We start from the raw sequence: 56472 nt of genomic DNA on the forward strand, positions 1-56472 counted from the left end.
CTCCTCGGCTCGCGTTGCATGGACCTCATGTCCCCGAAAATTGTTTATGTTCTTCTTTTGTTCCGTCTTCTCGAAGGAGTCAAGCCGGTCTTAATGAGCTTATTTAGGCTCCGCTAAAGCGGTGTGGGCGAAATGATGAAACGAATCAGGAGCCTAGGCTGTGGGAGCCAAGTGACTCTGCGGCCTCATTTTTTTCGCGTTTTGCACAAGGACCTGAAAGATGCCGCGGCTTGACACCGGCCGAAACGAAAAAGCCTGCCGCGGGAGGAGGTGCGGCAGGCTTTCCGAAAATATCCGAACAGCAACTGGGAGGAGGAGTGTTGCTGTTCCCGCAAACGCCCTTGGGAGGAGGAGAGGACGTCTGCCAATCGAACCGACGCGGGAGGAGGTGCATCGCTTCGATAGACACATCATACGGGTTCTCCCCGCCTATTAAATAGACTTTACTGCAGTGCAGTTATGCCGAGAGCGCATACCAATTCCGGCTGGGCAAGGTCGATCATTCAGAAGAGATGGCGCTCCTGTCCAACTCCCCCTGCTCAACTCCGTGGAACAAAACGATTATCTCTTGCCTTTTGCTTGTTGAGGTCGCGTGCTGTGTCAACCGGACGTGACAGGTATGACGAACGCGATGATTTTTCCGGTTTCTCATCGCGGCCAACGAAACGGCAGCCGAGCGTCTTACCTGTCCGGCCCGCGCCTCGTCCCCGTCTTCATCCGAGACGGGAGGCGGATTTTTACCGGGGACTGCCATGGCCAGCGACAAGCTCTCGACCTACAAGCAGAAGCGCGATTTTCAAAAGACGCAAGAGCCGAGCGGCGCAGCGAAGCTGAAGGCCTCGAATCGCAGGCGCTTCGTCATCCAGAAGCACGACGCTACGCGGCTACATTATGATCTCCGGCTTGAGCTCGATGGCGTCTTCAAGTCCTGGGCCGTCACCAAGGGACCGTCGCTCGATCCACACGACAAGCGGTTGGCGGTCGAGGTCGAGGACCACCCGCTCGACTACGGCGACTTCGAGGGCACGATCCCGAAAGGCCAGTATGGCGGGGGCACGGTGATGTTGTGGGATCGCGGCTACTGGGAGCCCGAAGGCAGCAAGACGCCAGAGCAGGCCCTCTCCAAGGGCGATTTCAAGTTCACGCTGGAGGGGGAGAGGCTGCACGGCAGCTTCGTGTTGGTGCGGATGCGGAACGACCGTGACGGCGGCAAACGAACCAATTGGCTGCTGATTAAGCATCATGATGATTTTTCGGTCGATGAGAACGGCGCGGCCATTTTGGAAGACAACGCAACCTCCGTCGCCTCGGGTCGGACGATGGAGGCGATCGCCGCCGGCAAGGGCAAGAAGCCGAAGCCGTTCATGATCGAGAGTGTCGAAGTCCAGGCGGATGCGGTCTGGGACAGCAATCACGGCCTTGCAGCGGAAGAGCGCAAAGCCGAAACCAAAGCCAAGAAGAAAGCGCCGGCCAAAGCTGCCAAAGCAGCGAAGGCCGCAATGCCGGACTTCATCGCGCCGCAGCTCTGCGAGACGCGCGAGCGTCCGCCTGCCGCCGATGGCTGGATCCACGAGATCAAGTTCGACGGATACCGCATCCAGATGCGCATCGAAAACGGAAAAGCGACGCTCAAAACCCGCAAGGGCCTCGACTGGACGGCAAAGTACCCGGCAATCGCCGAATCCGGCGCCGCGCTTCCTGACGCCATCATCGACGGCGAGATCTGCGCCCTTGACGAAAATGGCGCGCCAGACTTCGCAGCACTTCAGGCGGCGCTCTCGGAAGGCAAGACGGATGCGCTGGTCTATTTTGCCTTCGACCTGCTGTTTGAAGGCAATAAGGATCTTCGACAACTGCCGCTGACCGAGCGAAAGGATCGGCTGCAGAAACTGCTCGATGACGCTGGCGAGGATCCCCGCTTGCGCTTCGTCCAGCATTTCGAGACCGGCGGCGACGCCGTTTTGAAGTCGGCGTGCAAGCTGTCGCTCGAAGGCATCGTCTCCAAACAGGCGGATGCGCCCTATCAATCCGGCCGCACCGCGACCTGGGCCAAATCCAAATGCCGGGCCGGCCATGAGGTGGTGATCGGCGCCTACGCCACGACCAACGGCAAGTTCCGCTCGCTGCTGGTCGGCGTTAACCGCGGCAGCCATTTTGTCTATGTCGGCCGTGTCGGCACGGGCTATGGCGCCGGCAAGGTCGACGTGCTGCTGCCCAAGCTGCGCGCGCTGGAAACGGCGAAGTCACCGTTCACCGGTATCGGAGCGCCGAAGAAGGATCCCAACGTCGTCTGGGTGAAGCCGGATCTGGTGGCAGAGATCGAGTTCGCCGGCTGGACTGCCGACGGGCTCGTCCGCCAGGCGGCCTTCAAGGGACTGCGGGAAGATAAGCCAGCGGGGGAAGTCGTCGCCGAGAAGCCGGTCGAACCAGCGGAGCTGGAAACGCCCGATCCGGAGACAGAGGCCAAACCCAAACGGCCCGGAAAGCCGCCGCGCAAAGGCGGCAAGGAAGATGTCATGGGCGTGTTGATCTCCAACCCGGACAAGCCGCTTTGGCCGGACGCCAACGATGGCGAACCGGTCACGAAGGTGGAACTGGCTCGTTACTACGAGGCCGTCGGCCCTTGGCTGATCGATCATATCAAGGGCCGGCCGTGCTCGATCATCCGGACTCCCGATGGCATTGGCGGAGAGCAGTTTTTCCAGCGGCATGCGATGCCGGGCACGTCCGATCTCCTGGAACTGGTGCAGGTCTTCGGGGACAAAAAACCTTATTTACAGATCGATCGCGCCGAGGGCTTGGCCGCCATCGCCCAGATCGGTGGTGTCGAGCTTCATCCCTGGAATTGCGAGCCGAAACTCCCTGAAGTGCCGGGCCGCCTCGTTTTCGACCTCGATCCGGGTCCGGACGTCCCCTTCTCCACCGTCGTCGAAGCCGCCCGCGAGATGCGTGACCGGCTGGAGGAACTTGGCCTCGTCAGTTTTTGCAAGACCACCGGCGGCAAGGGCCTTCACGTCGTCACGCCGCTCGCCGTGGCCAAGGGTAAGAAGCTGGCGTGGCACGAGGCAAAGGGTTTCGCGCACGACGTCTGCCTGCAGATGGCGCGCGAGAACCCGGAACTCTATCTGATCAAGATGGCCAAGAACCAGCGCAATGGCCGCATCTTCCTCGACTATCTGCGCAACGATCGCATGGCGACGGCCGTGGCGCCGCTGTCCCCGCGCGCCCGTCCGGGGGCTACAGTGTCGATGCCGTTGACATGGAGCCAGGTAAAGACGGATCTCGATCCGAAGCGGTTTAACATCCGCACCGTGCCGGCGCTGCTGTCAAAGACGAGCGCCTGGCAGGACTACTGCGATGGCCAGCGGCCGCTCGAACAGGCGATCAAGCGACTGGCCAAATCGATGAAGCAGGCCGCCTGAACGCGCCAGCCATCAAAAACCGTAGCGCTGATCGAGTTCTTTCAGGGCAGCCTGCACCTCATCGATCGAGACAGGAGTTGTTCCCGGTAGCTGACGGAGTCCTGGCTTGGAATCGACGGCGTAAAAGTCCGACGCCCATGCTGCGAGGATCGCGCGCTTGTCATCGACGGAAAGGGCCGGCGCTCTCACCACGTCGATCGGTCGCCGAAGCTGCATGCCCTGAAGCAGGACCGTTGGTCCCATCGCCATAGCGTTGCTGGCCGCCTGCTGAAGCAAATCGTGCATCATCCGACCACCTCACAACACGTGCGGATCCTTGTCTCGCCGCAAGCGCGAGGCGGTGATCACGTTGGTTTCCGGCGCCAGCAGATCATGTTTCTCGGCGAAGGCGGCGAAGAGCCCGCGCGCGGTCTCTGCTTCGATCTCACCGCGCAACGCAGCACTGCATGCCTTGAGCGCGATCGAATGCGCGGTGTCCCGGTTTGAGGCCGGCCACTCGGAAAGATGCCGGTAGGCGTCCATCACGCCGCGAACCTCTGCCGGAAAGCCGAGGCCGACTAGAATGGAAACAGGCTGTCTGAACATATCGGGTTTCATCGTTCTCTCCTTCCCAACCCGGAATGTCGATGGGCGCCGTCGCGACGGCGCCCTTGTTGAGGGACAGTGTCGATTAAGCCGCCTTCTGCGCTTCGATCTGTGCCGGAGCTGCAGATGCCAAAGCTGGGGCGCTTTCGATGGTAATTTTTCGCGGCTTCAGTGCCTCGGGGATCTCACGCACCAGATCGATCGACAGGAGACCATTTTGCAGATCGGCGCCGTTCACCCGCACATGGTCGGCAAGTTCGAAGCGGTGTTCGAACGGCCTCCCGGCAATGCCGCGATGCAGGTAGCCATCTGAGGAAGCTTCCTGCTTCTTGCCGGTGACTGTCAGAAGGTTGGACTGGAAGGTGATGTCGAGATCGTCCAGGGCGAAGCCTGCCACAGCAATCGAGATCCGGTAGCTGTCATCACCGGTCTTGACGATGTCATAGGGCGGCCAGTCGCTGATCGAGCGAGCGCGCTGGGCGTTTTCTAGAAGATTGAAAACCCGGTCGAATCCGACGCTCGAACGGTAGAGCGGTGCATAGTCGTAAGATGTTGCCATAGCCATATCCTCCTTGAAGCAACATGGGTACGGAAGCGCCGAAAGACGGCGCCTCCAGCAAGGCCAGCCCTTTCATCAGCGGCTGGCAGCAATCGATTTGGTTTCTGAGATTTTCGGATTCAAGACTACGGTCAGAAAAAAATTTTGACCTTTTTTGGGGCTGCGGAAGGCACTCAATCGAGCGCGTAAACAGCAGCATTATCCTGGACTTCGCGAAGCCCTTTGTAGGAGGCGTGACGGAGGTTTCCGTCGTCCGTCCAGCCGCGGAACTCGATCTCGGCGATCAGCGTCGGCTGCGCAAAAACATAGTTCTTGCCCTTGAGTGGAACGACCGGCGTTCGAGTTTTCAGCATGTCGAGCGTCTTCTTCAGATAGGTCGCATCCTTTTCCTTGAAGCCCGTGCCGACGGCGCCGACATAGATCCAATCATGGCCGCGCCGGGCAGCCAGCAACAGACTACCGATCCCGCCTCGCGCGGCGGCTGACTGTTCGTAGCCGACGATCATGAAGCTTTCACTCTGAATACATTTGATCTTCAGCCAGTCGCCTGTTCGCCCGGATCGATATGGGCTGTCCCGATGCTTGGCGATAATGCCTTCCAATCCAAGCGAACGAGCGTTTTCTAGGAGCTCGGCGCCGTCACCCTGCACCTCCTCGGAAAGCTGTATCGCGCCAACGGCTCCGTCGAGCAGATCTGTCAGGAGATGCCGGCGGACCGAGAGTTCGGTCTTCGTCAGATCATGTCCGTCGAAATACAGGAGATCGAAAGCAAAGAGAACGGACTCGGTAGAGGTTCGTTTACCGCCGCGTCCGCCGAGCGATCGCTGAAGGGCGCCGAAGTCGGAGCGGCCTTGCGCATTGAGCACGACGGCTTCTCCATCGAGAATCGCGGTTCCAATCCCGAGCTCTTTGGCAGCTGCCGCAATCGCGGGAAAGCGATGTGTCCAGTCATGGCCGCCCCGCGTGATGATCCGCACGCCCTTCGGCTCGATGTGGATCGCCAGACGGTACCCGTCCCACTTTATCTCGTATGACCAATCCGGTCCGACCGGTGGAGCTGCCTTTAGCAAGGCAAGGCATGGCTCAACCCGATCGGGCATCGGATCGAAGGGAAGGATCGGCTGCGCCGGATCGCGCTTTCGACGCGGCTGCGATTTTGCAGTGAAGCTGTCGTCCTGCAGCAGGGGCTTGGCGGATCTTTTCATTTGCCCGTCCGGGTTTCGGCGGCGACCGACTTTTTCAAGGCATCCATGATGTTGATGACGTTGCTTGGCGTGGCTTTCCCCGGCGCTTGCGGCTTGGCTTTTGCCGGCTTCTTCATCGCCTTCTTCTTGGCGGCGATGATATCGAGCAGCCGGTCCTGCACCGGGTCGATCACCATCTTGGCATCCCAATGCTTCGTCTGCTTCTTGATCAACTGCTGCACCAAAGGCATCATATCGGAATCCGCCGTCTCGTCGTCGTCGATGCCTGCGAAATAGGTATCCTCGTCACGGACTTCATCCCCGTAGCGCAAGGTCCAAAGGACAATACCCTTGCCGCGTGGCTCCAGCATGACGGCGCGTTCCCGGCGTGAGATCACCAGCCGCGAGATACCGACCATGTGCTGGGCTTCCATCGCGTCGCGGATGACGGAGAAGGCTTCCTGTCCGACAGGATCGTTGGGAGACAGATAATAGGGCGTGTCGAGCCAGATCCATTCAACACTGTCGCGCGGCGTAAAGGTCGAGATGTCGATTGTCTTGGTGCTGTCGAGCGCGACGTTTTCCAGTTCTTCGTCTTCCAGCATGATGTATTCGTTCTCGCCGCGCTGGTAGCCTTTGACCTCGTCTTCGTCCTTGACCTCCTTGCCGGTGACAGAATCGACATAGTGGCTGACGACGCGGTTCTGGGTTTCACGGTTCAGCGTGTGAAAGCGAACCTTTTCGTTCTCGGAGGTCGCTGGCATCATCTGCACGGGGCAGGTGACCAGCGATAGTTTGAGATAGCCTTTCCAATAAGGACGGACAGCCATGTTTTCCTCCGATCAACCTGCGCGGCGGGTCTGCGATGCCGCAGACTTGGTTTTGGCAGCGGCGGGCTTGGCGGCCTTCTGGCGCGACGTGCCCTTGTTGACATTGGCAGCCGCTCGTTTCGGCTCGGCCTTCTTCCCACCTATGCCGGCGCTCTCTCTGAGTGCCTGCAGAAGATCGCTGGGTTTCGACGCGGCCGGCGCCTTCTTCTTCGGGAGCGCCCTCCCCTCGATTTTCGCTTTCACCAGCTCCGCGACGGCAGCTTCATAACGATCATCGAATGTGCGGGCATCGAAGCTTCCCTTCTTGGTGCCAATGATATGCTCGGCAAGCTCCAGCATTTCGCCTTCGATCTTGAGGTCCGGGAGTTCCTCGAAGGCCTCCTGAGACGATCGGACTTCATAATCGAAGTTGAGCGTCGTGGCGATCAGACCTTTGCCGTGCGGCCTGATCAACACTGTGCGCATGCGGCGGAAAAGGACCGTGCGCGCGATCGCCGCGACCTTGGCCTTCTTCATGCCGTCGCGCAAAAGCACGAAGGCATCGGTGCCCATTTTGTCGGGAGCAAGGTAATAAGGTTTGTCGAAATAGACGTCGTCGATTTCGTTGCAGGGGATGAAGGCGTCGATCTTGAGGGTCTTGTCGCTATCAGGAACGGCGGCCGCCACTTCGTCCGGCTCGAGGATGATGTACTGGCCGTTTTCGATCTCGTAGCCCTTGACCTGGTCGTCTCGCTCGACGGGATCGCCGGTCTCGCTATCGACGAACTCGCGCTTGACGCGGTTTCCGGTTTTGCGATTGAGCGTATTGAACGCAATGCGTTCCGACGAAGAAGCCGCGGTGTAGAGGGCCACCGGACAGGCAACCTCTCCGAATTTGATGAAGCCTTTCCAATTCGCTCTTGGGGCGACCATGACGCAAAACTCCTGACACAACCAATGCGATTCAAGCGAATCGACATGTAATTGTTCCGAGTCGAAACGAATCATTTTTCAATGACTTAGGCCGATTGGGGCGCTCGTTTTGCGAGTCTGCGCTAGGCTGTTGATTCCGGTGCATCTTTTCGCGATCACGCGCGTTTCCCTGTACAGCAACCCTGGAGGAGTCCTGCCATGAGCAAACGCGAACTGATCGATACCGGAACCGACAAGCGCTATGTCCGCCGTGACAAGGAAGGCAAGTTCAAGGAGAGCGTCGACGTCTCGCGATCGCTGTCCGCCGATGCCCGTCGCGACGCGAAGCATGATGCGAAGCCCGGCCAGGGCGACAGCGGCGATCGCAAACACTGACGACAACGCCGGTGAAGCTCGCCACCTATAACGTCAACGGCATCAACGGTCGCCTCGACGTCCTGCTGCGGTGGCTGGCCGAAGCGAAGCCTGATGTCGTCTGTCTGCAGGAACTCAAGGCGCCGGATGAAAAGTTTCCGCGCCGCGAGATCGAGCGGGCAGGCTATGGCGCCATCTGGCATGGTCAAAAATCCTGGAATGGTGTGGCGATCCTAGCCCGGGACCAGGAGCCGCATGAGACGCGCCGCGGCTTACCGGGCGATCCCGACGATAGCCATAGCCGCTATATCGAGGCGGCCATCGATGGCATGAACGTCGGCTGCCTCTATCTTCCAAATGGCAATCCGGCACCTGGGCCGAAATTCGACTACAAACTCCGCTGGTTCGGGCGGCTGCATTCCTACGCGGCGGAACTGTTTGAGCTCGATGTGCCGGTCGCCCTTGTCGGAGACTTCAACGTCATGCCGACAGACCTCGACGTCTACAAGCCGGAGCGCTGGCGAGACGATGCCCTGTTTCGGCCGGAAGTACGGGCCGCCTATGCCGAGCTCATTGCCATGGGCTGGACGGACGCTGTCAGGCTGCTGCATCCGGAAGAGCGGATCTATACGTTCTGGAAGTATTTCCGCAACGCCTTCGCCCGCGATGCAGGCCTTCGCATCGACCATTTTCTTCTCAGTCCGTCACTGCGGGAAAGGCTGCAGACCTGCGGCGTGGACAAGTTCGCCCGTGCATGGGAGCACACCAGCGACCATGCCCCAGTCTGGATTGAACTGGATGATGGATAGCATATCCCAAAGATACAGGGTGCCGTTACCTAGCGCACCATACTCGGTGATAGCCGTTGGCGAAAACATGGGAGAGTCGTAATGCCCGCTCAATCAGAATTCGATGCCGCAGAGTTCGCGGATCGCTTGGCGGCGATGACGGACGAGGAAGTGTTTGCAATGATGCAGAAGCTTGAAGAAGCAAGCGAGAGCATCGCTCTCGAAAATCGCGATGACAGCGATGTGTTCGCTCAGATCGCGATGGTGGAAACGGCTATAGAGGACCGCTTCCCCGGCCAGCTGCTGGCACCGTATAAGGACTGGAAGCAACGCCGGATCGGTGCCTGATCGAGAGGGTTGTTCATGACCGAGAAAAATCCGGAACGACTGTTTCAGCAACTGGATGATGTTGTCGCCGAGATCATCGATCGTTTCGCTAGTGAGGGCCATGGAACGGCGCGTGTCATAGAGACGCTGCAGGACGTCCTGGCAAAGCGACAGCTCGCCTATGATCGTGATCCTGATCCGGCAGACGAACCGATAGAGGAGCCTTCCAACGATTGGCCCGGCGCCGATAAGCCATCAAACAGAGATGGAGAGTTGTGACCATGCAAAACACGGTAGACCATCCAGCCGCCGGGGAGACGCTACGTAACCTCACGCGGACGCAAGAAGAAGCGCTGAGAGCGATCGCATTTTTTCGGCGGCAAAGAAAAGTAGGCCGCGGTTGGCTCGTGGGTAACAAGCGGCTGTCGGAGAAGCTCGTCGAGCGGCTGGAAAAGATGGAGCTGGTCGAGGAAAGCTTCATCCGCGGCGAACCGGTGCTGCAGTTGACCATTGTCGGACAGGCGATCAAGGCGAAGCTGCTTCAATAATCTACATGCTCTGGGACTGTGCATCGGCACGCGCTCCCAGGCTAACGCGTTGCCAATTCCGCAGCCGCGTTAGTCCGCTGGTGTAAATCGGCCGATCGAAGTCGCCGCGCCAGAAGGTGATGGTGCCATTATCGACCGAGAAATCGGACCGAAATTCAGCCATGACTTCATCGACTGTGACATCAACGGAAGAAAGCGTTCATTAAATATGCTATTTTCATGTTACAAAACAATGGCATAGCTTGGAACGCGAAAAAAGGCTTCTGGCTATCATGTACGTAAGTTATTAATAGCGCTGTGTGACAGCGAGATTTTCCCTATGAGTGATGCAGTTCTGGATTATCTGTCGGCTCATGGCCCCTCGCTTACAAGCGATGTGGCACAATTCCTGATCGACAACCACGGTTTGAAACCGGATGCTGCTAGGCAACGGGTCTCGAGAACACGAACCGCAGTCAAGCGTCTCGCATATATCACCTTCCCCCGAAAGGCCCGCTTCATCTATCTGCAGCAGCAGTACGGCTCGCCACAATATTGGGAGAAACTCGTCGAGGCGCTGATCAGAACACGGTCGGCATATGGATTGGCGATCGAGTCGATCTTGCAACGTGGTGGGCTTATTCCCGTGAAGCACTTTGCGATCGCTTGTGGTGCTCCGATGATGCAGGCACGGCATCTGTCACCTGATACGATCTTCAATCGACTAAAGCAGGCGCAACTTCTGGACAAGGTTCTTGTCAGCGGCATTGGTGAATGCATCGTGTTCAGCCAATACGAGGGCCGTTACGAATTCTTGGCGCAAGATGTCCGAGCGAGGCTAATTACCGAGTCCGTACTGCTCAAGGCCATTAGTGATTGGAGCAGGAAACTCGGTCTCGTCAGTTACGAAAAGGTGTCCACACGTGACGGAGAGACACTGCCAAGGGTGGGCACGTTTGCGTGGGATCTAACGGCGCCATCTTATCTGAGCTTTCTGACGAAAGGTGACGACGGCAAACAGAAGCCGGGATTTCTTGCCTGCGATATTCTTCTCGGCGAAGAGGTCGGCGTTGGGGGGATTCGGCCGTTTCTTCAAAAATGCCATTCGCTGCGTGCACTGCGTAACGTCGGGCCTACCATCCAGATGTTCGTCGCCGATTCCTATTCGCATGACGCGTTCATGCTTGCCAAGCAGAACGGGATTATAGCGGCGACACCGGGAAATCTGTTTGGAGACGAAATCGCCGCTGGGCTGAAGGAGCTGACCAGCGTTCTGCGTCAAGCCGCAACATCTGCAATCGACCCCGCGAGGTTCGACGAACTTTTCAGCAAGCTTGGTAAGATCGAAGGGGCGTCCACACAACTTCGCGGTACGCTGTTCGAGTACCTCGCAGCCGACATAGTCCGGAAAACTATCTCCTGGGATATCAAGATGAACCGCATCTTCAAAGATGATGCGAACAAGAAGCAGGCCGAGGTGGATGTCGTGGCGATCAATGGCAATGCATCAATTCACCTCTTCGAGTGCAAAGGCTACAGTCCCTACGGCGAAATCCCGGACAGTGAATTCAAGCGATGGCTACAGCACAACGTGCCGACGGCTTTCAGTGCCATCAAAAACCATCCAGATTGGAAAAACCTGAAAGTCCATTTTGAATTCTGGGCGACGGGGTCACTTTCTGCGGAGGCATTGGAAATGTTCGACGTCGCAAAGAAAGCGGTCAAGCCGAGCCGATATACTCTCGACTTGAAACTCGCTCCGGCTATCCTTGCCGTGTGCAAGCAGACGAACGACAAAGGCCTGACCACAGCTTTTCAAAAGCACTATATGAAAGCGTGAGCAGTCATTATACTGACCGATATTTCGATATAAAAATTGGTCAGTAGAACACGAGTCGTTGCCAGTGACCAAAATTTATATATAATCTTCGGTCACAAGGTAGGATGGTTATGCCGGATCCCACATCGGACACTCTGGAACGCATTCACCAAAGGATCGCCGGTGCGGCACCTTCGGGCGTTTGGTCGCGTTCCGATTTTCTCGACATCGCAACCCCTAATGCCGTCGAAAAAGCCCTGCAGAGGCTGACCAATCGCGGCAAAATCCGCCGCCCTCATCGTGGTCTTTACGACAAGCCAGCTATCAGCCAGCTGACCGGCAAGATGGTGTTTCCACCACGGGCCTCATTCATTGATGCCATCGCACGACGTGACAAGCTTCGTGTTTGCGTCGATGGCATGACGGCTGCCAATGATCTTGGCCTGACGACGGCCGTCCCCGCCAGGTCTACAATCTATGCGGACACATATCCCCGAACCATCGAGATCGAGGCCAATGCCGGCGATGCCGCGGCCACGAAGCCGGTTATCTACATCTTGGACTTCAAGCGCATTTCGGCAAAGACCGCTTTTTGGGCGGGCCGGCCGGCAATGCGAGTGATCCAGGCCCTCCATTGGTTTCGCGACGAGCGCTCCAATTTGGAGGCAGTTGTCGATGGTATCGTCCGCTACCTGACACGAAGCCCCCACAGGCAGCCGATCGTCGAGGATCTGCGCGAGAACATCCATGCCATCCCAGCCTGGATGTACCAGGCTGTGGAGACCATAACTGCCGATCCGCCGCCCCAGGAAGACGGAAGCATTCCGCCGGGCCGCGAGGGAATGGATGAACATGCGCCAGAGTTTCGTTGATATCCTTCGCTCAAGCGCTGACGAGAGGAGAGCACTATTCTCCGCCGTTGCGTCCGATCTGGAGACGCGGGCCGAGAATATCGAAAAGGATCTGTACGTCTGCTGGGTGCTGGACTTCCTGTTCAACCGGCGAAGGGACGATCCTATCGGTCTTTACTTTAAAGGCGGCACCAGCCTCAGCAAGGCATATGGCCTGATAAAGCGTTTCTCCGAAGACATCGACATCGGCATCTACAAGGCAGATCTAAAAGTTCCGCTGGAAGCCGATATCGCAGCCCTTCCCTCCGTCAATCAGCAGCAGAAGGCTCTGGCCGAGCAAGTGGACGAGGCAGCACGCCATTATATGTCCGGACCGCTCAAGCGCTTGCTCGATGAGGAAATCGCCGCGGTCGAGGGAGAGACCGAACAACCAGGACATTTCTCGCTCGACTTCGGATACGATCTCTACCGAAAGAAGGAGGCGCTCGATGTACTGGTTCTGGGATACATGAGCGTCTTTGACACGAGCGGCGGTTATGTCGAAGCGGCAGTGCGCATCGAAGGCGGGGCACGCCCGGATCCGGTTCCGGCCGAGAAGCGAGAGATCATTCCATACGCTGCCTCGGAAATGCGAAAGGGCACTGACCTGACGGTCCAGAATGTAGCGACCGTCAAGCCGGAGCGCACTTTCTGGGAGAAAGTTCTGATCCTTCACGCGATGACGGAGATGACGGAAAAACGAAGCATGCAGAATAGTCCTGAGCTGAAAGTTCCAGACCTCAATCGATACTCGCGCCACTACTACGATGTTCATCAAATTTGGACGAATCCCGACTACGGCAAGGCCACTGCATCGATGCTTGACCTCGCTGAGGCTTGCCGCCGGCATAAAGAGCTAATGTTTCGCGCACCGGACCATCGATATGATCGAGCCGTGCCCGGTAGTTTCCGGCTGGTGCCTACGCCCGAGATGCGCAAGAAACTCGAAACCGACTACGAAAAAATGTCCGCCATGATATTTGGGACGCCGCCTGAATTTGCGTCGGTCATGACCAGCATTCAGGAGTTGGAGGCCCATCTCAACTCAACCGCGGACAAGCCTTCACTTTGATGGCAAACGCGAAGGAGCCAATCGTTGACCGGAGCCCGAACCATGATCGGCATCACAGCGGATAAGATAAACGCTGCGCTGGGACTTATCGATCGCTTCGAGAATGGCGAACAACCTCTGGCCTGCCCCCATGGGGTGATCCGGTTGGAATGTTAGTGCATGCTTGGCCTGCTGGCCACCGCTGGCGTTGATGCCGGTCCGTTTTGGCGAGGCCAAACAGAGGCTTCGGGAGACGGTGGCCTGTAGCCCAGCGATGAGTGCGGCCGCACGGTGTTGTAGTGACGTCGCCAGTTTTCGATGACGATCTTTGCCTCCTTGAGCGTGTAGAAGATTTCACCGTTGAGCAGTTCGTCACGGAGCTTCGAATTGAAGCTCTCGCAATAGCCGTTTTCCCACGGACTGCCCGGCATGATGTAGGCGGTCTTGGCACCCACCGCCGCGATCCATTCCCGCAATGCCTTGGCGATGAACTCCGGCCCGTTGTCGGACCGAATATGCGTCGGGACGCCGCGCAGGATGAACAGGTCGGAAAGCACGTCGATGACATCGACGGCCTTCAGCTTTCTCTCGACCCTGATGGCAATGCATTCGCGCGTGAACTCGTCGATCACATTGAGCATGCGGATTTTCCTGCCATTGTGTGTGCGATCCTCGACGAAGTCGTAGGACCAGACATGGTTTGGATATTCCGGCCGAAGCCGGACACACGAGCTGTCGTTCAACCACAGCCGACCGCGTTTGGGTTGCCTGTGCGGCACCTTCAGCCCCTCCCGCCGCCAGATGCGTTCGACCCGCTTGACGTTCACGATCCAGCCAGCCTGGTGCAGCATCGCAGTGATGCGACGATAGCCATAGCGGCCATACTGGAGAGCGAGCGCCGTGATGTCGGCGGTCAACGCTGCTTCGTCATCCGGGGTCTTGGCGATCTTGCGCTGCGTCGAACGATGCTGACCGAGAACTCGGCAGGCCCGTCTCTCGGACACGCCCAGTTCCTCGATGACATGATCCACGCAGGCGCGGCGGCGGGCGGGGCTTAGAAGTTTCCCTTGGCGGCCTCGGCAAGGATCATCTTGTCCAGCGTGAGATCGGAAACGGCACGCCGGAGCCGGGCATTCTCGGCCTCCAGCTCTCTCAACCGCTTCACCTGGTCACCCTTCAAGCCGCCGTATTCAGACCGCCACCGGTAGTATGTAACTTCCGTCACGCCTATCGACCGGATCGCCTCCGCCATCGATTTTCCCTGCGCATTCAACACGTCAACCTGACGGAGCTTCGTGACGATCTCTTCTGCCTTGTGTCTTTTCCCTGCCATTTCAATGTCCTTCCTCGGCTCAATAGCCATACTTCAAGAAGGATCACTTTTCAGGGGGCAGACCAATGGGTGAGCCGATCCAGCAGCGCCGTGGTCATCTTGGCATCGCCGAAGACGCTGGCCCATTCGCTGAAGCTGAGGTTCGTCGTGATGATGACGCTGGTTCGCTCGTAGAGCTTGCTCAGCAGATGGAAGAGCAACGCACCGCCTGATGCGCTGAACGGCAGGTATCCGAGTTCGTCGAGGATGACGAGATCGGAATGAACGAGCCGGTTTGCGATCTGCCCAGACCTTCCCTGCGCCTTCTCCTGTTCCAACGCGTTGACCAGTTCGACGGTCGAGAAGAACCGGACCCGCTTGTGGTGGTGCTCGATGGCCTGGACGCCGATTGCAGTCGCGATGTGCGTCTTGCCTGTGCCGGGGCCGCCGACCAGGACAATGTTGTTGGTGTCGTCGAGGAACTCGCAGCGGTGAAGTTGGCGCACCAGTGCCTCGTTGATCTCACTGCTGGCAAAATCGAAGCCGTTCAAATCACGATAGGCCGGAAAGCGTGCGGTCTTGAGCTGATAGGCGGTCGATCGTACTTCTCGTTCTGCCGTCTCCGCCTTGAGAAGCTGCGACAGGACGGGAATGGCGGCTTCGAACGCTGGCGATCCTTGTTCTGTCAGCTCCCCGACGGCTTGTGCCATGCCGTGCATCTTCAATTGCCGCAGCATGATGACGATCGCACCGCTTGCTGGATTATGACGCATGGCGGGCCTCCGTCCTTCTCAGGGCATCGTATCGTTCGACATTGGCCTTGGGTTCGTTGATGAGCGTCAGGGCTTGCGGCGCATCAATGGTCGGCGGCGTGAAGGATTTGCCGTCGACGAGACGATGCAGCAGGTTCAGCACATGCGTCTTGGTCGGAACGCCGGACTTCAGCGCCATGTCGACAGCCGACAGGACGGCCTGTTCATCGTGTTGAAGGACCAGCGCCAGGATATCGACCATCTCCCGGTCTCCGCCCGGCTTCTTGAGCAGATATTGCTGCAAGGTCCGGAATGCATCGGGGAGTTTGGCGAACGGTGCGCCATTGCGAAGCGCACCTGGCTTTCGCTGCACCACCGCCAGATAGTGCCGCCAGTCGTAGATCGTCTGTCCTGGCCTGTCGTGGGAGCGATCAATGACGCGACGATGCTCGCAAATGATCTGACCTTCTGCGGCGATCACGACCCGTTCCGGATATAATAGCGAGCGCATCCATCGAAGATATCAAACATCAATGCCGGACGATCGAAAAGATATCACGGATTTCCGAGCATAGATCGTTTCCACGGGCATAACTATCGTATCGCCTGACTAAGGAGGCGATACAATGATTTGCACCACGATCCATTCCATAACCGCGCCTGCAGCAGGTCGCATCAAAGGACCGGCGGGCGCTCTGCTTACAATCATTTTGCCTATCGGACTGTGCCTCGGGTCTTCAGCCGCCGCTCAGGAGGTAGATGGAGAGCGCTTGTTCCGGCAGCGTTGCGCCGCCTGCCACAACATCGAGCCGGGACAAACCAAAATGGGCCCCTCACTCCTTGGCATTATCGGCCGGACTGCCGGCAGCGTCGAAGGCGCGAACTATTCCCAGGCGATGCAATCTTCCGGCATCACCTGGGATCGCCAGTCACTCGAGACCTTTCTCACCGCGCCGCGCCAAATGATCCGCGGGACACGGATGACCGTCAGCATCCCCGATGGCGCACAGCGGGCTGCAATCATCAACTACCTCGAGAGCCAATCACCAGATTGAGGAGAAGCATTCATGACAGCCTTCACGATCAACGGACAAGCGGTCAATGTCGCCGCCGAACCGGATACACCGCTTCTTTGGGTGATCCGGGAACATCTGAAGCTCACCGGCACCAAATTCGGCTGTGGAATTGCTCAATGCGGAGCCTGCACCGTCCACGTCGACGGCGAGCCGATGCGCTCCTGTCAGACTTTCCTGGAGGATGTCGCCGGCCGGAAGGTCACAACGATCGAAGGTCTGTCGCCGGATTCCAGCCATCCGTTGCAGAGGGCTTGGATCGCCGAGCAGGTGCCGCAATGCGGCTACTGCCAATCCGGCCAGATCATGCAGGCGGCCGCCCTTCTTGCCGCCACGCCCAACCCCACCCGCGAACAGATCGTCGACCACATGGACGGGAATATCTGCCGTTGCGGGACCTATGTCCGCATCATCAGCGCGATCCAGCGCGCAGCAAGGGAGGGCTGAGCCATGACCCCGATTCTCCAGCCTCAAAGCCGCGTGCTGTCGCGACGTAGTTTTCTCGTCACGACCGGCGGCCTCGGCATCGCTGTCGCGTTCGGGAGCGTGCCCGACCTTGCCAGCGGCGCAGCCATGGCACCCGCCGCCGAGGGCGACTTCCGTCCCAACGCCTGGATCACGATTGGCGTGGATGGCACGGTCAGCATTATTTCGCCGGCCGTCGAAATGGGCCAGGGCATCACGACAACGCTGCCTCTGCTCGTCGCGGAGGAACTGGATGCGGATTGGAGCCGTGTGCGGGTGGTCCAGGCGCCGTCCGACGCGGAAACCTACGGCAATCCTGGTTTCTACGGGATTCAGCTTACCGGCGGCAGCGAGTCGACGCGCGGGTACAATGCGCTGCTTCGCATGACCGGTGCCCAGACACGATTAATCCTGCTGGCGGGCGCAGCTGGGATGCTAAACGTGCCAGTGAGTGAGCTTGAGACCGAGCCCCACAGGGTTCTGCATCCATCCTCGGGGCGCTCGTTGGACTACGGTGAGATCGCTGCCAGGGCGGTACTTCCGGATCCGTTGCCGCAGGCCACAGAGGCCGACCTGAAGCAAAGCCACAGGTGGCGCTATATCGGAAGCAGGACGATCCAGCGCATCGACGTACCCTCGAAGGTCAATGGAACCGCGGTCTTCGGTATCGACGTTCAGCTTCCGGACATGCTCTACGGGGCGGTCCTGCGGGCGCCGGTTCAGGACGAACGGCCTGAGACCATCGACGATGCCGAAGCGCGTGATGTGCCCGGCATCACCCATATCGTCCCACTGTCGTATGGCGTCGGCATTGTCGGCGAAACCGTTGAAGCCACGCGGCGCGCGAAAGATCTGCTCAATGTGACCTGGAGCACGACGTCAAGGGTTCGCAACTATAGCAGCCAGCGGCTGCTCGACGAGTATCGCGCCGTCGGCCGCGACCTTGGCCAGCAAGGCGTTCCCGCTCATACCAAAGGTGACGCCGAGGCCGCGATCGCTGGCGCCACGACGGTCATAGAAGCCGATTATATGAGTGACCATGTCGCCCACGCGACCATGGAGCCGATGAACGCCACGGCGCTCGTGACCGGCGACAGGGTGGAGATCTGGGCGCCGACGCAAGGTCCGACGGGCACACAGGGCTTCGCAGCAGAGGTGGTGGGCACCACGCCTGACAAGGTCAAGGTGAACACAACCCTGCTCGGCGGCGGCTTCGGACGCAAGGCGGAGGCGGACTTCATCATCGATGCAGTGTCGCTGGCCAAAGCCGTGGAGGGCCGACCGGTTAAGGTCATCTGGAGCCGCGAGGACGACGTCCGGCACGACAAGTTCCGGCCGCTCGAGGCGCAGCACGTCAAGGTCGGGCTCGATGCCGAGGGGAACATCGTCGGCTGGCGTCACCGCATTGTGGCGGATTCGATCTTTGCACGAACCTTGCCACCGGTGTTCGAAGAAGCAGGCGGCCACGACGACGTCGTGACCGAGGGTGCGAAGTTCAATTATACTGTTCCCGCCCATCAGATAGAATATCTACGCCAGGACAACGGTCTCGCCATCGGTTTCTGGTTCGCCGTGGGGGTCGGCTATACGAGGTTCGCAATCGAATGCGTTGTCGACGAGATCGCCGCCGCCAGAGGCATCGATCCGGTCGCGTTGCGGCTGGAGCTTCTCAAGGACCAGCCGCGCGCGCGCAAGGTGATCGAGACCGTGGCCCGGATGGCTGAGTGGGACCGGGCGCGAGACGGCCGGGGGCTCGGCGTCGCTTACTCCGATGCCTTCGGCTCGCATTGTGCCCAGGTCGCCGAGGTCTCGCTCAACCGGGACACCGGCGCCATCCGGGTGCACAAGGTCTGGTGCGCGATCGATCCCGGTGTGGCGATCCAGCCTCTCCATATCGAGGCCATGATGATGACCGGTATCACCAACGGTACCGGCCATGCGCTGTTCGAGCAAATCAACGTCATCGACGGCGAGGTGCAGGAGTCGAATTTCGATACGTACCGGGTGATCCGAATGTCCGAGGCGCCTGAGATAGAAGTAGCCGTGGTGCCGACGCCGGGGAGTCCTTTTGGCGGCATTGGTCAGGCAGGTCTTCCACCCACCGGCCCGGCAATCGCAAACGCTGTCGCGCGGCTCACCGGAGGTGTGCGGCTTCGCCACTACCCGTTCACGCCAGAACGAGTGAAGGCAGCTCTGGATATCTAAACCTTCTTTGGGCAACGCAGCCCTCCACAACTGGCTCGGCGAACGACTTCCCATAGCCGCGCGGCATCGCGGCTATGGGCTCTCCTGTTCAATCACTGCCGGCGGGCGGCCATTCAAGAATTTGTAGGAATGGGCAATTTTTCTGAAGGATCACGCGTGTCGGTCTGAGCGAGAAAAGATTAGCCTCTCAGGCGACACAGTTGAAATCCTGAGAGTTGTTCATGTCCTATGCGATCTCCGTCAATGGCCAGGTTCACCACGTCGAAGATGACGGGCAGACTCCTCTTCTTTGGGTGCTTCGCGACACGCTGAAGCTCACAGGCACCAAATATGGCTGCGGGGTCGCGCAATGTGGCGCGTGCACCGTGCATGTTGACGGCACGCCGACGCGCTCCTGTACGCTCCCCCTGGAGGTGGCCGCCTCGGCTCGAATCACCACAATCGAATCCATCGAAGGAGTCGAGGCGCAGGCGATCCGGGGTGCATGGGTCGCGCGCGATGTCCCGCAATGCGGATTCTGCCAGTCCGGGCAGATCATGAGTGCCGTTGCGTTGCTCCGCACCCTCAAGACACCGACCGACCGCGACATCGATGTGGCCATGAGCGGCAACATCTGTCGCTGCGCCACGTACAACCGGATTCGTGCCGCGATCCATGACGCTGCGGCCCAGCTCGGCACGGCCCGATGAGGTGGCGGCGATCCCCTTCCGAGCCACGGCGCGGGCGTCTTCGCGTTGGCCGGTGGCTGTTCGCCACATTCGCAGCGATGATCGCGGCAACGCTCGTCTATGCGCTCTATCCTCGGCCCATGCCGCAGACGCAGGCTATTCAGATCCGCGAGCCGCAGTTGGACCTCGAGCGTCTGCGCGCAGTGGCGGAGTTCGCTGCGATTGCCGATCTGGACCAGCGTTCGATCGCGCTATTCGAGGAAGCGGGTCGCGTGATCCAGCACCCACGCTGCATGAATTGTCATCCGCGAACGGATCGCCCTACCCAGACAGACGCGATGCGTCCGCACAGGCCATGGGTATCACGCGGTCCGGATGGCGCCGGAGAGCCGACGCTCCGCTGCTCGACATGCCATGGAGCCACGAATTTCGAGTCATCCGGCGTGCCCGGAAACCCAATGTGGATGCTCGCACCGATCGAAATGGCCTGGCACGGCAAGACGCTTGGCGAGATCTGTCGGCAGCTTCTGGACCCGGCACGCTCTCATATGAGCCGCGAGGAGCTGCTTCAGCACATGAGCGAGGATGCGCTTGTTGGTTGGGCCTGGCACCCTGGCGGAGGTCGCAAACCCGCGCCGGGCACGCAGGCGGAGTTCGGGGCAATCATCAAGGCTTGGCTCGATACCGGCGGAAAATGCCCTGCATGAACCAGCCCATTTTTCGGAAGAGGAAACGCCCGTGAACAAGCCACAGGCCTCCAATCGAGGGTTCCGTATGACGCGTCGGCGGATGATCCTGGGCGGATCGCTGATCGGCGGTGCCCTGATCGTCGGCTATACCGCCACACACCCCATGCAAGTCGCTGGCGCGATCCTTCAGGGCGGCGGCAGCGATCCGGAACCGAGCGCCTTTGGGCCCTTCGTTCGCATCGGCTCCGATGGATGGGTGACAGTGGTCAACAAGCAGCAGGAGATGGGCCAGGGCATCCATGCCGGCATAGCCGCGATGGTCGCCGAGGAACTCGACGCGGATTGGGATCGCGTGCGCGTGATTGAGGCGCGCAACAACTTCCGCGCTTACGGCTTGCAAATGACGGCGGGGTCGAACGCCATCGCCAGCAATTGGGACGCAATGCGCAATGCAGGCGCTGCGGCGCGCGCGATGTTTGTCGCGGCCGCCGCGCACCGCTGGAATGTTTCGAGCCAGTCCATCGAGGTGCGGGACGGCGTTGTGTCGCATCCGGGCTCGAACCAGTCTGCGACGTTCGCCGACCTTCTTGAAGACGCGTCTCGCCAGACGCCTCCGCAGTCGCCCACGCTCAAACAGCCTAAGGATTATCGTCTGATCGGCACCGATAGGGTGCATCGCAAGGACAGCCTGGCAAAAAGCACCGGCGCCGTGATCTACACTCAGGATATTCAACGTCCCGATATGCTGGTTGCGATGGTGGCGCACAGCCCCCGTTTCGGCGGAACGCTGGCGCGGTTCGATGCGTCTGACGCGCTGAAGGTGAAGGACGTCGTCGACGTCTTCGCAATTGAGACCGGTGTCGCGGTAGTGGCGAAGACGACATTTGCCGCAAGGCGCGGACGCGACGCACTGCGTATCGAGTGGAACGACGGCGAAGCCGAGATGCGGTCAACCCCGGAGCTCATCGAATATTATCATCAAATTGCGGCCGGGCGGGGCGACCTGGAGCCGAGCGACTTCGGAACCAAGGGCGAAAATCCTGGGGCCCCCTTCGACGGCGACGTCGTCGAGTTCGCGTTCGATTTCCCCTATCTGGCCCATGCTCCGATGGAAACGCTCGATTGCGTCGCCCAAGTGGAAGGCTGGAACGTGTCGATCACCTCAGGCGCCCATCTGGCGACACTCGACCAGGTCATGGCGGCGATCGCCGCCCGCACGATCCCCGGCAAGGTCGACCTCGAAGTCGTGCCGGCCGGCGGCTCGTTCGGCCGCCGCGGCATCATGTCTTCCGATTATCTTGTCGAATGTGTACGGATTGCAAAGCGGATCCAAGGGCGTCCCATCAAGCTGATCTGGAGCCGGGAGGACGAGATGATGTCTGGCTACTACCGGCCGATGTCGCATCATCGCGTTTGGGTCCAGATGGGGGCCGATGCCTTCCCGGCGCGTTGGCGCGTCCACAGCGTTTGCCAGGCCTTGACGCCGATCGGGCCGAATTTTCAGGCGACTGAGGGGATCACCAACTCACCCTATTTTTCGACTGCCTCGACCGTAGACGGCAAGATATTCAGTCCGAGCTTTCCGGTCGTAGTCGGCTTCTGGCGCTCTGTCGGCGCCGCGCACACCGCCTTCGTGATGGAGCATGTCATCGATCAGCTCGCGCGGCGTGCCGATCGAGATCCGGCGGCGTATCGGCGTACCCTCTATGAGAAGGCTGGCGATTTGCGGCGGATCCGGGTGCTCGACGAGCTTTGTGGCAAGGCAGGTTGGGGCAGCCCGCTCGAAGCCGGCTGGGCCCGCGGGCTCGCCATCGCCGAGGCGTTCGGTACGATCGTCGGCCAGGTCGCGGAGGTGCGGCTGGTGGATGGCCGGCCGATCGTGCGCCGCGTTGTCGCTGTCGTCGACTGCGGAATTGCGGTCGCGCCCGACCAGATCGCAGCGCAAATGGAGGGCGGCATCGGCTTCGGCCTGTCGGCCGCGCTGTACGGGGCGATGACCTTGAAGGACGGGATCGTCCAGGAGACCAATTTTGACAGCCATCCGGTCCTGCGCATGAACGAGATGCCGGCGGTCGAAACGCATATAATCAAGTCCACCAGCCGGCCGACCGGCATGGGCGAGCCCGGCGTACCGCCGATCGCGCCCGCGGTGGCGAATGCCATGCTGGCATTGACCGGATCTCCAACGAAAAGTCTGCCGTTCCTTAGCGGTAACGCGCTCAGCAATAGCGACGTGTCCTCGCAGTCCTAGCCGTTGGCGGCGTATGTACGCCTTTGGCCTCACCCAGGTCGGCCTCCCGCTGCCGCCACAGCGACCGTGCGCTCGATGCGTCGGCTCCCATTGTTGGCATCAGGACGCAGCCGATCGGACGGCACGCCTGCAGCAACGGAACTGGTTTCCGATCTGACCTTCCGCCAACGTCCATACTGTCGAGGCGAGCAGCCCATGACGCGTTTGAAGGCCGTGCTGAACGCGCTTTCCGATTCATAGCCGAGCGAGACGGCCACCGCGGAAACGGAATCGCTCGAATTCTCCAGCCTGTCGCAGGCAAGCAGCATCCGCCACCGCGCCACATACTGCATCGGCGGCTCTCCGACGCGCTCCTTGAACCTGAGCGCGAATGTCGAGCGCGACATTCCGGCGATCTCGCCAAGTTCTTGCAGAGTCCATTGATGAGCGGGAGCGGAATGAATTGCCTTGATCGCGGCGCCAAGCTGCTTGTCCGCCAAAGTGAAAAACCAGCCGACGCGATCACCGCCGCTCGCGTTCAGATGCACACGCAGGGCCTGCACGAGCATGAGATGAGCCAAATGCTGCACCACAAGGCCGTTACCAGGATCCCCGTTCCGCAGCTCCTTCATCATCTGCTCGACCGACCATCGCAGCGCCGCCTGCTCGGGTTGCTCGCGAATGTGGACGATTGGAGGAAGCAGCTCCAAGAGCATATCGGCGTGATTGCCGCTAACACCGAAGCGGCTTCCAACAAGGAATAGTCCGCCGCCGCCATTGAGCTGAACAACACCGCCCCGTCGCGCGGGAGGGAATATCTCCCTCGCGTGGACTGCTGGCCCGTCGATGCTGTTGCCAAGTCGGAAGGGGCGTCCCGTTGGCAGCACGAAGCAGTCGCCAGCCTCCAGGCACACCGGGTCGCTGGTGCCCTCGACGGTGAGCCAGCAACCACCCGACACGACCGCATAGCATTTGATGAGCTTGTGCTGATCGCCGAACTGGACGGCCCAGTCGCCGCCGGCGTCGAACCCGGAGGACACATAGGCATGCGGCTTCAGCAGAGAAAGGACGTCTGAAAGTGGATCCATTGGTTCATCTCGGACGATTGCGAAGATGAGGCGGATCATCGCGCATAGCCCGTCCTAAAGCAACCGCCTACCTTCCGGCCCGAACACCAATACTGGCGGCGCCGCACCTGTCCGGCCAGCCGAGGGCGGACGATCGGGCCGCGCCATTGCCTTCAAACACCGGAGCAAAAAATATGATCGTTGTAACCGCCCCCACCGGCGACATTGGCCATCAGGTCGTTCAGAACCTTCTTCAGTCAGGTGCGCCCATCCGGGTCATCGCGCGCGATCCATCGCATCTGTCGACCGAAGTGCGTGACAGCGCCGAGGTTGTCGAAGGTTCCCATGGCGACGTCGCCGTTGTGAACAAGGCCTTCGAGGGCGCCGACGCGCTGTTCTGGCTCGCGCCTGCTGATCCCAAGGCCGCTTCCGTCATGGCCGCCTATGTCGATTTTACTCGCCCCGCAGCGGCGGCAGTGAAAGAGCAAGGGGTCAAGCGCGTTGTTTCGATCACGGCGCTCGGGCGCGGTTCGCCCTTCGCGAACGAGGCGGGCTACGTCACCGGCTCGCTGGCGATGGACGATCTTATCGCCAGCACGGGCGTCGCATTCCGTGGCCTCGCCAACCCGTCCTTCATGGACAACATCGCCCGTCAGGCGGTTGCGATCAGGGATCAGAACAAGTTCTTCTCGCCGATCTCTGGCGATCTCAAACTTCCGAGTGTTGCGACCCGCGACATCGCCGCTGTCGCGACCCGCTTGCTGCTCGACGACAGCTGGTCGGGCCAGAGCGAGGTTCCGGTACTGGGGCCCGAGGACCTCTCGTTCAACGACATGGCCGAGATCATATCCGACGTGCTCGGCATACCGGTCAGCTATCAGCAGATCGGGTTCGACACCTACAAGGCGCGCTTCGTGCAGTTCGGCATGTCCGACGCCATGACGCAGGGCATGACGGATATGGCCTGGGCCAAGGATCGGGGCCTCGACCTGGCAGTGTCCCGCACACCGGAAAATTCAACGCCGACAACCTTTCGCCAGTGGTGCGAGGACACGCTCAAGGTCGCCATCGACGGGTAGGCCCGCACTCCATTCGAACAACAACAGGAGTTTCAGACCATGCATCTGACTGGTCGCACCATTCTCATAACCGGCGGCACCAGCGGCATCGGCCGGGGTCTCGCCGAAGCGTTCCACAGTCTCGGCAACCACGTTGTCATCGCAGGGCGACGCCAGGCGCTCATCGACGAGATCACCGCTGCGCATCCGGGGATGCATGGCCTGCTTGTTGATATGCAGGATCCGAGAGCGATCGCTCGTCTGACCGAAGACGTCCAATCCCGCTTCCCCGACCTTGACGTGCTCGTGAATAATGCCGGTATTTCGCGGCTCGAGGCGTGGGATGGCGATGCGATCGACATCGACACAACGCTCTCCGTCATCGAGACGAACATCGTCGGCGTCCTGCGGCTGACCGCGGCCCTGTTGCCGACACTTGGCCGACAGGCGTCCGCTTCTGGCCGCAACAAAGGGCCCGACAAGCGCAGTTGAGCGCGAAACCTAGTGTCCAGCCGTAACATTTGCATAGCATCGGAGCGCTAGCGCACACGCCCCCAGATAATCGTCACCTTCGCCCCCAAGGCGCGAAAGTTCTCCATCATCCGATTGCCCTCGACCAACATCTTTAGTTCGTTCGTTGTACGAACACCCCCGATCCAGTTGAGAAAGACGCATCCTCCGCCGTGTTTCCGCTGAAACTGCCGCCCACATCGACGGTGCATCGGCCATATAAGGCGAGAGTGCCTGCTATGGCGCCCCTATTGTCCTCGTCTGTCCCGCCTCCACACTCGTTCGACGTAAAGCGGGGGATGCGCGGATCGTACAGGAACTCGACGAAATGCAGGTCGCTCGTAAACACCAGCTTTCCCTGCGGCCCAGAAATATAGGGGCGCGAAGCAACGCCACTGGGGTGGCGACGGAAAGGACCATCGCGGCGGTGCCAGCCACAAACATTGCTCTGCGCTCGATGATCTCAATCTTCCTTTTGATCGGCCGAAGAGGCGAGACTCGTCGGCCTTCGAGCGCTCCCGGTCAAAGTGAGCGCGGGCGCTGATGTTCTCATTGGCAGTGCTACCCAGCGCGAGCTGTAATGGTGGGTGATCCCAGTCGGCGGTCTCGATCATTGCATCGACGGTGTTGGCGGCGCCACCGCGGATCTCGAATGCACCGTTGACGACGAGACGGCGAACTTCGCCTGCGGGTGACCTACTTCCTTGAATTTGTCGCCGCGCGCTTCCGCGACCCTGGTCGAGACCGACATCTTCAAAACGGTCGGCTGTGTGCAGGATGATGCCCGCCCGGCCAACAGTCGGACGGACATTGCTCGCCTGCGTCAATGTGTGTGGCCTGCCGGTGACAGGATGTAGCGAACATCCGGGAGACCGGTCCACGCCTCGGCGACAGCCGTAAGCGGGAGGGTTGTCACGGGGGCATCAAATCCGGCCTTCTCTGTTTCCATCAGAAGTTCGCGTGCGCCAGCCAACAGTTCCCGGATGGCAACGCTGCCGATTCCACTACCCATCAGTTCAAGCCCCGAACTGCGGAAAGCATCGCCACGGAGCGAAATTTCATCGCCGGCGACGGTGCCAAGCTGGACAAACCGCACTCTCGGTTCGCCCGTTCGCGAACCACGATTCTTCGTCGCGGCGGCGATGATCCGCGCGGCAGGCTCGCCCCATAGGAAATCGAGAACGACATCGACGCCGCGGTCGAATTCCGTGCGCAGAGCCTCGTCGGCACGATCGTCGAGGGCAATGCGCGACGCGACATCGAGCCGATCCAGCGCTGTCTTGTTGCGACCAACCGCGATGATCCTGTGCGCGCCGAAATGGCGTGCGATCTGCACGGCCATGCCTCCCGCAGCACCCGTCGCGCCGTTGATGAGAACGGTGGTGCCAGGCTGAATCGGTGCCCTGCGAGTCAGGGCGACCCAGGATGCCAAGCCACCGGTCGCGACCGCTGCAGCGCGCACGTCCGATATTTCATCGGGGATGGCAACGATCATTTCGTCCGAGACCAGCGCCAGTTCGCCCATCGAGCCAAAGGGGGCTTTGGGGAACAGGAAATATACCCGCTGGCCCTGCGGGTCAGTACCAACACCATCCACGCCCGGGATGAAGCCTGCCTGGGAGCAGCTCATGTAGTGCCTGCCTGACGCCAGGGCCTTGACGATGGGGCTCAAAGGTGCGGCGTGAACCCTCACGATGGTTTCTCCGTCACCCGCGACGGGTTCCCGGAAATCACCGTAGGCGGGCGCCTGGCCGAAATCTGTGACAACTGCTGCCTTCATCTTTTTTTCCTGATCACTCGATGAACTGTCGATCTGGAGATGCAAATAGCTCAGATTCACGGTACGATCCCTAGCTATAAGTATCATGTTTCTTCGCGATCGTACCGCCCATGGATCCACTTTCTGAAATCCTCTCGCTCCTGAAGCCGCGCAGCTACATTACTGCCGGGTTCGATGCCGGCGGCGACTGGTCGCTGCGGCTGGACGATCTTGCCGGCCGCATCAAATGCTACGCGGTGATGCGCGGCAGTTGCTGGCTGTCGCTGGAGGACGCGGGTAAGCCGATTCAGATCGTCACCGGCGACTGTTTCGTGCTTCCGAGCGGACGCCCGGTGCGGATCTCGAGCGCCCCGGAATTGGCGCCGACGCTCGCAAGCGAAGCCCTTGCGCCGGACCGGGATGGCGAGACTGTCACCTACAATGGCGGCGGAGACGTACTTTTGACCGGAAGCCGGTTCGAAGTCAGCGGCCGGCATGCCGACGTGCTGCTCCGAACGCTGCCGCCCGTCGTGCACCTCAGAGCTGCCGTGGACCAAGCGGCGCTCCGTTGGTCGATCGAGTTGATGATGCGGGAACTGCGGGAAGCGCAGCCGGGCGCGTCTCTCATAGTGCAGCATCTTGCCCATATAATGCTGACGCAGACGCTGCGCCTATATCTGACGCAGCAGGCCGGCATGGAAATCGGGTTGTTCGCCGGCCTTGCCGACCCGCAGATCGGCTCGGCCATCGGGGCGATCCACGCAGACCCAAGTCACAGCTGGACGCTCGAAGAACTCGCCGCACATGTCGGCATGTCACGAACCGTCTTCGCGCGACGCTTCCGCGAGAAGACGGGCGAGACGCCGGTCGCTTATCTCACGCGCTGGCGCATGATGCTGGCCGCCGAGCGTCTTGTCACAGGGAGTGAGACGCTTGTGCATGTCGCGCGCGCTGTCGGCTACGAATCCGAGAACGCGTTCAACACCGCCTTTACCCGTGTCATGGGGTTGTCGCCGCGCCGCTATTCCAAAGCCGTGGATGCTCGCTTCATCGACGAGACGCTATCGGGTGGCGCCCCCTGAATGTTGCATGCTCTCCGACGCCACCGTTCATCTACCTTGTAGTCCCAAGATCATGGGGCCAATCGAGCACGAGCCGTTGCTTGAGCCGCTTTGATCAGTCCTTGGTACTGGGCGTCCTTGCCGGGATACCAGGGCATGCGCCCGATGTCTGCGAAACCCGGGATCGTCTCCATATGCTGCACCATGCGCTGGCGCATCGCCTCGTCCGGCAAGGGCCCGTACATGGCCTGCACGTTATCCTCGGCATGTTCTGGATTCGAGGTACCGCACAACACTGTCGTGACCGCCGGATGCGCCATGACCCACTTGAGCAAGAACTGTGCCCAGGTCGCAGCTTCGAATTCCTGGGCGAAATCCGGCAGCGGGCACCCCTCCACCACCTTCATCAGGCGTGCCTTTTCGAGCGGTAGATTGATGAAGACACCGACACCGCGGTCAGCGGCGGCCGGCAGCAGGCGTCGCTCGGCGCTGCGATTGAATATCGAATAGTTCGTCTGGATGAAATCGACTCCACCACGCTCGACAAGTTCGGCCAGTTGATCCTGTGCGCCTGCTTCATGGTGCGTCACGCCGACATAGCGAATACGACCTTCCTTCTTCCAGGCCTGCATCAAAGGTATGACGACCGGCGCGTTGACAATGCTATGGCACTGCATGAGATCAACTGTATCGCGCCAGATGCGCAGCCTCGACTGCTCAAAGCTTGCCAACGCATGGCTTTCGTCGCCGAGATATTCACCGGTCGACCAGATTTTGTTGGCGAGGAAAATCTCGGACGCCTGCGGTGTCGCGGCAAGGAACGCACCAACCGAGACTTCCGCCGATCCGTAGAGGGGCGACGTGTCGATGACGCGTCCACCACCCGCTACATAACGCCGAAAGACCTCGCCGAGATTGGTACGATCATCGCCCGGGCGAGCGTCGAAGGTCAGAAATGTACCGAGACCAAGCGTGGTGAGGCTCTGCTCCGTTCTAGGAATCGTTCGCGTTCGCGCGGATGCCGAGGAGAGCGTTGTCTGCGCGATCGGCTGGCTCTGGGCGTGGGCATTGTCGGAAAAGAGAGGTGTTGCACCCAGCATGGTGGCCCCTGCGCCTAGAGCCCCGATGAAACCACGCCGGCTGAAACCAGATTCCTGCTGTTCACTCATGCAATCGTCTCCTTTTTTGGTAAGCCTGCTTTTCTGTATGGGCCTGGGCGCGTCGGTGGCAGTGCGATCCGATCTCCTAGATCAGATGCTCGATGCGCATCGGCAATTGTCGAAGCCGCCGCCCGGTGGCATGGAAGATCGCGTTGCCGATCGCCGCGGCGACGCCCACCATGGCGACCTCGCCAAGCCCTTTCACGCCAGCCTCGTTCAGCATCGGGTCCGGTTGGTCGATGAAACCGACCTCGATCGCACCGATATCGGCATTCACCGGAAGGACGTATTCGGCCAAATCGTTGTTCAGCACGCCACCGAACCGCGGATCGATCTCGGCTGTCTCACGAAGCGCCGCGCCGATGCCCCATACAACCCCGCCACGAACCTGGCTTTCTGCTGTGCGCGGGCTTACGACGCGGCCGCAATCGACAATACTCACGACGCGCAGGACGCGGATGCGACGCGTTGTCGGCTCGACACGCACTTCGACGAAATGAGCGATGTAGCTGAAACTGACGAAGGGCTTGTATTCCGGACCGCCAGCTGCGGGCAGGCCTCGCTGAAGGCGATCGAACACGGCATCGGGCTGACCCGGCGCCTGCAGCCGGGTCTCGACCTCGATGTAGGGGCGTCGCCAAAGAGCAAGCATCTGATGAATGCTGCCGTGAACCGATCGACCATCCCTCAACGCGTCAAAGCGAGCTTGCATGGTCTCCACAGCCCTTCGGACGACTGGAACCGAACTCGCCGTTCCCCAGGACCCGGCCGTGAGGTGCTGGGGCGCGGCGTCCGGATCGCCGATCACGATCTCGATGCGCGCCGGATCGATCTCCAATCCCTCTGTCAGCGCGGCGAAGATGGCCGTGCGGATGCCCTGCCCCATTTCATGACCGCTGACGGAGAGCAGCGTCGTTCCGTCTGCTCGGACCCGAAGACGCGCAATTGCCGGGGCCATGGCAGCCTTGTACGCGCCAACCGCCACCCCCCAACCGATCATCGTGCCATCGTCAGCGCGCATCGATCCGGGCGCCGGATTGCGCTCGGACCAACCAAAGCGGTCCGCACCGGTCCTCAGGCACTCAGCGAGGAACCGCGACGAGAAGGGGTCTCCGGTGACAGGATCCGTCTCAGCATCATTGTTAAGACGAAAGGCCAACGGGTCGCGGCCGGTGGCATAAGCCAACTCGTCGACGGCGCTCTCGAAAGCGAACGCGGCGGGATGCTCGAACGGGGCGCGCATGTAACCCGGCGATTGTACGTCCGTGCGTACGAGCCGCGCCGTGCTGCTATAGTTGGGAATGCTGTAGAGCCGTGCGGTGATCTCGCTGAAACTGGCCCGGAACGTGTCGGCTCGGCTGTTCTGCATATCCGCTTCGTAGCTTGCTGCCACGATCCGTCCATCGGCGTCGGCCCCCAGCTGGATTCTGTGGCGGCTAGCGGGGCGGAAGCTCGCGGTGTGATAGAGTTGCGCCCGCGGCATCACGAGTTTCACCGGCCGGCCGAGCAGGATCGCAGCGCGCGCGGCCAGCACCGTTTGCCCTTGCAGGGAGTTCTTCTGGCCGAAGCCGCCGCCCAGATAGGCACTCTTCACTCGAACGCGTGCGGAATCGAGGCCCAGGGCTGCAGCGACGCCGAACTTGACGGCGCTGGAGTTCTGCGTCCCCTCATGGATCGTCAACGTGCCGTCGCGCCATTCGGCCACGGTCGCGATCATCTCCATCGGGTTCTGATACTGGGCCGGGGACAGGTACTCGGCATCTACGCGGAAGGCCGCGGAGGCAAGCATGGCTTGCGCGTCCCCCATGGCATGGCCGGCTTGTGGAGCGAGAATTTCCGCTCGCTCATCCTCGAGAAGCGCCGCAAACGGCTCCTCCTCGTATCTGGCATCGACCAGGGCAGCAGCCTCGATCGCGATTTCCAGAGTTTCCGCAACCACGAGTGCAATCGGCTCGCCACGGTGGACGAGTCGATCAGAGAGCATTGGCTGGTGGCTCTGGAAGCCGAAGCCGCCGCCCATCAGGTAGCCGGCAGATTGCGCATTCGTGAAGTCGCGCCAGGTGAGAACTGCAAGGACGCCATCGACAGCCCGGGCCGCACCAATGTCGATGGCGGCTAGTCGACCGCGCACGATCCGAGAAGGCACGGTCATGGCGTGCGTGATGCGTGGTAGCGGGATATCGGCGGCAAACCGCGTGCGGCCGAGCACCTTTTCTAGGGCGTCAATTCGCGCGCGATCTGGATAGATGGTCTCGTTCATCGGTTCTCGCTCCTCTGCGCGGCAATCATCAGCGCGTCGGCAACAGCTTCAGCGCCGAGCGCAATCTTGAAGCCGTTGTGCCGGCCGGGGCGAGCATCGGCGAATGTCATCCGCCCGACCTCCAGCGCGGTTGCGCGATCGAGGCGTCGTCCGGTAAGTCCGGCCTCTGCGGCCGGCACCCGCCATGGCCGGGTCGCGACACCTCCGAGAGCGATACGTGCCTGCCTGACGAAGCCTTCCTCCAGTTCCAGCGCGACGGCCGCCGAGACGAGGGCGAAGGCATAGGATTCCCGGTCACGTATCTTGTGGTAGGTCGAGGCTTGCGCCAACCGGCCGACCGGAACGCGGATATTCAGGATCATCTCGTCTGGCTCGAGCACCGTCTCGACATGCGGTGTATCTCCCGGAAGACGGTGAAGACTGGCGACATCAATAGTGTGCGTCCCACGTGAACCCCGGACATCCACAACGGCGTCGAGGGCGACCAAAGCTACCGCCCAGTCCCCGGGGTAAACGGCAATGCAGGATCCACTGCCACCGAATAGGGCATGCCCCCGGTCGAGGCCCTCCAGGGCGGCACACCCGCTTCCAGGTGTTCGTTTGTTGCAAGGATATTCGGTACCGTTACGGAAATAGGCACAACGTGTCCTTTGAAGCAGGTTACCCCCGAGCGTAGCCATGTTGCGCAGCTGCTGAGAGGCAGCCTTCGAGAGCGCTTCCGCAAGCACAGGCGCACGTTGGAGCACGGCCGGATGGGCGGCCGCATCGCTCATGGTGACCAAGGCGCCGAAGACCAACTCATCCGGATGCGAGATGATCTCGTCGAGACCGGCGATGCCTGTTACGTCAACGAGACGGTCTGGCGTTTCGATGCGGAGCTTCATGAGATCATAAAGCGTCGTGCCGCCGGCGAGAATGCGGTCGCCGGTCGCCGCCTGCACGGCGCGGAGCTCGTTGATCGATCTGGCGCGCGAATAGGTGAACGTTTGCATGGCTCAGTCGCCTCCCATGGTCACAGCAGCATCCCGAATGGCAGCGACAATGCCGACATAGGCCCCGCATCGACAGATGTTGCCGCTCATGTATTCCCTGATTTCGGCATCGCTGGACGCATGGCCTTCCTGCACGCAGGCGACCGCGGCCATGATCTGGCCGGGCGTGCAGTAGCCGCATTGAAGCGCATCGTGATCGATGAACGCCTGCTGCATCGGGTGAAGCGACCCGTCTTCGAGTGACAGCCCCTCGATCGTCAGCACCTGGCGACCCTCCACCTTCGCAGCGAGGGTGAGACAGGATGCCACGCGGCGACCGTCGACATGCACGGTGCAGGCTCCACATTGGCCGTGGTCGCAACCCTTCTTCGCTCCGGTCAGGGCGAGCTGCTCGCGCAGCACATCGAGCAGCGAGGCGCGCGGATCGACCAACGTTTCGATGTGGTTCCCGTTGACCTGAAAATGGACCGTCAGGCTCATCCCGGGCAAAGCGACCGGCATCGGCTGCGCCGCGGCCATCGTCTTGCCGAACCCCGCGAGCGAGGCGCCTGTAGCGGCCGCGCTGATCCGCAGCGCGTCACGTCGGCTGATCGCCAAGTCGTTGCTTCGGTCGCGGGGCGACGGGTCTTGTTCACTCATAGATTTTCTCCCTGTCCTAGCGGTGTTGCTTAAGGCTCAGACCACGAAATCGAAGCGCGAGAACTGACCGTCGCCCGCGGATTTTATCGACATGAGAAGCGCTTCATCGAAGATCCGATCGCGCACATTGCCAGGCTCTCCAGGAAAGAAGAGCTGCGTCGTCAGGACATCTCCGCCAGGCCGTTGCACCCTCAAATGGAAATGCCTTGTGCGTCCCGGATATAGCGCCGGCACGATGGTGTTGAACCACCAGCGTCCCTGCCCGTCGGCGAATTGATGACCCCTTAGCCGGAAGCCGCGGCTGTCGTATTCGCCATTTTCGTCGGCATGCCAAATCTCAACGAGACCGCGCGGCACAGGGCGGCACCGATAGTCGAGGATATAGCCGGCGAGGGTCATGCGCTCGCCGCCGGGCGCATCCAGATAGAGATCCTGCTTTAACGGTGAGTTCGGCTTGAAGTATGGGCCGGCCTCACGGGCGGGCGTCGGTTCGTCACCGTCGACGCAAGCGGGCGTCAGCGGTAGGAGCAGTGTTTCTTGCCCAGAGGCAACCACTCCAGCCAACGGCAAGAGCGGCGGCAAAGCAAGAAAACCCGAGAGAAGTGCGCGCCTTGATATCGTCATCGCGAGCCTCCGTCAGTCATCGGATTAGAACTGCCAATTGAGCGGAACCCAGGCATAGCCGGCGTCCGTCTTCAGCATTCGGCCGAGGCCCGGGAACGGATAGTGGAAACCAAGGACGAGGAGCCGGTCTGTCGCCGCCATGTCGAAGATGCGGCGGCGCGAGGCGAGAGCCGTATCCTTGTCGCGATCTGGCCCGGGCAGCCATGGCCGGTCAACATTAACAATCGGATGGTAGGCGAGATCGGCCGTCAGCAACAGCTGATCGTTCCCGGATTGAACGAGGAAGTTCGCCATACCGGGGGTGTGACCGAGTGCCGGAAGCGTGGTCAGTCCAGGGACGATCTCCGCCCCGGCATCATACAACTCGATCCCGTTCGTTACGGGCGCGACACTGCGCTTGATTGCCGATGCAAAATTGCGGCGGAACTCCTCAGGCACCGGCATGTAAGACAGGTCCGGATCACTACTGACGAAGAAGTCCCAGTCGGCACGAGGCGCAAAGACGGTCGCCCGCGGAAATGCCTTGCTGCCGTCGGCGGTTCGAAGATTGCCGACATGGTCCGGGTGCGTGTGCGAGACAACCACAACGTCAATGTCCTCAGGCCGCAAACCGATTGCAGCCAAGTTCTCGAACACGCGGCCGCCTTGCGGGCCCATGGTCTGCCCGGCTCCCGCCTCAAGGAGGATCCGCCTTCCTTCCGTCTCGATCAGAAGCGTGTTGAGATTGAGCGTCAGGCGGTCAGGCGGCAGGAAGGCGTCTCTCAGCACCTGCTGCAGTTCCGCTTCCGGTGCATCACTGGCATAGACCCGCGGCGGTCCGCCGATCAGCCCGTCACTCAGCACGGTCGCAGAGATATCACCGATACGAAAGCGATAATGTCCGAAATTTCCAGCCAGCGTCTGCACGGAGGTGGCGGAACCGGTCTGGGCAGAGGCCAGGCCGATCGGCAAGATCATTCCTGTCACAGCCGATGCGGCCGTCAACATGATCGTTCTGCGGTTCAGTGTGATTTCACCCATATTTCTGATCCCTTCCAAATATCAGATCGCAGGTGTTGCGTTTGATTGGCGCGTCGCCGGTAAGGACCGCGCTAATCTGTGGCAGCGTCTGGCGACATACTGGCTAGGGATGACACAGATCAGGCGAGCGGATAAGCTAATGAAAACGGATCAGCTTATTAAGTAGGACTTTGCAATGCGGCCATTACGCCTTGACAGCCTGGAGATCTTTGAAGACGTCGTGCGCTGTGGTGGCTTTAGAGCCGCCGCGCTCGGCAGGGGCGTTTCATCGTCCGCCATTAGTCAATCGATCAGCGTGCTCGAGGAAGCGCTGGGCATTCGGCTGCTGAACCGAACGACACGCAGTGTCGCGCCGACTGAAGCGGGCGAGCAGCTTCTCGAACGACTGAGACCTGCCCTGCACGACATCAGAACAGCGATCGACGATCTCAATCAGCTTCGCGAGCGCCCATCTGGCACTGTGCGGATCAATGCACCGGGTCCGGCCGCCGACCACGTTCTGTGCCCTTTGGCCTTTGAATTCATGGAAGTCTACCCAGACATCAATGTCGAGATCGTCAGTGATGCCGCGATCATCGATATCGTGGAGCAGGGTTTCGATGCTGGCGTGCGCTTCGGAAAGCAACTGGCTCAAGACATGATAGCAATGCCGCTTGGCCCAGCATTGCGATATGCGATCGTGGCCTCGCCCGACTACCTGCGTAGTCGTGGGCGGCCGGAATCACCAAACGACCTGTTGCGACACGACTGCATTCGCCGCCGCTTTCCGGGGGGAACCACGGTGACGTGGAACTTTGAGAAAAACGGCGACGACGTGGAAATCACCCCGAAAGGTCGATTGACTCTGAGTTCAGCGCATCAAGAGCGTCAGGCAGCGCTTGCAGGATCAGGAATTGCCCACCTATTCGAGGACTATGTCCGTGATGACATCGAAAAAGGCCGAGTGATCGAGTTGCTTCCCGACTGGAAGAAGAATCTGCCAAGTTGGTATTTGTACTATCCGAGCAAGCGACATACGAGTGCGGCTGTGCGGGCTTTTCTCGACTACATCCGTGATCAGAGATAGGTTCCAATTGTCAAATAAGTGCTAAGCGTGCCGCATACGATCAGGACTACTGCGCCGCTAAAGACACTTTCATATCCCTGCTGGAACGCCACGGCCACAGTATCCGGAAGTGCAACGATGCGGGCGGTGGAATTCGAACGATGAATCCGTAGACGTTGCGCTTCCTCGGTCATCCCGCCGTTTCCCTGTCTTTGTACGCCACGGTACGACGATCACATTACGGTTGTTATCATGCCCTGAATTCTGCCTCTTCTACTCATCCCCGATCCAGGGCCGCACTTTGCAGGCCCGCACGAGAACAGGGACGACGTGGCGGCCACTCACCAGAAATCGGAGGCGATCCTTCGCGGCGCACGCATGCTGCGCACTGCTCTCGGGCCGGCGATCGCCCAATTTCTGGAAGATCCCGCGATTGTCGAGGTGATGCTCAACCCCGATGGGCGGCTCTGGATCGACCGTCTTTCCGAAGGACTCTCCGACACGGGTGAACGGCTGTCGCCCGGCGATGGTGAGCGCATCGTTCGCCTCGTCGCGCACCATGTCGGCGCCGAGGTTCATCCAGGCAGCCCGCGCGTTTCTGCCGAGTTGCCGGAAACAGGCGAGCGGTTCGAGGGCCTTCTGCCGCCAGTGGTGGCCGCGCCGGCCTTCGCCATCCGCAAGCCTGCGGTCGCAGTCTTCACCCTCGACGACTACGTCGTGGCCGGCATCATGGCGGCCGACCAGGCTGAAGGGCTGCGGGTCGCCGTCGCCGAGCGCCGCAATATCCTGGTCGCCGGCGGCACCTCGACCGGGAAGACCACGCTCACCAACGCGCTCCTCGCCGAGGTCTCGAAAACCGCCGACCGCGTAGTGCTGATCGAGGACACGCGCGAGCTTCAATGCGCCGCGCCGAACCTCGTTGCCATGCGGACGAAGGATGGCGTGGTCACGCTGTCCGATCTCGTCCGGTCCTCGCTGCGCCTGCGCCCTGATCGCATCCCGATCGGCGAAGTACGCGGCGCTGAAGCGCTCGACCTGCTCAAGGCATGGGGCACCGGTCACCCCGGCGGCATCGGCACCATTCATGCGGGCACAGCCATTGGTGCGCTCCGACGCCTCGAGCAACTCATCCAGGAAGCTGTCGTAAGCGTTCCACGCGCCCTGATCGCCGAGACGATTGATCTGGTCGCCGTGCTCTCCGGCCGCGGCGCATCACGCCGCCTTGCCGAACTCGCCCGGGTCGAAGGCCTCGGCCCCGACGGCGACTACCGCGTCACCCCCGCAACCCAGCCTCTCACAGGAGAACCGCAATCCCCAAGGTCCTGCTGGCGACGACAACGCTCGCCGGCTGCGCGACCACCAATCCTCCGCCGGAGATTTCCTACGACAACGCGGCGCCGGCCGTGCAGACTGTCGATCCGCCTGCGCCCGTCACGGTGGTCGAACTGCCGCGGCCGCTACCGCTGCCTGGCCAATTGCAGCGTGTCGAGACCACGCGCCGCGCTCCCGAGCCCCCCAATCCGACAGCTCGCGTCAATCAGGCCAACGAGGCAGCCCGTGTCCAGCCGGTGCGAGACGGTTTCATCAATTCGATGCAGGTCTATCCCTGGACGCAAGGGGCGCTGTATCAAGTCTATACCGCCGTCGGGCAGATTACCGACATCGCGCTGCAACCCGGCGAACAGCTCGTCGGCGCAGGCCCCGTGGCAGCCGGCGACACGGTCCGCTGGATCATAGGCGACACCGAAAGCGGATCGGGTGCCACGCGCCAGATCCACATCCTCGTAAAGCCCACGCGCGCCGACCTGATGACCAACCTCGTCATCAACACCAGCATGCGTACCTATCACATGGAACTGCGCTCGACCGAGCGCACTTACATGGCATCGGTCTCCTGGCAGTATCCGCAGGATCAACTCATCGCCCTGCGTTGCCAGAACGCCGAAGCGCAGGCAGCTCAGCCGGTAGCGAGCGGCGTTGATCTCGCTAACGTCAACTTCCCCTATGCGATCGAGGGCGACCGCGCGCCGTGGCGGCCGCTACGCGCCTTCGACGATGGCCGCCAGGTCTTCATCGAGTTCCCGCGCGGTATCGGACAGGGCGAGATGCCACCGCTCTTCGTCGTCGGTCCCGAGGGCAACACCTCCGAGCTGGTCAACTACCGAGTCCGTAGTCGTCACATGATCGTCGACCGGCTGTTCGCCGCCGCCGAGCTTCGCTTCGGTTCCGGCGATCGCCAGAAGCGCGTCCGCATCACGCGGACCGATGGGAGGCCGGCATCGTGAGCGAGCCTGATCCCCGGAATGAGGAAGCGCCGGACGACGAGACGCAGCCACTGACCGGCGAACCGGTCGGGCCTGCGCCCATGCGCCTGCGCGCCGAGCCGCCGCGCGTCACCCGGTTGTCGCGGAAGGTTCTCGCCGGAGTCGGCCTGGTCGCCAGCGTCGGGCTGGGTGGCGCGCTTATATACGCGCTCCAGACCCGCGATGGCGGTCGGTCGAACGAGGAACTCTATTCGACAGGAAACCGCTCGACCGCCGATGGCCTTGCCGGGCTGCCGCGAGACTATAGCGGCGTTCCACAACTCGGCCCTCCGCTGCCCGGCGATCTGGGACGGCCGATCCTCAGCACTCAAGATCGTGGCCGGCCGGTGCCCACACCGGGCGTCGCCGCGCCCAATCCCGGTATCAGCCCGGAGGAGCAACGTCGGCTTCAGGAGATCGAAACCGCGCGGACCAGCCGGCTTTTCTCCGGATCGGAAAGCAGGGGCGCGCCTGCCGCGGCCGGAGCTGCTCCAGCGCTCCCGCTAACGCCAGACCTGGCAAGCCTTGGCCTCGCTCCGCCGCCAGCTACACCATCGGCGCAGGATCGTCAGAGCGCATTCCTGAACGCTGCGGCCGATCGCAGGACAGGCGCCCGATCGTGTCGCAGCACCGGCATCGCCCAATATTCTCCAGGCCGGCGCGGTGATTTCGGCGGCGCTGATCACCGGCATCCGCTCGGACTTGCCCGGCCAGATCACTGCTCAAGTGACGGAGAACATCTATGACAGCCCGACCGGCCGCATCCTTCTCGTGCCGCAGGGCACACGTGTCATCGGCCAGTACGATAACAACGTGCAGTTCGGGCAAAGTCGCGTGCTTCTTGTCTGGAACCGGCTGATCTTCCCGAACGGCCGTTCGATCGTCCTCGAACGTCAGCCCGGCACCGATGCCCAGGGCTTTGCCGACCTGCAGGATGGCGTGGACTACCACTGGTGGGATCTCGCCAAGGCGGCCGGTCTGTCAACGCTGCTCAGCGTCAGCGCCGAGCTTGCTGTCGACAATGACGACCGTCTGATCCAGGCGATCCGCAACGGTGGGCAGGACACGATGAACGACGCCGGCCAGCAGATCGTCCGGCGCCAGCTCAACATCGCGCCGACGCTCATCATCCGCCCCGGCTTCCCCGTCCGCGTGATCGTCACGCGGGATCTGGTACTCGAACCCTATGGAGGATCGTGATGGCGAAGCTGAAGCTCGGCCCAATCGTCGATGATAGGCCAGTGAAAGTCACTCTGGAGCTGCCTGCGACGCTGCACCGCGACCTGCGCGCCTATGCTGAAGTTCTTGGCAGGGAACAGGGCGAACCGGTCACCGATCCAATTCGTCTGGTTGTCCCGATGTTAGAACGGTTTATTGCAACCGACCGTGGATTCTCCAGCATCCGACGGCGATCAGCTTGAGAGCCAGACTGTGCATCGAGACTCATAGCCTGGGGCTTCTGTGGTTGCCGCCCGTAATGCAAGAAATTTCTGAACCATTGGGCGTGATCGAGTGCGGTCTTCTGTCAGGCCTTTAAATGCGGCACTTTGGAAGCCGCTGGCCGATATGGTGATCAGCAGTTCAGGTCAAAATCTATTCGGCGAGCTGAATGGCTCTATGCCCCTATCTGGTTTTCCTGAACCAGATCTGTTCGATCATTTTGCCCATATGGGTCGTCGACGTTCTCACACCTCCGTCAGCAGCGCTAAACTGCCTTGTGCCACACCTCTGTCATGCAGCGGCAGTCTGTGCGGGATTCCCGTAATCCTTTCCGTTTGTCAGCATGGCCTAGATACCTCGCGCCATCTTGTTCGCCAGCGCGATGGCCACAAGCATTCTGGGTTTCCTCGCCAATATCCCAGATAGCCAAGACCTCTCCGGGATCGTCTTTCGCCTGAGCCAGTTCAAGCGTGACATCGCCCCCACGGCCAGAAGCGTGATTTAGGCTTGGTTGTCATTTTTGATCATTCAGCAGCAGCTCTTGATACATCTGCGGCGCCGGGGCTTTCGATGATCTGCAAAGCTTCGAGAAACGGGCGCCCGAACTTGACGAATTTTTTTGCCGAAGTCCTGATTTCCTTCAGGTTCTCCTCCTTGGATTCGATCCTTTTGCCGTCTCTGACAAGACGTTCACCGATGCTCTCCAGAAAGTCCCATACATAGCCGGCCAATGCCCCGGCGCTAACCTTCCCCTCGCTCGATGCGAGAATGAACAACTGTGTCATATGATTGAGCCCAATCCCTCCTCCGGTCACTGGCGATACCATATGATGCAGATCCGCGCTGACAAGCGCTCGTTGAAGAATGTACTGATTCAGGGCTCTGCATTGGTCTCTGATCTTCTCTGAGGGGATCTGGGCAGGCACTGCGAAACCGGCCCCTGCCAGAACAGTCAAGTAGTCCACGATATCCTGAGGATTGAGGTTCTGTAGCTTCACATGTTTGAAGAGTTCTTCGACATGCTTCGGTCTGTAGCCCTCGTCAGACAGAACTTCGAGAATAGGATCGTACTTGTCCGCGGGCAGCTCGATTTCTCCCCTTCCACACATGATTTTCTTCGGGATGTTGATCGACGGTGTCGTCAATACGAATGACAATGTATGCCAAGCGTCGCGATGTTCCCGACCCGCAATCAGTTTGGCTCCTTTGACGAAGATGTCGGTGCGGAAGCGCCTGTTTATCAGATAGTCGCGGACTGTCTCGCGCATGATCGGGTTGCCGATTTGCGAAACCAGTTTGGCCCCGTCTTCGTTCATTTGGAAGGTATCGATGCCATCCAAAAGCCGTGCGGAACCGACATACGTAAGCTTGGCGTCTGCCAGGCTCCGGACCATGTCGGAAAAATGTTCAAGATGCCAATCCGCATTCATGTATTCATGGGCGAGATAATTGCGCCCTTGTTTCGACAGCTCCTCCAGATGATGCTTGGCGAACGGATTGTCGCGAAAATAGAACGAGCCGGCTTTTGCGATCTCTGTTGCAAACTGCACCGCTCCCTCAATCATTTCGATCGGCCTCGACATCTTCCCGCCACCATAGTCTTGATAAAGCGACATCAACTGTCGGATCGGTACGACCGGAGCCCAGCCGGGCAAGCAATTATAGCTTATGTAAGCGATGCCGCCGGGACGGAGTTTTCGCCGGATAATGTCTGTTATGACCTTGCGGTTGTTTTCCGATATCCAGCTCCAGATGCCATGAAGTGCGATGATATCGAAATCGGGAAGTTCCTTCCGATTGGCAAATTCTTCGAAGGAGTCGTCAAACAGATGGATATCGGCATGGGAGGCATCTGCGAGTTTGCGAGCCTCCACCGCTTGCGCTGCATTGAAATCCGTGCCCCAGTACGAGCCGCTTGAAGCAGCCGCGAGCATGTTGATCGTAACGCCCTGACCGAAGCCGAGCTCCAGATAAGATGGCGCTTCGGGCAGTTGCGGCTCGACAGCGTTGCATAGGCAGGCGAGGCGCAGCATGGCCGGGTTCATTTCCGGATAATATCCGTGCGTATAGTTCAGGTCAGTAAAGTATCCGGACGACCATGTCATCGGTAAGACTCCAAGATAAGCCGAAAGCTTTCGCCTGCGATCCGATATTGTTGATTGTAAGGGGAAGAAACGACGCTAGCGGGCGCTCTACCCACGGGGTGGGATACCGGCGGCCAATGCGCTCCGCTCCTGTGAAGGAAACCGTCACTGTCTTGCCGGTATATGGGGCATCAAACCAGCCAGCCGGAGATGTTTGGGTGAGGATCACCAAATTGAACTCCTTGCGGTTCTGCTGCAAAGGTCGAACATCGGTGACATGAATTCACCGGGTCGAGTGAGGGGCTGCCTGATTTCGCAGGCAGCAGCGATGGCACCCGCCAGTGCAAACAGGCCATAACTGGAAGCCGCGTGGCGCCTTACTCGAACGTCACGCCGGTCAGTTTCAGAGAGGTCTCCCAGAGGCGAGTTGCGATACCAGTATCCAGCGCCTGCTTTGGGGGCTTCTCCTCAGTCGGATAACCGTGCGTGCCGCCCAGTTTATCAGGCCCGTAGTAGGCACCGTCCCGTGCAGCTCGATTGGTCGCCGCATAAAGTGTCGGAAGCGCACCCTGCCATGCAGGCTGAAACAAGAATGGCATGAAGCGTCTTATCCTGCCGTTCAGGCTCGACCGACCCGCGCCGTTCGGGATGAGTTCTGTGCGCGCGACGCCGGGATGTGCCGCAATACTCTCGACGCCCCAGCCGCCCGCCTTACTGCGCCGGCTCAGTTCGAACGCGAACATTATGCAGGCGAGTTTTGACTGGCTATAGACCGGCATTGGCTTATAGCTGTGCTCGGCTTGGAGGTCATCGAAGCTGATCGCGCCTTGCCGTGCAGCGATGCTGCCAAGGGTCACGACGCGCGAGTTCATCCCCTTTTTCAGAAGCGGCAACAGATGCGCAGTGAGGGAGAAATGGCCAAGATAATTTGTGCCAAACTGCAGTTCGAAGCCATCGCTGGTGGTGCGGCGTTCCGGCGGGGTCATGACGCCCGCATTATTGATCAGGAGATCAAGGCTCTCTTGCTCCTCTGTCAGTTGCGCGGCGAAACTGGCGATTGAGGCGAGGTTCGCCAGGTCAATCTTACCGAACCGCACTTGCGCACCGGGGACAGCCTGTTTGATTGCATCAACGGCTTGGGCGCCCTTTTGGAGATTTCGCCCGGCGACAATCACATTTGCGCCAGCACGGGCCAGGGCCAGAGCGTCCTCAAACCCGAGTCCACCGGTTCCTGTAACGACTGCCGAACTGCCACTTTGCGAAGGAATATTCTCGGTTGTCCACTTCGTCATTAAGATGCGTGCCTTCTCGAGCAGGCCATCGAGCGATCACCGTTTGATGTGCCTGCAATTCACGTTCACCCCAAGATGACTATGATGCCGCGAACATCCATGCCCGAATTTGCAAAAAACTTGCCTGATACTAGATGTTTGATCCCAGCATTTGATGGTGCATTATTTTCTCAGGCCTGGAGGGATGCACTATGGGACAAGTTCTGCATGGCAGCGCCACGACGACAGAGGCAATCCGTAGAGCTATACAAAGTAGTCAAGAGAGCCTGAGGGCGCTTTCGAAGCGATACGGGATCAATCAGAAAACCGTCGCCAAGTGGAAGAAACGAACCTCGTTGGCCGATCTGCCGACAGGGCCGAAAGACCCGCATTCGACGGTCCTATCCCTGGAGGAGGAAACGGTCGTTGTCACCTTTCGCAGGCATACATTGCTGCCTCTCGATGATTGCCTTTATGCGCTCCAACCGACGATCCCGCATCTGACCCGTTCATCCTTGCACCGATGCCTGCAACGCCATGGCATTTCACGCCTGCCGGATGTGGAAGGCGACAAGGAGCCGAAGAAGAAGTTCAGGAGTTACCCGATCGGCTATTTCCACATCGACATTGCCGAAGTGCAGACGGCCGAAGGCAGGCTGCATCTCTTCGTCGCCATTGATCAAACATCCAAATTCGCCTTTGCCCAACTGGTTGAGAAAGCAACCCGACGCGTTGCCTCTGAGTTCCTCCGGGCGCTGGCAAAAGCCGTACCGTACAAGATCCATACGGTGCTGACCGACAATGGTACCCATTTCACCGATCCCGCCGGTGAAGGCTGGACACCCGGCGAGATCAAGGCCATGCGGGCTGAGAATGTGCCTTTCCGGTGCCATGCCTTCGAGGCGGCATGTGCCGATCTCGATGTCGAGCACGGCCTGACCAAGCCCCGCCACCCCTGGACGAACGGGCAAGTCGAACGGATGAACCGCACCATTAAGGACGCCACCGTCAAGCGCTTCCACTACGACAACCATGACCAGTTGCACAGCCATAAGGCGAACTTCATCGAGGCCTACAATTTCGGCCGCCGCCTGAAGACCCTTCGCGGCCTCACGCCATACGAATTCATCTGCAAAATCTGGACAATAGAGCGGGAAAGATTCACGATCGACCCTATCCATCAAATGCCGGGACTAAACATCTAGGCGGTGTGGACGGATTGCCGCATGAAGAGAGGCGGGGATTCCTCTGAGAGGATTTGTCTGATTCATGGAGAGCCGACTGATTTGGAGGTCGGCGATGTCTACGAAGATGACGGAGAAGGATTGGGCGGCGGCGCTGGATGTGTTTCAGGCCTCGCTTCCGCGTCGGGGCGACAAAGGCCGTGACGACCGGTTATTTCTGGAAGCGATGCACTATTTTTCTGTCCACAACATCTCTTGGCGTGCGCTTCCGGACCGGTTCGGCAAATGGAACAGCGTCTGGAAACGCTTCGACAGATTGAGCAAGGCAGGCGTGTTCGAAACCTTCTTCGAACATCTCGCGGCACTGTCGTCCTCGGCGCATCTGATTCAGATGTTCGATAGCACCGTCGTGCGCGCTCATGTCTCGGCAGCAGGCGCAAAAGGGGGCAGAACGGCCAAGCGCTCGGCCGCTCGCGCGGCGGCTTCTCCACCAAAATTCACCTGAAGACCGACTTCGACGGCCATCCGATCGCCTTCGACCTGACCGGCGGTGAAAAAGGCGACGCACCGCACTTCACCATTCTGCTCGGGCTCGGTCCCGATGTCGATCCGAGGGCGGCCGTCGCCGACAAGGGCTACGCCAGCAAGGCCAACCGGCAAGCGGCGCGGTCACACGGCATCATCCCCGTCATTCCGCGAAAGGCCAACGAAAAGGGCAAGCCGGGCTACTTCGCAAAGGCCATCTACAAGGGTGCGCCCGTATCGAGCAGGCCGTCGGAAAGCTCAAGCGTTTCGAGCGTGTCGCCTTACGATGCGAGAAGACGAAGCGCAACTTCGCTGCCATCGTCGCGCTCGCAGCCGGGTTCACCTTGGTAAAATCCGTCCCAGCCGTTTCGTCGGGTGGCCCTCTGGTCATGAACCGTCCAGCGATGACTCACGGCTTTACCGAGGGGGAAAGTCCTCCAATCAGCCCCGCCGAAACAACTGATCAGGCCGTTGAGGGGGCGAAGTTCAAGGTCCGTGATCGAAACGAACTGTGTTTACCTTGATTGGATCTCTGTCTCGGCGAAGCTCCTTGGATCCCCCGCAGGGCAGCGCGCACTCGCGCAAGCAGTTCGCGAGGTTTGAAGGGTTTGGCAAGACAATCGTCCGCATCGACCTCAAGACCGGCGATGCGGTCCGTGCGCTCCGACACCGCCGTCAGGAAAAGGATCGGAGTGGTCATGGCTGCACGAAGCTGCTGGCATATGCTGATACCATCCTCGCCAGGCATCATGATATTGAGAACGATGAGGTCGATGCTTCGCGCCCCAGCATATTACGCAGGATCTGACCGCGATCGGCCAGGCTGATCTGCACAATGATTGTGCTGACCGGGTAGAAATCCATAGGCTTCGCCCATGCCAGTAGTCGTGGGTGGGGAAGGGGCCTGCGAAGGCCCCAGTTGTCGGATACGATCTTCGGTGGCCTGGAGATCGCCAGCTATTGGGGGGTATCCTGCGATCTCCTTTCGGATCATCGGGCGGTTTCCCTGATCCGATTTCAATTCCATTCAGTTCGTGCCGACGGGAACGGTGCTTAGCGGGGGCTTCGACGCCGTTGGGAAGCTCGTTGCTCTGCCTTAACCGAGACCGCCGTTTGCGAATACATTATGACCATCGATCCAGGCTCCGTCCTGAGAGCAAAGAAGGGCGATGACGCCGGCGATGTCTTCAGGCAGGCCCAAACGACCGAGCGGCGTCTGCTCGGGAATTCCTCGGAGCGCATCTTCTCCGTGCTGACGGAGGAGTTGCGTGTCGACTGCGCCGGGCGCTACGGAGTTGACCGAGATGTTGCGGCCCGCCAATTCCTTCGCGAGGACGCTGGAAAAAAGCACCTGGGCACCTTTTGTGGCTGCATATGCGGCCGTAGCCGGGGGGGGCGTCTTTATGATGCTCGAACTGAGGCTGATGATCCGGCCGCCGTCACGCGTGCGCCGCGCTGCTTCGCGCAATACGTTGAAGCTGCCCTTCACATTGGTGGCCATCATTCGATCGAACGCCGCGTCGGTCATTTGAGCGAAGGAGCCAACATTCATGATCCCAGCATTGTTGACCACCACATCAACGCCGCCGAAGGCCTCCTCATTGGCGTCGAAGAGCGCCTTTACCGCTGTGGGGTCTGCCACGTCCGCCTGGCGAACGATGGCGCGACCGCCAGCCGCCTCGATGTCGGCCAAGACCTGAGCGGCCAGATCGCTGTTGGTGAGGTAGTTTACGGTCACGGCGTAGCCGTCGCGCGCCAGACGCTTGGCGGCGGCGGCGCCGATGCCCCGAGATGAGCCGGTAATGACCGCAGCCCGACCGGCACCAGGCAGGGTACCGGTGCCAGCGGTGGACGTTTGCGCGGATGTCGCGCTCGTCAGGGCGAGAGCCGCTGGAGCAGCGGTTGCGAGCACCATGAACGCGCGGCGGGAGCTATCAGTATCGGACATTTCGGAATGTCTCCTTTCTTGAGGCTGTTGCAAGACTTACTCGACATGGCTGCGCCCGCGTCCAGCGCGCCGTGGGCAGCTGCCCGGCTGTCCGCTTGCGTGGAACAACTGTTAGTGTTGTCGAGGGTGGGTGGCGACGCGTTGTTTTGCGATCAGTAGGGTAGTTCCGACCAGGACCGTTGAGACTGGCCCGCTTCCCTAGCCGGTGATTTACCCATTTGAGTATCTATTGACCGCAAGACAGTTTCTGTCATGCTCGGCGAACTCCTCGCTTGTTTGGCACTTTCAAGCTAGATGGAGTGCACAGTGAATAGAATGCCAGAACTCTCAAGAAACTTGCCTATTACTGCAAAAGACTATGTGTTGCCAGATATGGATGGCGCGTCGCCTTGGCCTCACAACCAACCGGAGACTCGCGTGTCGTCATCGCTTCTCGCGGCGGTTACCGCCTATATCGAGGGTCAGGGTGACGGTGACGGCCTGTTTCCAACGTTGGTCGATGGCTTCAACATCGTCCGCTCCTGTCAGGCAATGATGATGCCGATGCGGGCGATCTACAAGCCGTCCCTTTGCGTTGTGATCCAGGGAGGAAAGGAGATCCTCTTTGGTGACGACATGCTGTCCTACGGTGCGATGGAGTGTCTTGTCGTAAGCGTGGAGCTGCCGGCCAGCGGGCGGATCGTCGGGGCGAGTCTCGACGCCCCCTATATCGGCGTCACCATAGATCTAGACGTGACGATGATGCGCGAGGTGGTGGAGCAGTTGGATGAGCCGCCTGTTCCATCTACCAACCCCGGTCCCTGCATGTTCGTGAGTCAGGTCGATGAATCGCTGGCGGATTGCACCCAGCGTCTCATCAGGATATCCGAGACGCCGAAAGCGATCCCTATCCTCTATACCTCCATCATGCGCGAGATCTGCTTCTGGCTTTTGAACAGCCCGCATGGAGGCGAGCTCTATAGGCTGGCATTACCCGAATCGAACATCGAGCGGGTCGTGAAAGCCATCTCCGTGCTGCACACAAACTTCGCCCAGACGCTGCATGTGGAGCATTTGGCTGAGGTCGCGCGAATGAGCCCGTCATCGTTCCATCAACACTTCAAGGCGCTCACCTCGATGACGCCGCTCCAGTTCCAAAAGCAGCTGCGCCTTCTCGAGGCAAGACGGTTAATGGTGGCAGAGGCTGCGAGCGTAGCGGAGGCTGCCTATCAGGTCGGCTACGAGAGCGCTTCGCACTTCAGCCGCGAATACCGCCGAATGTTTGGCACCGCGCCGAAGCTTGACGCGATGAACCAGCAGCGCTTGTGTAGCGAATATGCCAGCCGCACAGTCCGTACGGCACTGTAAAATTAACGCCGACCAGGCGCGGCCAGCGTAGACGCCCCAGCGTCAGGCGAGCGCCAACAGAGCGATCTCGTGCCACATCCGCATGGCGGCGGTCCGTAGTTGGCGATGACGGTTCGAGGAAATGTCGTGCCGAGGAGCCGTGTTGCATGGATCGCCCGGGGGCTGATATCGAGCGGGCCGAACGCCTTCCAGGATTTTGGGTATGCCACACAATTTGAACTCTGCCCGCCGACATAAGATTGCCAGGCAGAAACATCGGGTAACAAACTGGGCGGCCTATAACGAAAGCCTGCGGCAGCGTGGCGATTTGACGGTTGGGTGAGCGAGGAAGTGCAATGCCTCTTGCCGGCGTCGCGGCACATGTCCCGCGGTGGGCAGCAGAATATTCGGATCTGGCGATCACACTGTGCCTGCCAGACCCAGGGTCTGATGCGTAGCATTGCGGACTTGATGGGCCTCGACGTCGCGCCCCCCGATTTCTCAACCCTGTCGCGCCGAAGCAAGAATTTGGTATTGCCGCCTGCAAGACATCGCTCTGAAAGTCAGCAAGCATCGACGGGTCACAATCAACGTAGCCGGATCGAGCCTCAGATGGGCCGATGGAAGACCGTCATCGGTGCGAAGCTGCGAGCCAGAGACTTCAATAGCCAGAAGACCGAGGCCCGAACTAGAGGACCGAGGCTCGGATCGCCGTTCGTGCTCTCAACCGAATGACCGAACTCGGGCATCCAGTCTTCGACACGCACCGCATGAAATTCATCTTGGGAAGGGGATATCCTGACCAATAACCGGATCCATGCAACACGGCCGATCGCTATCGTATGGCCGGATTGCCAGAGTGAATGCAAAGGCCGCGCCGCCAGTAGGAGCTTTGCGCCCTAATGGCGAACCTTGAGGCGAACTTTGCAGTCGTCCGAAACCCGACGTCGCGGTGGCTTTTTGTCTCCCTGGGGAGGATTGTCACTGCCCGCTGTTAAACACAACAAGCTTGCGCAGGATGATATGAGCAGGAATAATCACTCCATGCGATCCATCCACATCGATCCGGCACCACGGGCCTATCTCGCGACTCTGGCGTTGATGCGACGATCAGCTGGCGGCAGGTCTTTGGCACCCGAACATTTGACGATTGCCGAAGTTGAAGCCTGGTTGCTCGACGACGCGGTACAGATACCTAACCTGATCACGCTTTTCGAAGCGTTTGTCTGGCGCATGGTGCGGCTAACTTTCCGCTTGACCGGGCAAGCCTGTACGTGGGCACGCTCCATCCTCAGTTGTACGGCTTTGCCTGGAACTGGAACATCGCGGACGGCCTTTGCGATGAGGTAAAGGTTCCCGAGACTATGCTTGCGAGCGATTCTTATAGGCGCAGTCCGCTCGCAATCGTTCTCGAGAAGGGCGAGGGGAGACACTCGGTCGACGCTGCGATCATCGATCTCCGTCGCCAGCAGTGGGGCGATAAAGCCGGTACGATCCGAATGGATGGCAGATGATGAAGAACAGTCCGTCAAAAACAAACGCCCCAGACGATACTAGGGCATTGGAGGATCTTCCCGCCTTTCTGCGGCGATGCCGCGAACGGCTTGATCCCACAGTTCTCGGCCTCAGCGGCCACAGGCGACGGACGCCGGGCCTGCGACGGGAGGAGGTCGCACAGCGAGCCAACGCCAGTGTCACTTGGTATACGTGGCTCGAGCAGGGACGCGAAGGAACGCCGTCAGCGGACATGCTTGATCGCCTTTCGCAGGCGCTTCTTCTGTCGCCCGACGAACGAGAGCATCTGTTCCTGCTGGCGCAGCAGCGGCCGCCAGCGATCGGACGTGCGCCCGTAGAACCCTCGATGGCGAAGTTGCAGGCCGTGCTGGACTCGCTGCGCGGAGCGGCCGCGTTTATTAAAAACCATCGCTGGGACGTGTTGGCATGGAATGAGGGCGCCTTGGCAGTGCTGACCGACTATGCCGCCATGCCGCCCGAACAGCGCAACATTCTCGAAATTCTGTTCTGTCGACCTGAGCCGCGCGAGCGAATGCAGACCTGGGAAACCGACGCGCACGCCGCCGTCGCAGCGTTCCGACGCGACGTGGCGCGCGTCGGTGCGGGCGACGAGGTTCAGCCGATGATCAACAGCCTGTTGAGCCGCAGCGAGTGCTTCAGACGGTTCTGGGACGTAGGCGCTGTTGCCTCTCTGGCCGATGGACGAAAGGTCGCCATGCTGCCTCGGGTCGGGCGCATCATCCTCGACTACAATGCATTCGACGTCGAAGGCGCGCCACACCTGAGCATGGTCGTCTACAACCCGGTAAGCGACAGCGACCGCGCCGCACTGGACGCGGCGATCTCCGTGTTTCGTTCAGCAGGGTAGTCCGGCTACCGGTATGACGTCACGACTGTTAAGAGCCGTTCGCGCATGTCAGGGATTTATTGGAAACGGAGATACCTGGCATGCGAATATTTATAACAGGAGCGACAGGATTTGTCGGTGCGGCCGTAGTTGGGGAACTCCTCGGCCGGGGGCACCAAGTTCGCGGCCTCGCACGTAGCGATCAATCGGCGGCGGCACTCCTCGCGCGAGGCGTGGAGGTCCATCGGGGCAACATCGGCGAGCCCGCCAGCGTCGTGGACGGCCTCGGCGGCATCGACGCGGTGGTCCATACCGCCTTCGACCACGACTTCTCCCGCTACGAGGAGAATTGCCGATCCGACGAGCGTCTGCTGGAGACGATAGCCAACACGCTTGAAGGCTCCAACACCCCGCTGGTGGCAACCTCGGCGACGACGGTCACCACGGTAGGCCATCCGGCAACCGAGGAGGAGGACGCGCGACCCGAAAACCCACGAAGCGCGTCGGAAAAGATCCTCCGTCACGCGACCCGTGGATTGCCGGTCAGCATCGTTCGGCTTCCGCCGTCTGTATATGGGCGCGGCGACAAGGCTTTCATTCCGGCACTGATCGCGCTCGCCCGACATACAGGCGTTTCGGCCTATGTCGGCGACGGTGACAATCGCTGGCCGGCGGTTCACCGCGACGATGCGGCACGCCTGTTCTGCGATGCGGTCGAACAGGCGCGCAGTGGCGTACGCTACCATGCTGTTCAAGACGAAGGCATCGCCTTTCGCGCGATTGCCGACACGATCGGCGCGGGGATCGGTGTGCCGGCCCGCAGTCTGACGGAGGAGAGGGCTATCGCGCATTTCGGCTGGCTGGGCCGGTTCGTGACGATTGATGCGCCCGCATCGAGCGCGAAGAGCCGCGCGCTGACCGGCTGGATACCGCGCGAGAACTGCTTGCTCGAAACTCTCGAAACGGACGGCTACTTCGTCGGCTTGGAACACGGAGGAGAATGAATTGCCTGTGGATCCAAATGTCCAGGCCCGCAGCGTCACGTTCGCCTTGATCCTTGCATCCCTGATGGCGTCTTCTCGGGCGCACTCCCAATCAGGCGAAGGTGCAATTGCCCCGTCGGAGCGGAACTACAGTACAACGCTGTCGGTCCCTGCCGAAGGGATGATTGTCGCTCCGGCAGAGACACTGGCTGAATTTCGTCCGCTCATCCCTGGCCATGCCGATGGCCCCAACATCAGAGAAATCGAAGGGGATCCGATGGCAGGGCCTTCGATCACCTTGTTCCGCTATCGCAACAACTACGAGGGCAGCAGACGACTGCATACCCACACCTATACCTATCGAAGCATCCTGATCGAAGGGGAGATGAAGCACTGGGATGCCAACGGCAGCGAAGAGACCGCGGTGGTCCTGCGACCCGGATCCTACTGGCGCCAGCCCGGTGGCGAACTTCACGCCGACCACTGCATGACCGAGCATTGCCTCGCCTTGGTGATCTTCGAGGGGGAGGTCGATGCGGATTTTCGCGGCAGTCCCCTGACGGCGCGAGAAGAAGCGCAATAGGCCCGCGCCAATACGTCCCTCGGCTCCGCAGCAGCCTTGGTCGCGGCGTAAGACTGCGGCGCCACCGGGGTCGGTGAGGCATCCGTCCAACACTCAAAGACAGGGAGAATTTCAGTGGTCAAGATGGCAATCACGTTCAAACGAAAGCAAGGGAGGAGCGTGGACGACTTCCAGGCTTATCGTCGCGATGTTCACGCGCCGCTGCTCTTTGCGATTCCGGAGGCGAAGCTCATTCGACGTTTCGTCATCTCATATCCGATCGCGGCGCCGAACTGGCCGGAGCCAAGCTACGATGCGCTCGTAGAAACATGGTTCGACAGCGTAGAAGACATCGACGCCCTGTTCTTCTCGGAGAACTTCCTAACCAAGGTAGATCCCGACCACATCAACTTCATCGATCTGTCGACCGCACAGCGCATTGTCTCGAAGGAATTGGTCGTCGTCGAATGACAGTGAATGAGGCGCGAAGGCGTCGGCTTGCCGCCCAACCGATGCCGAGATTTTGAACGTCGCAGCGAACAGTGTGAGCCTAGATCACTTCCCGATGCTCCGGGACAGAAGCTACCATTCGTCTGGCAACACGGTCTTTGCTCGACGTGAGCATTACGGCGCCGCGCCGGATTCCGACAGGCGTGAATTCGACATACGGACATAAGGAGCTTGAATTTGGAGGCCCTGAAGAATGCAGTCGGCTCATTGTTCAGGCCGTTACCTGGTATTTGCGCTATCCGCTGAGCTACCGCGATTTGGAAGAGATGTTCCGAGAGCGCGGCTTTGAAGTGGATCACAGCACGATCAACCAATGGGTCCTTGCCTAGCGCCGATCATCGAGAAGCGGCTACGACAGTTCCGCCGACCCCATTGCGGTTCGATCCGCATTGACGAAACCTACGTCAAGGTCCGCGGCAAGTGGCGCTACCTATACCGCGCCATCGATAAGCACGGAAACCCGGTGGATTTCCTTCTGACCGCAAAGCGTGACCTCGATGCCGCCAAGCGGTTCTTCCGCAAGATGCTCAAGCACGAACCCCTGCTTTCGCCGGGCAAGATCGGTAAGGACGGTGCCAATACCTTCCCCTCAACAATCAAGACGGTCGTCGATGACGGCCTGCTGCATCCCGACCCAGTGCACTACGTTACCAAACATCTCCAGCAGGCATCGAAAGCGACCACTTTCGAGTGAAGAAGAACATGCCAAAGATCGGCGGCTTTCAATCCTTCAAAACGGCACGCCGGACGATCGCGGGCTTCGAAGCGATGCTCTGGTTGCGGAAAGGCTTTGGCTTTTCCGGTAACTGGAACGTCAACGATCAGAATGATCTGCTCGCGCGCCTCTTCGGACTTCAAAAAGTTAAAAAAGCATGAAAATGCTGCCGATTGCAGGGTAGCCTCAGCCTACTGAAAGGTTTGCGACAAGCACGGATCGCGCATCGAGCGAGATATTTGTGCATCAGCTCACTCGCCCGAATGTCACGTCGCCGAGTTGCTCAAGTGTGGCCCACAGCCTCGCCGCAACTTGCAGGTCGTCGGCTTTTTCAGGAACCCCGGCCCAACCGGGTAAGCCGCCAAGTCCCATCACCCCGTTGGGGCCGTAGTATCCGCCAGCCGCCGCTTGCGGCGACGTTGCCGCATACAGGGTCGGCAAGGCGCCCTGGGCTGCCGTCTGGAACATGAACGGCATGTATCGATGATTGCGCCCCTCCAGGCTATCGGCGCCCGGGCCGTCCGGGACGAGGTTCGTGCGGGCGATGCCAGGATGGGCGGCTATGGCCGAGATACCCCAGCCTTCCGCCGCACTGCGCCTCTGCATCTCGAAGGCAACCATTAGGAGGGCGAGTTTGGAGTTGTCATAGGCCGCCCCATAGTCGTAGTCCTGAACCAGTTGCAGGTCGGCAAAGTTGATAGCACCCATGAACGAGCGGCTGCTGGAAACCCAGACGACGCGCGGGGATTGGCCTTCGCGCAGCAGCGGCAGCAATCGGGCGGTCAATGCAAAATGACCCAGCGTGTTGGTAGCAAAAACCCGCTCGATTCCATTGGCGCTCACTTCGCGGCTTTTCCGCCCCATGACGCCGGCATTGTTGACGAGAATATCCAGACTTCCCCGGGACGCTCGAATACGCTCCGCAAAACCGGCGACTGAAGCGAGGTCTGAAAGATCGAGCGTCTCGAAGCGGATCGAAGCGCCGGGAACGGTGCTCCTGATGTGTCTGACCGCTTCCTCGCCCCGTTCCTGCTTCCGGGACGCGATGGTTACGTCCGCCCCGGCGCGAGCGAGTTCAAGGGCGTCATGAAAGCCCAGTCCGCTTCGGTCGCCCACGGGATAACCATTGCCGCCGGTGACCAGCGCCGAGCGCCCTCGCAACGAGGGGATGTCGGTCGCCGTCCAATCGGGGATCCTCGGCAGTCCCTGCTGACGCGGGGAAACGAGTGGCCTGTTCGCCCAGACGGCGACGCCGCCGCCCACGGCCGCAACAGCAAGGCCGGCCGCGCCGTATCGAACAAATGAACGGCGCGACAACCCCGATGCTTTGGCATTGCCAGGCTCATTCCTCCGCGTGTCTGTCATTTCAGGAATCCTTTTGAATAATGGAGTTTTGGATGGTTAGGCGATGTCAGTGTTTGCGAAGGGTCAGCGGCGATGCACTCGTTTGCGATCGGCATGAGCGGGAGTATCCGGTCGATCGTCGCCGGATTTAGGTCAACCGTGTCACTTGCCTTCCCGATGAAAAACGGTGCCCGCCACTCGGACGTTTCACACGAACGTTACGTTCGTCAGTTCCTGAGACGCATCCCAGAGGTGCGCTGCGACGGCTGTGTCCAGCGCTTGGCGGGGAGGTTTCTCCTGGATCGGATGGCCTCGCGTCCCACCAAGCCGGTCAGGCCCGTAGTAAGCGCCGCTCAGCGCCGCCGGTTCTGTCGCCGCAAAGAGCGTGGGCAAGGCGCCCTGGCATGCGGGCTGGTAGAGAAACCATAAGTAGCGCCGCGCAAACCCCGGTACGCTCGACCAGCCCGGTCCGTTCGGTATCAGGTCGGTGCGTGAGATGCCGGGATGGGCCGCAAGGCTCTGCACATCCCATCCGGCGGCCTCGCTGCGTCGACTCAATTCGAAGGCGAACATGATGCAGGCCAGCTTCGATTGGCTGTAAACCTGCATCGGCTTGTAACTGCGCTCGGCTTGAAGTTCGTCGAAGTTAATCGCTCCCCACCGCGCTGCCACGCTGCCTACAGTCACGACACGCGGCTTTTGCCCTCGCTTCAGGAGCGGCAGCAGATGCGCGGTGAGAGCGAAATGGCCGAGATAGTTTGTGCCCAGTTGTAGCTCGAAGCCATCGCTGGTCTCGCGACGATCCGGCGTTCTCATAACGCCAGCGTTGTTGATCAAGAGTTCGAGGCCATCTTGCTCCAGTGCGAGTTGCCCGGCGAATTCACCGATCGAAGCAAGGTTCGCAAGGTCCAGCTTGCCGAACCGGACCTGCGCGCCAGAGACGGCATTTCTAATCGCCGCGACGGCATCAGCGCCCTTCTGGGGATTGCGTCCGGCGATCACAACGTTAGTGCCGGCGCGCGCCAGGGCCAACGCCGTCTCGAAACCCAGCCCTCCGGTGCCGGTGACGACTGCCGAACGGCCGTGTTGTGGTGGAATGTTACTTGTCGTCCATTTGGTCATCAATCATCCTTGCCTTTTCGACCGCTCGGCGGAGATCTTGAGCGTTGATGGTCTCTACGCACCCGCCTTTTTGTCCTCTTCGGCAGGATGCCCGAAGCGCGGCCACTCTCCATGCCAGAACCAGTAAAAAGTATGCCTGATCCTACATTTGTGCGTGTTGCACCGGCCCGGGGAAGGCAAACAACGGCAGAAGTTCTGATGGTGCTCAGGTTCGCACGGTAACAGGATCATCTGGCATGGCAGTACCGCTTGGCGGATGGCCTACAGTCCCGCTTCCGTGATGCCGCTGATCATTCTCGGGCCCCAACTGCGAGCGGTGAAGCTCCAGGTCGCGAAGCTTCTGAAGGCGGTTGCAGCCAGGAGCACCGTTGCTGCCGCAAAGCCGGCAACCGCTCCGCGATGCCGCCGGCGCGCCCGAATGAAGAGTTCAGCGACGATGAGATTGGGGACGTAGAAGAAGAACATCATGATCGCGTCGAACCAGCCGGTAAAGCCGCTCGCCGTTCCAATGCCACCGGAGACCAGGAACCAGGCGCCATATTCCATCCGGTACAGCCAGGAGCCGACCGTCAGCGCAAACAGCCTGATCGCCCAGGCACGATGCCGGTCGTAACTGCCAGCCCGAGCGCGGGCGTAGGCCATGGCGGCGCAGAGCACCATCAACGCGCCGTAGATGCCGAAGCCCGTATCCATCAGCGGGCCACCAATCGTTCCTCTTCCCAATATGAAGCCAAGCCCACCCAGACCAGCCAAGCCGGCCGAAATGACGTAGATTCGGCCCAGCCAACGATGGAGGCCGGGCACATTATCGCGCACGCTCCCGATCAACTGAACAGGCCCGAGCAGCAGGAGCACGCCCCCGGCCATGAAGTGCGCGCCGATGGCTGCCGTAGAAAGCAGCGCGCTCCCTTCGTATAAATCGGGAAGAGACTCGTTCCATCGCTCGGCGGCTCCGC

Annotated in this window: 55 protein-coding genes and 4 pseudogenes (1 of these 59 only partly in view); 34 read left to right on the forward strand and 25 right to left on the reverse strand. The window is 60.3% G+C overall.

What is annotated here, in order from left to right; all coding sequences use genetic code 11:
* The first annotated feature begins 752 nt into the window (after positions 1–752).
* Positions 753–3422, forward strand: coding sequence for a DNA ligase D (gene ligD, locus LQK81_RS23050; protein ID WP_230808760.1), 2670 nt, complete (start codon positions 753–755; stop codon positions 3420–3422).
* Between the two features lie 12 nt (positions 3423–3434).
* Here the strand turns inward: ligD (LQK81_RS23050) and LQK81_RS23055 are convergent, their stop codons facing one another.
* The 6 genes from LQK81_RS23055 to ku (LQK81_RS23080) form a co-directional block, all read right to left on the reverse strand.
* A complete protein-coding gene (locus LQK81_RS23055; protein ID WP_230808761.1) occupies positions 3435–3710 on the reverse strand; it encodes a hypothetical protein in 276 nt (91 codons plus the stop codon).
* Between the two features lie 9 nt (positions 3711–3719).
* A complete protein-coding gene (locus tag LQK81_RS23060) occupies positions 3720–4019 on the reverse strand; it encodes a DUF982 domain-containing protein (protein WP_230808762.1) in 300 nt (99 codons plus the stop codon).
* Positions 4020–4092: 73 nt separating this feature from the next.
* Positions 4093–4566, reverse strand: a complete 474-nt coding sequence (locus tag LQK81_RS23065; protein WP_093002095.1) for an Hsp20 family protein — start codon at positions 4564–4566, stop codon at positions 4093–4095.
* Between the two features lie 173 nt (positions 4567–4739).
* On the reverse strand, positions 4740–5771 hold the full coding sequence (gene ligD, locus LQK81_RS23070; protein WP_230808763.1) for a non-homologous end-joining DNA ligase: 1032 nt from the start codon (positions 5769–5771) through the stop codon (positions 4740–4742).
* Positions 5768–6580 carry a non-homologous end joining protein Ku gene (ku, locus tag LQK81_RS23075; RefSeq protein WP_230808764.1) on the reverse strand — a complete coding sequence of 271 codons (813 nt, stop codon included), beginning with the start codon at positions 6578–6580 and terminating at the stop codon, positions 5768–5770. The genes ligD (LQK81_RS23070) and ku (LQK81_RS23075) overlap by 4 nt, the downstream gene beginning before the upstream one ends.
* A 12-nt stretch (positions 6581–6592) precedes the next feature.
* Positions 6593–7492, reverse strand: coding sequence for a non-homologous end joining protein Ku (gene ku, locus LQK81_RS23080; RefSeq protein ID WP_230808765.1), 900 nt, complete (start codon positions 7490–7492; stop codon positions 6593–6595).
* A gap of 198 nt (positions 7493–7690) precedes the next feature.
* On the opposite strand from ku (LQK81_RS23080), the gene LQK81_RS23085 reads away from it, so the two are divergent.
* The 8 genes from LQK81_RS23085 (at position 7691) to LQK81_RS23120 (ending at position 13269) form a co-directional block, all read left to right on the forward strand.
* Entirely contained in the window at positions 7691–7867 is a 177-nt protein-coding gene (locus tag LQK81_RS23085; RefSeq protein ID WP_230808766.1) for a hypothetical protein, read from the forward strand.
* 11 nt (positions 7868–7878) lie between these two features.
* The gene (xth, locus tag LQK81_RS23090; protein ID WP_230808767.1) at positions 7879–8655 is read left to right on the forward strand and encodes an exodeoxyribonuclease III; all 777 of its coding nucleotides are present in this window, start codon (positions 7879–7881) and stop codon (positions 8653–8655) included.
* An 81-nt stretch (positions 8656–8736) separates the two neighbouring features.
* On the forward strand, positions 8737–8982 hold the full coding sequence (locus tag LQK81_RS23095; RefSeq protein WP_112964613.1) for a hypothetical protein: 246 nt from the start codon (positions 8737–8739) through the stop codon (positions 8980–8982).
* A 15-nt stretch (positions 8983–8997) separates the two neighbouring features.
* Positions 8998–9240: a hypothetical protein gene (locus LQK81_RS23100; RefSeq protein WP_230808768.1), complete on the forward strand. Its 243-nt coding sequence runs from the start codon at positions 8998–9000 to the stop codon at positions 9238–9240.
* Positions 9241–9242: 2 nt separating this feature from the next.
* Entirely contained in the window at positions 9243–9509 is a 267-nt protein-coding gene (locus tag LQK81_RS23105; RefSeq protein ID WP_230808769.1) for a hypothetical protein, read from the forward strand.
* Between the two features lie 319 nt (positions 9510–9828).
* Entirely contained in the window at positions 9829–11328 is a 1500-nt protein-coding gene (locus LQK81_RS23110) for a hypothetical protein (RefSeq protein WP_230808770.1), read from the forward strand.
* A gap of 110 nt (positions 11329–11438) precedes the next feature.
* Complete coding sequence (locus tag LQK81_RS23115) at positions 11439–12179, forward strand: DUF6088 family protein (RefSeq protein ID WP_230808771.1); 741 nt, start codon at positions 11439–11441, stop codon at positions 12177–12179.
* Positions 12160–13269 carry a nucleotidyl transferase AbiEii/AbiGii toxin family protein gene (locus LQK81_RS23120; RefSeq protein ID WP_230808816.1) on the forward strand — a complete coding sequence of 370 codons (1110 nt, stop codon included), beginning with the start codon at positions 12160–12162 and terminating at the stop codon, positions 13267–13269. Before LQK81_RS23115 ends, LQK81_RS23120 begins: the two co-directional genes overlap by 20 nt.
* Before the next feature lie 152 nt (positions 13270–13421).
* On the opposite strand, the gene LQK81_RS23125 is transcribed toward LQK81_RS23120, so the two are convergent.
* The 3 genes and pseudogenes from LQK81_RS23125 to LQK81_RS23135 all read right to left on the reverse strand — a co-directional run.
* Positions 13422–14581 (reverse strand): IS3 family transposase gene (locus LQK81_RS23125; protein WP_230808772.1). Its coding sequence is split into 2 segments (ribosomal slippage): positions 13422–14317 and positions 14317–14581, totalling 1161 coding nucleotides; the frame shifts between segments, so codons are not numbered across the junction.
* Between the two features lie 50 nt (positions 14582–14631).
* The gene (gene istB, locus LQK81_RS23130) at positions 14632–15333 is read right to left on the reverse strand and encodes an IS21-like element helper ATPase IstB (RefSeq protein ID WP_442967178.1); all 702 of its coding nucleotides are present in this window, start codon (positions 15331–15333) and stop codon (positions 14632–14634) included.
* Positions 15323–15811, reverse strand: a pseudogene (locus tag LQK81_RS23135) (IS21 family transposase); the annotation flags it as partial. The pseudogene LQK81_RS23135 and the gene istB, both read right to left, overlap by 11 nt.
* A gap of 127 nt (positions 15812–15938) precedes the next feature.
* Between LQK81_RS23135 and LQK81_RS23140 the strand changes: the two are divergent.
* The 6 genes from LQK81_RS23140 to LQK81_RS23165 all read left to right on the forward strand — a co-directional run bounded on the left by LQK81_RS23140 (position 15939) and on the right by LQK81_RS23165 (position 22663).
* The gene (locus LQK81_RS23140; RefSeq protein WP_230808773.1) at positions 15939–16367 is read left to right on the forward strand and encodes a c-type cytochrome; all 429 of its coding nucleotides are present in this window, start codon (positions 15939–15941) and stop codon (positions 16365–16367) included.
* Between the two features lie 12 nt (positions 16368–16379).
* Positions 16380–16832, forward strand: coding sequence for a (2Fe-2S)-binding protein (locus LQK81_RS23145; protein ID WP_114440448.1), 453 nt, complete (start codon positions 16380–16382; stop codon positions 16830–16832).
* Between the two features lie 3 nt (positions 16833–16835).
* Positions 16836–19055: a xanthine dehydrogenase family protein molybdopterin-binding subunit gene (locus LQK81_RS23150; RefSeq protein WP_230808774.1), complete on the forward strand. Its 2220-nt coding sequence runs from the start codon at positions 16836–16838 to the stop codon at positions 19053–19055.
* A 221-nt stretch (positions 19056–19276) separates the two neighbouring features.
* Complete coding sequence (locus LQK81_RS23155; protein WP_230808775.1) at positions 19277–19744, forward strand: (2Fe-2S)-binding protein; 468 nt, start codon at positions 19277–19279, stop codon at positions 19742–19744.
* 77 nt (positions 19745–19821) lie between these two features.
* Positions 19822–20430: an Isoquinoline 1-oxidoreductase subunit gene (locus tag LQK81_RS23160; RefSeq protein WP_230808776.1), complete on the forward strand. Its 609-nt coding sequence runs from the start codon at positions 19822–19824 to the stop codon at positions 20428–20430.
* Between the two features lie 31 nt (positions 20431–20461).
* The gene (locus tag LQK81_RS23165; protein ID WP_230808777.1) at positions 20462–22663 is read left to right on the forward strand and encodes a xanthine dehydrogenase family protein molybdopterin-binding subunit; all 2202 of its coding nucleotides are present in this window, start codon (positions 20462–20464) and stop codon (positions 22661–22663) included.
* 29 nt (positions 22664–22692) lie between these two features.
* Here LQK81_RS23165 and LQK81_RS23170 read toward each other — a convergent pair whose 3' ends face one another.
* On the reverse strand, positions 22693–23730 hold the full coding sequence (locus LQK81_RS23170) for an AraC family transcriptional regulator (protein WP_230808817.1): 1038 nt from the start codon (positions 23728–23730) through the stop codon (positions 22693–22695).
* Positions 23731–23903: 173 nt separating this feature from the next.
* Here LQK81_RS23170 and LQK81_RS23175 point away from each other — a divergent pair, with 173 nt between their 5' ends.
* Both LQK81_RS23175 and LQK81_RS23180 read left to right on the forward strand, forming a co-directional pair.
* Positions 23904–24788, forward strand: a complete 885-nt coding sequence (locus tag LQK81_RS23175; protein ID WP_230808778.1) for an NmrA family NAD(P)-binding protein — start codon at positions 23904–23906, stop codon at positions 24786–24788.
* Between the two features lie 39 nt (positions 24789–24827).
* The gene (locus tag LQK81_RS23180; protein WP_230808779.1) at positions 24828–25259 is read left to right on the forward strand and encodes an SDR family NAD(P)-dependent oxidoreductase; all 432 of its coding nucleotides are present in this window, start codon (positions 24828–24830) and stop codon (positions 25257–25259) included.
* 841 nt (positions 25260–26100) lie between these two features.
* On the opposite strand, the gene LQK81_RS23185 is transcribed toward LQK81_RS23180, so the two are convergent.
* Entirely contained in the window at positions 26101–27117 is a 1017-nt protein-coding gene (locus tag LQK81_RS23185) for a quinone oxidoreductase family protein (protein WP_230808780.1), read from the reverse strand.
* Between the two features lie 50 nt (positions 27118–27167).
* Here LQK81_RS23185 and LQK81_RS23190 point away from each other — a divergent pair, with 50 nt between their 5' ends.
* Positions 27168–28118 (forward strand): AraC family transcriptional regulator, encoded by a 951-nt coding sequence (locus tag LQK81_RS23190; RefSeq protein ID WP_230808781.1) that lies wholly within the window; start codon positions 27168–27170, stop codon positions 28116–28118.
* A 50-nt stretch (positions 28119–28168) separates the two neighbouring features.
* Here LQK81_RS23190 and LQK81_RS23195 read toward each other — a convergent pair whose 3' ends face one another.
* From LQK81_RS23195 to LQK81_RS23220, 6 genes are all read right to left on the reverse strand, one after another.
* Complete coding sequence (locus LQK81_RS23195; protein WP_230808782.1) at positions 28169–29266, reverse strand: aldo/keto reductase; 1098 nt, start codon at positions 29264–29266, stop codon at positions 28169–28171.
* Between the two features lie 76 nt (positions 29267–29342).
* Positions 29343–31517 (reverse strand): xanthine dehydrogenase family protein molybdopterin-binding subunit, encoded by a 2175-nt coding sequence (locus tag LQK81_RS23200; RefSeq protein WP_230808783.1) that lies wholly within the window; start codon positions 31515–31517, stop codon positions 29343–29345.
* Positions 31514–32509, reverse strand: coding sequence for an FAD binding domain-containing protein (locus LQK81_RS23205; RefSeq protein WP_230808784.1), 996 nt, complete (start codon positions 32507–32509; stop codon positions 31514–31516). Before LQK81_RS23205 ends, LQK81_RS23200 begins: the two co-directional genes overlap by 4 nt.
* A 3-nt stretch (positions 32510–32512) precedes the next feature.
* Positions 32513–33148, reverse strand: a complete 636-nt coding sequence (locus LQK81_RS23210) for a (2Fe-2S)-binding protein (protein WP_230808785.1) — start codon at positions 33146–33148, stop codon at positions 32513–32515.
* 36 nt (positions 33149–33184) lie between these two features.
* Positions 33185–33772, reverse strand: a complete 588-nt coding sequence (locus LQK81_RS23215) for a dioxygenase family protein (RefSeq protein ID WP_230808786.1) — start codon at positions 33770–33772, stop codon at positions 33185–33187.
* A 24-nt stretch (positions 33773–33796) separates the two neighbouring features.
* Positions 33797–34759 (reverse strand): MBL fold metallo-hydrolase, encoded by a 963-nt coding sequence (locus LQK81_RS23220; RefSeq protein ID WP_230808818.1) that lies wholly within the window; start codon positions 34757–34759, stop codon positions 33797–33799.
* A 208-nt stretch (positions 34760–34967) separates the two neighbouring features.
* On the opposite strand from LQK81_RS23220, the gene LQK81_RS23225 reads away from it, so the two are divergent.
* Entirely contained in the window at positions 34968–35858 is an 891-nt protein-coding gene (locus tag LQK81_RS23225; protein WP_230808787.1) for a LysR family transcriptional regulator, read from the forward strand.
* Here LQK81_RS23225 and LQK81_RS23230 read toward each other — a convergent pair.
* On the reverse strand, positions 35849–36031 hold the full coding sequence (locus LQK81_RS23230) for a hypothetical protein (protein ID WP_230808788.1): 183 nt from the start codon (positions 36029–36031) through the stop codon (positions 35849–35851). The genes LQK81_RS23225 and LQK81_RS23230 overlap by 10 nt on opposite strands.
* A gap of 184 nt (positions 36032–36215) precedes the next feature.
* Here LQK81_RS23230 and trbB point away from each other — a divergent pair.
* The 4 genes and pseudogenes from trbB to LQK81_RS23250 all read left to right on the forward strand — a co-directional run.
* A pseudogene (gene trbB / locus LQK81_RS23235) lies at positions 36216–37145 on the forward strand (P-type conjugative transfer ATPase TrbB); the annotation flags it as partial.
* Between the two features lie 2 nt (positions 37146–37147).
* A complete protein-coding gene (gene trbG / locus LQK81_RS23240) occupies positions 37148–38122 on the forward strand; it encodes a P-type conjugative transfer protein TrbG (protein WP_230808819.1) in 975 nt (324 codons plus the stop codon).
* Positions 38119–39340: pseudogene (locus LQK81_RS23245) on the forward strand (TrbI/VirB10 family protein). The gene trbG and the pseudogene LQK81_RS23245 overlap by 4 nt, the downstream one beginning before the upstream one ends.
* Complete coding sequence (locus tag LQK81_RS23250; protein WP_230808789.1) at positions 39340–39561, forward strand: DUF2274 domain-containing protein; 222 nt, start codon at positions 39340–39342, stop codon at positions 39559–39561. Before LQK81_RS23245 ends, LQK81_RS23250 begins: the two are co-directional and overlap by 1 nt.
* Before the next feature lie 543 nt (positions 39562–40104).
* Here the strand turns inward: LQK81_RS23250 and LQK81_RS23255 are convergent.
* Positions 40105–41685 (reverse strand): class I SAM-dependent methyltransferase, encoded by a 1581-nt coding sequence (locus tag LQK81_RS23255; RefSeq protein ID WP_230808790.1) that lies wholly within the window; start codon positions 41683–41685, stop codon positions 40105–40107.
* A 356-nt stretch (positions 41686–42041) separates the two neighbouring features.
* A complete protein-coding gene (locus LQK81_RS23260) occupies positions 42042–42956 on the reverse strand; it encodes an SDR family oxidoreductase (protein WP_230808791.1) in 915 nt (304 codons plus the stop codon).
* A gap of 191 nt (positions 42957–43147) precedes the next feature.
* On the opposite strand from LQK81_RS23260, the gene LQK81_RS23265 reads away from it, so the two are divergent.
* From LQK81_RS23265 to LQK81_RS26445, 3 genes are all read left to right on the forward strand, one after another.
* On the forward strand, positions 43148–44140 hold the full coding sequence (locus tag LQK81_RS23265; protein WP_230808792.1) for an IS481 family transposase: 993 nt from the start codon (positions 43148–43150) through the stop codon (positions 44138–44140).
* 94 nt (positions 44141–44234) lie between these two features.
* Complete coding sequence (locus LQK81_RS23270) at positions 44235–44624, forward strand: transposase (RefSeq protein ID WP_230808793.1); 390 nt, start codon at positions 44235–44237, stop codon at positions 44622–44624.
* Positions 44621–44995 carry a transposase gene (locus tag LQK81_RS26445; protein WP_442967180.1) on the forward strand — a complete coding sequence of 125 codons (375 nt, stop codon included), beginning with the start codon at positions 44621–44623 and terminating at the stop codon, positions 44993–44995. The genes LQK81_RS23270 and LQK81_RS26445 overlap by 4 nt, the downstream gene beginning before the upstream one ends.
* Before the next feature lie 112 nt (positions 44996–45107).
* On the opposite strand, the gene LQK81_RS23275 is transcribed toward LQK81_RS26445, so the two are convergent.
* Positions 45108–45395, reverse strand: coding sequence for a response regulator (locus LQK81_RS23275; RefSeq protein ID WP_330166575.1), 288 nt, complete (start codon positions 45393–45395; stop codon positions 45108–45110).
* A gap of 345 nt (positions 45396–45740) precedes the next feature.
* Positions 45741–46592 carry an SDR family oxidoreductase gene (locus tag LQK81_RS23280; protein WP_230808795.1) on the reverse strand — a complete coding sequence of 284 codons (852 nt, stop codon included), beginning with the start codon at positions 46590–46592 and terminating at the stop codon, positions 45741–45743.
* Positions 46593–47009: 417 nt separating this feature from the next.
* On the opposite strand from LQK81_RS23280, the gene LQK81_RS23285 reads away from it, so the two are divergent.
* The 8 genes and pseudogenes from LQK81_RS23285 to LQK81_RS23320 form a co-directional block, all read left to right on the forward strand.
* Complete coding sequence (locus tag LQK81_RS23285; protein WP_230808796.1) at positions 47010–47939, forward strand: AraC family transcriptional regulator; 930 nt, start codon at positions 47010–47012, stop codon at positions 47937–47939.
* Between the two features lie 450 nt (positions 47940–48389).
* A complete protein-coding gene (locus LQK81_RS26450) occupies positions 48390–48653 on the forward strand; it encodes a hypothetical protein (RefSeq protein WP_442967179.1) in 264 nt (87 codons plus the stop codon).
* Positions 48654–48962: 309 nt separating this feature from the next.
* Positions 48963–49268, forward strand: a complete 306-nt coding sequence (locus LQK81_RS23295; protein WP_230808797.1) for a hypothetical protein — start codon at positions 48963–48965, stop codon at positions 49266–49268.
* A 163-nt stretch (positions 49269–49431) separates the two neighbouring features.
* A complete protein-coding gene (locus tag LQK81_RS23300) occupies positions 49432–50301 on the forward strand; it encodes a helix-turn-helix transcriptional regulator (RefSeq protein ID WP_230808820.1) in 870 nt (289 codons plus the stop codon).
* Between the two features lie 80 nt (positions 50302–50381).
* Positions 50382–51284: an SDR family oxidoreductase gene (locus tag LQK81_RS23305; RefSeq protein ID WP_230808798.1), complete on the forward strand. Its 903-nt coding sequence runs from the start codon at positions 50382–50384 to the stop codon at positions 51282–51284.
* A 1-nt stretch (position 51285) separates the two neighbouring features.
* Positions 51286–51846, forward strand: coding sequence for a DUF4437 domain-containing protein (locus tag LQK81_RS23310; protein WP_230808799.1), 561 nt, complete (start codon positions 51286–51288; stop codon positions 51844–51846).
* A gap of 123 nt (positions 51847–51969) precedes the next feature.
* Complete coding sequence (locus LQK81_RS23315) at positions 51970–52296, forward strand: EthD domain-containing protein (protein ID WP_230808821.1); 327 nt, start codon at positions 51970–51972, stop codon at positions 52294–52296.
* Positions 52297–52535: 239 nt separating this feature from the next.
* Positions 52536–53211: pseudogene (locus tag LQK81_RS23320) on the forward strand (IS6 family transposase); the annotation flags it as partial.
* An 85-nt stretch (positions 53212–53296) separates the two neighbouring features.
* Here LQK81_RS23320 and LQK81_RS23325 read toward each other — a convergent pair.
* The 3 genes from LQK81_RS23325 to LQK81_RS23335 all read right to left on the reverse strand — a co-directional run.
* Positions 53297–54415 carry an SDR family oxidoreductase gene (locus tag LQK81_RS23325; protein WP_230808800.1) on the reverse strand — a complete coding sequence of 373 codons (1119 nt, stop codon included), beginning with the start codon at positions 54413–54415 and terminating at the stop codon, positions 53297–53299.
* 186 nt (positions 54416–54601) lie between these two features.
* Positions 54602–55516 carry an oxidoreductase gene (locus tag LQK81_RS23330; RefSeq protein ID WP_230808801.1) on the reverse strand — a complete coding sequence of 305 codons (915 nt, stop codon included), beginning with the start codon at positions 55514–55516 and terminating at the stop codon, positions 54602–54604.
* Between the two features lie 261 nt (positions 55517–55777).
* Positions 55778–56472, reverse strand: partial view of a DUF2306 domain-containing protein gene (locus tag LQK81_RS23335; RefSeq protein ID WP_230808802.1) — the 3' portion only. The gene runs 166 nt beyond the window's last position; the window shows 695 of its 861 coding nt (coding positions 167–861); its start codon lies off the right edge, out of view; its stop codon occupies positions 55778–55780.

Source organism: Rhizobium sp. GN54 (genome assembly GCF_021026345.1).
In the GTDB taxonomy this organism is placed as follows: Bacteria; Pseudomonadota; Alphaproteobacteria; order Rhizobiales; family Rhizobiaceae; genus Mycoplana.

Coding starts and splice junctions, on each gene's coding strand:
- ligD (WP_230808760.1), top strand. CDS start 753: ATGGCCAGCGACAAGCTCTCGACCTACAAGCAGAAGCGCGATTTTCAA.
- LQK81_RS23055 (WP_230808761.1), bottom strand. CDS start 3,710: ATGATGCACGATTTGCTTCAGCAGGCGGCCAGCAACGCTATGGCGATG.
- LQK81_RS23060 (WP_230808762.1), bottom strand. CDS start 4,019: ATGAAACCCGATATGTTCAGACAGCCTGTTTCCATTCTAGTCGGCCTC.
- LQK81_RS23065 (WP_093002095.1), bottom strand. CDS start 4,566: ATGGCAACATCTTACGACTATGCACCGCTCTACCGTTCGAGCGTCGGA.
- ligD (WP_230808763.1), bottom strand. CDS start 5,771: ATGAAAAGATCCGCCAAGCCCCTGCTGCAGGACGACAGCTTCACTGCA.
- ku (WP_230808764.1), bottom strand. CDS start 6,580: ATGGCTGTCCGTCCTTATTGGAAAGGCTATCTCAAACTATCGCTGGTC.
- ku (WP_230808765.1), bottom strand. CDS start 7,492: ATGGTCGCCCCAAGAGCGAATTGGAAAGGCTTCATCAAATTCGGAGAG.
- LQK81_RS23085 (WP_230808766.1), top strand. CDS start 7,691: ATGAGCAAACGCGAACTGATCGATACCGGAACCGACAAGCGCTATGTC.
- LQK81_RS23095 (WP_112964613.1), top strand. CDS start 8,737: ATGCCCGCTCAATCAGAATTCGATGCCGCAGAGTTCGCGGATCGCTTG.
- LQK81_RS23100 (WP_230808768.1), top strand. CDS start 8,998: ATGACCGAGAAAAATCCGGAACGACTGTTTCAGCAACTGGATGATGTT.
- LQK81_RS23105 (WP_230808769.1), top strand. CDS start 9,243: ATGCAAAACACGGTAGACCATCCAGCCGCCGGGGAGACGCTACGTAAC.
- LQK81_RS23110 (WP_230808770.1), top strand. CDS start 9,829: ATGAGTGATGCAGTTCTGGATTATCTGTCGGCTCATGGCCCCTCGCTT.
- LQK81_RS23115 (WP_230808771.1), top strand. CDS start 11,439: ATGCCGGATCCCACATCGGACACTCTGGAACGCATTCACCAAAGGATC.
- LQK81_RS23120 (WP_230808816.1), top strand. CDS start 12,160: ATGCGCCAGAGTTTCGTTGATATCCTTCGCTCAAGCGCTGACGAGAGG.
- istB (WP_442967178.1), bottom strand. CDS start 15,333: ATGCGTCATAATCCAGCAAGCGGTGCGATCGTCATCATGCTGCGGCAA.
- LQK81_RS23140 (WP_230808773.1), top strand. CDS start 15,939: ATGATTTGCACCACGATCCATTCCATAACCGCGCCTGCAGCAGGTCGC.
- LQK81_RS23145 (WP_114440448.1), top strand. CDS start 16,380: ATGACAGCCTTCACGATCAACGGACAAGCGGTCAATGTCGCCGCCGAA.
- LQK81_RS23150 (WP_230808774.1), top strand. CDS start 16,836: ATGACCCCGATTCTCCAGCCTCAAAGCCGCGTGCTGTCGCGACGTAGT.
- LQK81_RS23155 (WP_230808775.1), top strand. CDS start 19,277: ATGTCCTATGCGATCTCCGTCAATGGCCAGGTTCACCACGTCGAAGAT.
- LQK81_RS23160 (WP_230808776.1), top strand. CDS start 19,822: ATGATCGCGGCAACGCTCGTCTATGCGCTCTATCCTCGGCCCATGCCG.
- LQK81_RS23170 (WP_230808817.1), bottom strand. CDS start 23,730: ATGGATCCACTTTCAGACGTCCTTTCTCTGCTGAAGCCGCATGCCTAT.
- LQK81_RS23175 (WP_230808778.1), top strand. CDS start 23,904: ATGATCGTTGTAACCGCCCCCACCGGCGACATTGGCCATCAGGTCGTT.
- LQK81_RS23180 (WP_230808779.1), top strand. CDS start 24,828: ATGCATCTGACTGGTCGCACCATTCTCATAACCGGCGGCACCAGCGGC.
- LQK81_RS23190 (WP_230808781.1), top strand. CDS start 27,168: ATGGATCCACTTTCTGAAATCCTCTCGCTCCTGAAGCCGCGCAGCTAC.
- LQK81_RS23195 (WP_230808782.1), bottom strand. CDS start 29,266: ATGAGTGAACAGCAGGAATCTGGTTTCAGCCGGCGTGGTTTCATCGGG.
- LQK81_RS23200 (WP_230808783.1), bottom strand. CDS start 31,517: ATGAACGAGACCATCTATCCAGATCGCGCGCGAATTGACGCCCTAGAA.
- LQK81_RS23205 (WP_230808784.1), bottom strand. CDS start 32,509: ATGCAAACGTTCACCTATTCGCGCGCCAGATCGATCAACGAGCTCCGC.
- LQK81_RS23210 (WP_230808785.1), bottom strand. CDS start 33,148: ATGAGTGAACAAGACCCGTCGCCCCGCGACCGAAGCAACGACTTGGCG.
- LQK81_RS23215 (WP_230808786.1), bottom strand. CDS start 33,772: ATGACGATATCAAGGCGCGCACTTCTCTCGGGTTTTCTTGCTTTGCCG.
- LQK81_RS23220 (WP_230808818.1), bottom strand. CDS start 34,759: ATGTTGACGGCCGCATCGGCTGTGACAGGAATGATCTTGCCGATCGGC.
- LQK81_RS23225 (WP_230808787.1), top strand. CDS start 34,968: ATGCGGCCATTACGCCTTGACAGCCTGGAGATCTTTGAAGACGTCGTG.
- LQK81_RS23230 (WP_230808788.1), bottom strand. CDS start 36,031: ATGACCGAGGAAGCGCAACGTCTACGGATTCATCGTTCGAATTCCACC.
- LQK81_RS23250 (WP_230808789.1), top strand. CDS start 39,340: ATGGCGAAGCTGAAGCTCGGCCCAATCGTCGATGATAGGCCAGTGAAA.
- LQK81_RS23255 (WP_230808790.1), bottom strand. CDS start 41,685: ATGACATGGTCGTCCGGATACTTTACTGACCTGAACTATACGCACGGA.
- LQK81_RS23260 (WP_230808791.1), bottom strand. CDS start 42,956: ATGACGAAGTGGACAACCGAGAATATTCCTTCGCAAAGTGGCAGTTCG.
- LQK81_RS23265 (WP_230808792.1), top strand. CDS start 43,148: ATGGGACAAGTTCTGCATGGCAGCGCCACGACGACAGAGGCAATCCGT.
- LQK81_RS23270 (WP_230808793.1), top strand. CDS start 44,235: ATGTCTACGAAGATGACGGAGAAGGATTGGGCGGCGGCGCTGGATGTG.
- LQK81_RS23275 (WP_330166575.1), bottom strand. CDS start 45,395: ATGATGCCTGGCGAGGATGGTATCAGCATATGCCAGCAGCTTCGTGCA.
- LQK81_RS23280 (WP_230808795.1), bottom strand. CDS start 46,592: ATGTCCGATACTGATAGCTCCCGCCGCGCGTTCATGGTGCTCGCAACC.
- LQK81_RS26450 (WP_442967179.1), top strand. CDS start 48,390: ATGGGCCTCGACGTCGCGCCCCCCGATTTCTCAACCCTGTCGCGCCGA.
- LQK81_RS23295 (WP_230808797.1), top strand. CDS start 48,963: ATGCGATCCATCCACATCGATCCGGCACCACGGGCCTATCTCGCGACT.
- LQK81_RS23300 (WP_230808820.1), top strand. CDS start 49,432: ATGAAGAACAGTCCGTCAAAAACAAACGCCCCAGACGATACTAGGGCA.
- LQK81_RS23305 (WP_230808798.1), top strand. CDS start 50,382: ATGCGAATATTTATAACAGGAGCGACAGGATTTGTCGGTGCGGCCGTA.
- LQK81_RS23315 (WP_230808821.1), top strand. CDS start 51,970: ATGGCAATCACGTTCAAACGAAAGCAAGGGAGGAGCGTGGACGACTTC.
- LQK81_RS23325 (WP_230808800.1), bottom strand. CDS start 54,415: ATGACAGACACGCGGAGGAATGAGCCTGGCAATGCCAAAGCATCGGGG.
- LQK81_RS23330 (WP_230808801.1), bottom strand. CDS start 55,516: ATGACCAAATGGACGACAAGTAACATTCCACCACAACACGGCCGTTCG.